The organism is Thiomonas sp. FB-6, assembly GCF_000377645.1.
In the GTDB taxonomy this organism is placed as follows: domain Bacteria; phylum Pseudomonadota; class Gammaproteobacteria; order Burkholderiales; family Burkholderiaceae_C; genus Thiomonas_A.
In genome coordinates, this window is the sequence record NZ_KB898487.1 from 1 (window position 1) to 54,656 (window position 54,656).

Consider the following 54,656-nt stretch of genomic DNA (forward strand, 5'->3'; position numbering starts at 1 on the left):
GGGCGTGAGCTTGCTCGCCTGTTCCCCTCGAACGTACTTCGGCACCTTGGGCGTTTCGCCCTTGAGCCACTTGCTCACCGTATTGCGCGCCAACCCCGTCTTGCGGGCGATCTCGCGCTCACTGAGCTTGTCCCGACGGTGCAGGCGCCGGATCTTGCCGATCATGTCCATGGTGATCATTCCTGTCGTCCCCGCCGCACAAAAAAACAGCAGGGTAGGTCGAACACCTGGCCCAGTTTTCGGTCGGCACAACCCTCATACGTGGCTCAAATTTCGGTCGGCGCCAACAGCGGGCTACAACACCGGGCTGATCGTGCAAGACATGCTCGGTAGGGCTACCCGCTTCGATCCGCTCTCCTTCCATCGGGCCATCATGGAAATGTCGGGAAAGACGACGACCCTGCTGGGGCCGTTCCGAGTGAATGCGAACGGCGCGCAACTGGGCCAGCCTTTGCCGGTGGCGCAAATCGTGCCCGACCACTCGGGCCGCAACAGGATCGTGGTCGTCTACCCCGGCGACAAATCGGGAATGTGAGCGCCGATGCGACCTCGGGCCCCTTGCAAGGCATGCAAGGCGGTCAAGCGACCATCGGCCCGCGTGCGTGCACGTTTCCATCCACAGACCCAGGCGGATCGTCACCAATTCCGCACAGCCTTGTCGCGGCTCGCGCCTGTCGGCCGAGCGCTGTCGCCCGAGGCGGAGCTTGGGCGCCGGTCCAAGAGGACCGGGCACGCCCATTGCTTTGTTCGAACCATGCTAGCCGCGGGACTGCGGAAGCCGGCCTCAAGGCCACCCATGAAGGTAGGAGACATGCATGAATGACAGCTACACACCCATCCAGCCCCCGGGACGCATAGGCCCGCACGGCTATGCGAGCAGTCGAAAAGGCGCCGAGCGGCCGAAGCCGGCGAGACTGTGAGGGATACGACCGTAGCGCCCGGCAAGATCCGCGTGCTGGTGGTCGACGACAGTCGAGCAACGCAGGCCATCATCCGCCGAGCCCTGCAAGACGGGAAGCTGGGCCCGGTGGACGTGCTGGCGCTTTGCGATGGCGAGCAGGCGCTGGCGGCCATCGAGTCGTTCGCCCCCCAACTGCTGATCTCGGATTTGCACATGCCGGGAATGTCCGGCCTCGAATTGCTGCAAGCCGTTCCCAAGGACCTCACGGTCGGCCTCGTCACTACGGAGATGGACCCGGGAGTCCTGGAACAAGCTCGCCACTACGGCGCAGCGTTCATCGTCAGAAAGCCCTTCAGCGATGAAGATCTGGTAGCCCAGGTAGGCAAGGCCCTTGCACGGGCAGACGCATCCCTGCCTGAGAGAGGCGGCGCGAAGAGCCCCACCTTGCAGGACTTGCTGCTCGGGCACCTTGCCGGGCAGAGCGTGCAACTCAGGGAAGGCGAACGCTTCGAGGTCCGGCATCTTTGCGTCCAGAATCTGCTCGCTGTTTACACGAGTGGGCACGGTAGCGGCATCTGCGCCATCGCCATTGCGGACCTGCAGGCGCTCGGCATCCTGGGCGGGGATGCCCACTCCATTGCGGACGAGGCGGCGCGCGGCGCTGTTGCGCAAACCACCGTACGACGTGCAATGGGTTTCTTCGACCAGGCGGCGCGGTGCGTCCCAACGCTGTTTCCCGAGCTCAGGGAAGTCGAATTCAAAGGAGCCAAATTGCTGCCGCGGGAATTCGCCAGGCTCAAGAGCGCACTGGAGAGTGTGAAGGGGCGCCACGACTACCAGGTAGCGGTTTCTGGTACGGAGTTCGACGGGCGCTTTGCATTCCTGCGGACTTAGCAACGCCATGGACTGGATCAGCGTGGCAACCGTCGTGGCGCTCACCGGCAGTGGTGTCGGCCCCGGCATCCTGGCTGTCCTGGCTTGGCGCCTTCTGGAGGGCGTGCGCGCTGAACACGACGCGTTGCACGATCTCGTCCGATCCCTGCGCGGTGAGGCGCAGGAACTGAAGGCATGCGCACTGCGCATGGTCGAGGAATCTTCCCGCTTGGTCGGCGAACCCTCCCAGGCAGTGGTGGCGCGTGTCGCGCTGGAAACGGAGCGAGGCGTGTTGCCTGCAGCGTCTCCCGATGCGCTCGAAGAGCAGGGACGGCGCGACAGGCAACAGGCGAATCGTGAGTCCAGGCAACTGCTAGCCCAAGTGGACTCATTGACCAGCGCGCTGGCGGCGGCCACCGATAGGAGCAGGAGGTTTGAATCCCGGGCGAACGCCATGGCGATCCAAGTCGAGGAACTCAAGGACCCCGGACCGGCACAACGCCAGGCCCGGCCAGGGGCCGAATCCGTCCAGGCTTCCTTGCAGGCACGCCTCGACCATGCCGAATCGGAAGGTTCGAAGCACGCAGCCGAACTTGAGGCGCTCAGGGCTCAGCTGAGCCGGGTCCTCACGGAGAAGGAATTCATCGAGGAGCGCTTCCTGCGGCTGACGGGCGATCGTGGGGAGCGAACCTGAAACCGTGCGCACTAGGGGGATACGGCCATTTCCGCGAGAAGTTCGGACTTCAAGCCTTGACAACATCGATGCGTAAGCGAGAAGCGCGCCCCTCGGCAAAGAACGCCTGCAACGGAGCACGGCGCCCGGCCTCATTGGCGCGGCTTCCACTTCGGAAATATCACACGATGGTGGAAAATCTCCCCAACTACTTGGTCTGCTACGACGAGAAGCTGACTCCTGTTTACGTAAACCCTGCGCTTTTGCAAAGTCCGCAGGCGACCGGCAGCGCATCCGATTCGGTACTCGAAGCGCTGATCAAAACGATCGGGGGGGTCGCGCAGTACTCCGCGGCATTGCGTCGCGCGCGGGAGGAGGGCACACAGCAGTCGGTCGAGTTCGAGTGGCACGACGCGCGCGGCGACACGAGGCTTCTGCAGTACGCCTTCGTGCCCGAGGTCGATCAACTCGGGCAGGTATCCAGCGTCCTCGCTGTCGGCTATGACCTCACCGAGCATCGCGAGGCCCGGCGCCTCGTGGAACGCCAAGCCCGACACGAAAGGCTGCTCGGAGCGTGCAAGGACGCGATTCTGCGCGCGTCAAGCGAAGGCGAGTTGCTGCAGCGATTCTGCAGCGCCCTCGCGCGGGACGGCGAATGCCTGCTTGCGTGGATCGGACTTCTTTCGCCTTCGGAAGCTCTGCGCCATGTGGCCTCTGCGGCAGGGGCCTCCAGGCCACCCGACGCGAGGGTTCCGGAGCGCAATAGTCTGGATCGCTTGGCTGCCATTCTGGCGGAGGATCTCTGCCCCGCGCACGGCGAGCCCGACCATTCGATGCTCGAAGTCATCCCTTCGGCGCAAGAGTCGCTCCGTGGAGTGGCGGGGCTGGAAGCCTGCCGATCCTATCGGGCGCTGAGGCTCAGGAACGAGCGCGACGAGACTTTTGGTGTGCTCGGCGTCTTTTTCGAGAAGGCTGAGCCACTGGATGCTGCGCAGGAGCATTTGTTCGAACAGCTGGCCCAAGACCTTGCCTTCGGGATGCTCGCTCAGCGAGCGCATCAAGCGCATGCACGGGCCGAGGAGGAATTGCTAATCGCGGCAGCGGCCTTTGATACACAGGAGGCCATCGTGGTGATGAGCACGGACACCACGATCCTCCGGGTCAACCGCGCGTTCACCCGCATCACCGGCTTCGAAGCCCGCGACGTCGTGGGCCGTGACGCACGGTTGTCCCGGTTCGCCGAACAGGATGAGGATCTGCACTGGAGAATCTGGCGCACCGTCAACACCACGGGAAGTTGGGAAGGCGAGGTTCTCGGGCGCCGCAAGAATGGACAAACCTACACCCAGTGGCTCAGCGTTGCAGCTGTGCGCAAGGGTGGCGCCGTGTCGTACTACGTCGGCAACTTCGTCGACATTTCCTCGCGCAAAGCCGCCGAGCAGGAAATCAGGCAACTGGCCTATTACGACCAATTGACGGGGCTTGCGAACCGCCGCTTGTTCCTGGACCGCATCCAGGAGGCGCTTGGCGGCTACCGAGACAGCCGGCATCAAGGGGTCCTGATGTTCATCGACCTGGACCATTTCAAGGGCATCAACGACTCCTTCGGTCACGAAGTCGGCAACTGCATCCTCGTCGATGTCGCACGCAGGCTCAACCAAGTCGTTGGGTCGCGGGGAAGCGTGGCAAGACTGGGCGGCGATGAATTTGCTGTCATGTTGAAGGCTCTGCCCGAGGAGCACGACGATGCCGTCAACGCGGCTGAGGCGGTGGCCCAGGAGGTGCTTCGAGCACTCAACTCTCCCTATCAGGTGGGGTCGCACGAACAGTACCTCAGCGCAAGCATCGGTCTGGCGCTTTTCGGGGATTCGCAAGGTTCAGTGACGAACCTCCTGAAATTCGCGGACGTCGCCATGTACCAAGCCAAGGGAGCCGGCCGCAACACCCTGCGCTTCTTTTCTTCCGAGGTTCAGGCGGCGATCGCGAATCGAGTGAAGCTTGAAAACCATTTGCGGCGGGCGCTGGAGGGCGGGCAATTCCGGCTCGTATACCAAGCCCAGTACGCACAAGACCGGGGCATCATCGGCGCCGAGGTCCTGCTGCGCTGGCGGCACCCCTCGTTGGGTCTGGTGCTTCCCAAGACATTCATCTCCCTGGCCGAGGAGACGGGACTCATCTTGCCGATCGGTCAATGGGTGATCCGCATGGCCTGCGAGCGGCTACGCGCCTGGCAGGACGATGAAGTCACTCGCGATCTTTCGCTTTCCGTGAACGTGAGCGCGCTGCAGTTTCGGCAGGCCGATTTTGTGTCGCAGGTGCTCAACGCGATCCATGGCACGGGAGCACGGCCGGAGCGGCTCAAGCTCGAACTGACCGAGTCACTGATTATCGAGAACGTCAATGCAGCAATAGACAAGATGAATGCGCTCCGGAACATCGGGGTGCAATTCTCGATGGATGACTTTGGAACTGGTCATTCCTCTCTGGCCTACCTCGCGCGGCTTCCCCTGTCGCAGTTGAAGATCGACCAGAGTTTCGTGCGAAATCTCCCGCAGAGTGCGCGGGATGCCTTGATCACGCAGACGATTATAACTCTGGCAAGCTCGCTGGGGCTTGAGGTCATCGCCGAGGGTGTCGAGAGCATGGCCCAGCAGGATTTTTTGAACGCTCGCGGGTGTCGGATGTTCCAGGGGTATTTGATTGGAAGACCCATGCGCCTGGAGGATTTTGAAGCATTGATGCGCCGTGCCGGAGCGGATTTTGAGATTTCAACCATGGGTCAGCGCTGCTGATCCGGCCGTCCATTCAATTTCGGTTGTCTCGGTGCGCATGGAGGCCGGAAGGCTACGTCTCTGGCGTGCCGCAAGAGGAAATGAAATGAACAAGAAGTGGATCGAAGATCATGAAATCGTCGGCCATGGCGTCGATGCGCGGACCTTGGAAAAGCTGATCGACGATCGACTGGACAAGCGCTGGATCGATCGGCGAAATCATCCGGGTCCCACATCGGGGAGAGTAAGTTACGATCGCGAAGCCAGGTATCCGATGAGCGCGAAGATTTGCGAGCGACCAGATGGTTTGATCGTTTTGACCGAGGATGATATGTTGCGGGATGGTGACATAATCTACCTTGATCGGGGCGGAATATCCTCTCCCTTTGTGGTGGTCAGCGCGAAGTGGGGACGGCGCACTTCGGACGTCCCCAGGCTGCGTGTGCTGATTTGCCGTCCCAAAGGGCCTTGAAACCGCGGCCAAGAGACGGTTGAAACAGGAGGCCGGCTCGGCATTTCAGAATCATGCCCGGGCTTGATCCCAGGGAGCCGGGTCGCCGGCGAAGCGCCTGGCAAGGAAGTCCACCAGCAGGCGCAAGGCCAGGGGCTGGTGCTGGCGCGAGAGATAGATCGCATGGATGCCCAGCACTTCCGGCTCATGGTCCGGCAGCAGCTGCACGAGGCGGCCCGTGCGCAGCTCATCACCCAGGGAGTAGGTCGGCAATATGCCGACGCCGGCGCCCGAGAGCACAGCCCTGCGCAGCACGGCGGTCTCGTTGGTGTGAAAGCTCCAGTCGACCGGCACCTTGAGGGTCTCGCCGGCATGCGTGAAGCGATATTGATGGCTGATGCCGAAGGCATGGGCGACGCAGCGGTGTTGACGCAAGTCCTCTGCTACGCGCGGCACGCCATGTTTCTTGAGGTAGTCGGGTGAGGCGCAAAGCATCGAGCGGCAGAGTGCCAGCGGCCGCGTGATCATCGCAGGGTCCAGGGTGTTGGTGATGCGCACCGCCAGATCGACTCGCTCGGCCACCAGATCAGCCGCCTTGTCGCCCACCGACAGCACGATCTCGACCTGTTCATGCTGGCGCTGGAATTCGACCAGCGCCGTGGTGAGCTGAGCATCCGCGAAGGAGCTCGAGGCGGTGACACGCAGCACACCGGCTGGCGCGCGGCCACGTTCGGCCGCGAGGTGCCGTGCATCTTCCGCGAGCTCGAGCATCTGCCGGCAGGCAGGCAGCGCGGCGAAGCCGGCATCCGTAAGGCTCACCTTGCGGGTGGTCCGGTGCAGCAGGCGGGCGTCGAACCAGTCTTCGGCCGCGGCGAGGTAGCGGCTGACCATCGGCACCGACATTTCCAGATGCTCGGCGGCCAGCGTGAAGCTGCCCCGATCGGCCACTTCGACGAAGACCCGCACAGCCATCAGGCGATCCATTTTGTCGATCCGTGCAATAAGTATTCAACTGAGACGGACTTTATCAACGGAACTGCAAAACATAAAGTTCGTTCCACAGCAACCCTGCCCAAGGAGATCGACCATGTTCCCGTCCAGCCCAATCGTCCGCCTCATGGGGGCCATCCTGCGTCCCGGCGTGGTCGACTCCACCGGCGCGGGCGCTCAGGCCCCCGCTGCGCTGACCGTCAAGGTCTACAACGCCGGCGCCAACAGCTTCCACGTCAATGCCGCCGTGGTCAGCGGCAAGAGCGAAGCCCTGGTGATCGACAGCGGCTTCACCCGCGCCGACGCACTGCGCGTGGCGGCCGACGTTCTCGACAGCGGCAAGACGCTGAAGACCGTTTTCATCAGCAACGCCGACCCGGACTTCTACTTCGGCGCCGAGGTATTGAAGGCCCATTTCCCGGATGCCCAGGTGCTCACCACCCCGGCGGTGCGCGAGAGGATCGAAGCCAAGCTGGCCGGCAAGCTGGCCTTCTGGGCGCCGAAGATGGGCGCCAACGCACCGCGCCAGCCGATCGTGCCGGAACTGCTGCAGGGCACCCGCCTGAGCGTGGATGGCGAGACCCTCGAAGTGCGCGGCACCACGGGTGAGCTGGCGCATCGTCCCTACGTCTGGATTCCGTCGATCCAGACCATCGCCGGCAATATCGCCATCTTCGGGAACCTTCACGTGTGGACCGCCGATACGCAGAAAGACAGCGAGCGCAAGGCCTGGCTCGCCCAGCTCGATGAAATCGAAGCGCTGCATCCCACGACCGTGGTGCCCGGTCACATGGCCGCGGGCGCGCCGATGGACCTGAGCGCGATCCGCCACACCCGCGCCTACCTGCAGCGCTTTCATGCGGAAGCCGCCAAGGCCGGGAATGCCGCGGAACTGATCGACGCCATGAAGAATGCGTATCCGCAAGCGGGTCTTGGCATGGCGCTGGATATCGGTGCCAAGGTCAACAAGGGCGAAATGCCGTGGTGATTCGCGCAACGTCTCCAGCGCAGTGCATTCCCACGACGCGGGAGCTTCACAGCTTCCAGGCTCCGGATACCAGACCATGCCGACAACAACGCTGCATTACATCTACGACCCCTTGTGCGGCTGGTGCTACGGCGCGGCTCCGTTGGTCAAGGCGGCTCGCGAAATTCTCCCCGTGATCCCGCACGGTGGCGGCATGATGACGGGCGCGCGTCGTCAGAAGGTCACCGCGCAGTTGCGTGAGTACGTCAAGCTGCATGACGCGCAGATTGCCCTGCGCAGCGGGCAGCCTTTCGGCGAAGGCTACCTCGACGGGCTGCTGCGCGATACCGAGGCCGTGTTCGACTCCGAGCCGCCGACGGCTGCCATCCTGGCGGCCGAAGCGCTGGCCGGGCGCGGGATGGACGTGCTCGCCCGCTTGCAGATCGCGCACTATGTCGAAGGGCGCCGAATCGCCGATCGCGCGGTGCTGATCGACGTCGCCGCCAGCCTGGGCCTGGAGGCTGAAAGCTTCGCCGCGGCGCTGGATGGGCAGTCGGGCGCGGCCGTCCAGGCGCACATCCAGCAGACCCGGGCCTTCATGGCACACGTGGACGCCCGGGGATTTCCCAGCTTCGTGCTCGAATCGGAGGGCGTTTTCACGCCCATCGAGGTCGCGAGTCATCTGGGGCGGGCGGAGGATTTCCAGGTCTGGCTGCGCGCTCAGGCGCACGCGGCCATCGCGCCTGCCGGAGACGAGGCCTTCGGCTGCGATGCCGACAGCTGTAGTACCTCGAAGGGGACTCGCGCATGAAATCCAATCTGCAGATCGTCAGCGAACACTACGCCGCATCGGCACGCCAGGATCTGGCCGCCATGATGGCCGACGTTGCGCCGGAGGCCACCTGGACCGAGATGGCCGGCTTTCCCTGCGCCGGTACCTGGATCGGTCCCGACCAGGTCATGGCCCATGTCTTTGCCGTGCTCGGCGAGGAATGGGAAGGCTATGGCTTCGAACTCGAGCAGATCATCGATGGGGGCGAGCAGCTGGTGGGCGTCGGTACCTACTCCGGCATCTACCGAAAGACCGGCAAGGCGATGCGAGCGCGGGTAACCCACGTCTGGCGCGTACAGCAAGGCAAGATCACCCGTTTCGAACAATTCACCGACACATTGCTGGTCGCACGGGCCATGCAGGACTGACGCTTGCGCAGAGGGGCGGCCTGCGCGCGCCCTGACCGCGCGCGATCGCGCTCATTTCATCAGCGCGACGATGTGCTGCGCCATATTCCGTGTTTCGGCCGCAGTGGCCCAATAGCCGATGGACAGGGCTTCATCGCCGACCAGCGCGTCGACCGCGTTTCCGCCACCCATCTGGGGAATCAGGTAGGCCAGATCGCCGTAGCCGGCGCCGTCGAGCTTCTGGGCATGGCGGCCGGTGCTGGCCGCGAATTTCGCCATGCTCTGCAGGTACAGGCGGGGTACCGGTGCATCGATGGTGACTTGCAAGGGCAGCTTGTGCCCGGGGACGTGCACGTCGCAGGCGCGCAGCACCGCATAGGGCGTCGTCGCCTTCAGCGCGTGAATCCTGGCGGTGTTATCGGTGACGGAGGTGACCGGGCCGATGGCCGCCGAGACAGCGCGTCCGATGGACGTGCAACTGGGGGCTTGAGCTGCATGGGCGCAGGCGAGGCTCAACGCCGCAGCCAGCGCCGCGCCTGCCACGAAGGTGCGAGAAAAGGGCATACAGGGCTCCATGCGGAAATTCGCGATGGCCCCTGTCCGTTTCCACGCGGACGCCGGTCCTGCGTGCGCCGGCTCAGGCCTGCGCCAGGCTCGTGTCGAGGGCCACGGATTCCCAGGCGCCCAGGTCGCGCAGCAGGCGCTGCGCATGCTCGCGCACCGCATCCACCGCGTCCTGTCCGAGTTGCAGGCGCAGCGGAGCGTCGGGCGCCTGCAGCGCCCGCGCGACGGCGCGCGCAGCCTTCATCGGGTCGCCGGCCTGCGTGCCGTGCATGCCCTGGGCGAAGCGGCGGGTGCCGCCCACCACGTCCTGATAGGCCTGCATCTCCGGCATGTTCCGCAGTGCGCTGGAGCCCGCGAAGCCGGTGCGGAAGGCGCCGGGCTCGACGATCAGCACCCGGATGCCGAAGGGGGCGAGTTCCTGGGCCAGCGCTTCCGAAAGCCCCTCCAGCGCGAACTTGGAGGCGCTGTAGGCCCCGAATCCCGCGAAGGACACCTGGCCGCCCAGGCTGGAGATGTTGACGATGGCCCCTGCGCGCTGTTCGCGCATGCGCGGCAGCGCGGCCTGGATGACCGCGACGGCACCGAAGAAATTGGTCTCCATCTGGGCACGCCATTCATCCTCGGGAGTCTCCTCCACAGCGCCGACGATGCCGTAGCCGGCGTTGTTGACCAGGATGTCGATGCGCCCGAAGCGCTGCACGGCGTGTTCCACGGCTTGCCGGGCCTGGCCCGGGCGCGTGACGTCGAGCGTGACGGCCAGTACGCGATGGGGTTCGAGCGCCACCAGTTCCTCCAGCGCGTCGGAGTTGCGTGCGGTGGCCACCACGTTGTCGCCCAGTTCCAGGGCATGCCTGGCGAAGGCCGCGCCGAAGCCGGAGGAGGCACCGGTGATGAACCAGGTTCGGGGGGCAGTCTTGGAAACCATGAGACTCTCCTGAGTGGGGTGGATACGTCGGCGCATGCCGTCCTGGAATCCACTGTAGGAGTCACATGAAATGGGATAAAGAGCTATTCATCGCATGCACCATGCGATATGGTTCATGAATGGACAAGGACCTGCTGATCCACCTTCCTGTCGTGGCCGCGGTGGCGCGGCATCGCAGTTTCGTGGGCGCGGCGGGCGCGCTGAACATGAGCGCGTCGGCGGTCAGCCACGCGGTGCGCGCGGTGGAGGATCGGCTGGGCGAGGCCTTGTTCGCGCGTACGACGCGCAGCGTGTCGCTGACCGAGGCCGGGGCGGAGTTCGTGCGCAGGATCGACGCGGCGCTGCAGGACATCGCCACCGCGGTGGAAGGGGTGAGCGCCGCGCGCGGGGAATTGCGCGGCCTGCTGCGGCTCAACGCCTCGCGCGTGGCCTTCATGATGGCGGTGGTGCCGCTGCTGGCCCGGCTGGCGCGGCGGCATCCGCGCCTGAGCGTGGAAGTGCACACGGACGATGCCCTGGTGGACATCGTCGCCCAGGGTTTCGATGCGGGAATCCGCCTGGGCGAGGCCGTGCAGCAGGACATGGTCGCGGTGCGCCTGAGCTCCGGCTTCGAGGCCATCGTCGTGGCCTCGCCGGCCTATGTGCGTGAACGCGGCGCGCCGTCGAACTGCGCCGATCTGGCCGGACACGACTGCATCGGTTACCGCCTCCTGGCCTCCGGCAACCTGTACGAATGGGAACTGGACGAACAAGGGCGCCGCGTGGTGGTGCAGACGCGGGGCAGCGCCATCGTCACCGACGCCACCGCGGCGCGCGAACTCGCGCTCGCGGGTGTGGGCGTCGCCTATCTGTTCGAACCCCTGGTGCGCGAGGACCTGCAGCAGGGGCGCCTGCTGCGCCTGCTGCCGCGGGCCTCGCTGCGCCACGACGGCTTGTTCCTGTACTTTCCCCGCCGGGCCTCGATGTCGGCGAAGCTGCGTGCCCTGATCGACGCGGCCGCGCAGGGGATGGCCTAGGCTTCCCGCTGCCGCAGGCCGCCGCCGAACAGCGCGGCCGTGCCGCCGCTCATCAGCAGGGCGGCCAGCGCGAAGGCGAGCACCGGAGACACAGCCGTCCATATCAGGCCCACCAGGCTGCTGGAGACCAGGCGTGCCACGCCGTTGACCGTGCCCAGCGCGGCGTAGCCGGTGAGCAGGCCGTCGGCGCGCAGCATTTCCGCGCTGACCGTGGGCTCCAGCGCTTCCTCGACGGCCACGTACAGGCCCGACAGCAGGAACAGCAGGCCCAGCAGCGCCATGCCGTGCGCGTGCAGCGCGAAGGCCAGGGCCGCGAGCAGGGCGGTGGCGGCGCCCAGCGCATAGCCCGCGCGCAGCATGCGCAGGTGCCCGAGGCGGTCGGCCAGCCAGCCGATGGGGTAGGAGGCCAGCACCTGCACGACGTTGCGCCACACGTACAGCAGCCCCGCCACCTGCGCCGCGCGCAGCATGCCCAGCGAGGGCTCGAGCAAGGTGGTCGCGGCCAGGATCAGCAGCGAGGCGGAGAAGTCCCCGGCCCCGAACAGGCCGACCGCTCCCAGGTAGCGCCGGAAGCGCGGCGGCAGTGCGCGCAGCGAGCCGAGGAAGCTCGCCTGGGGATTGGGGGAATGCCGCGGGTCGCGCACCAGCAGCACGAAGGCGAGTACCGCCAGCAGGCCCGGGATGATCGACAGCCACAGCACCAGCCGGAACGGGCCCGTGGCGCCGTGCCAGTGCAGGCGCTGCGCCCAGCCCAGCAGGGCCACGCCGAGCAGCGGCCCGAGCACCGCGCCCACGGTGTCGGCCGCGCGGTGAAAGCCGAAGGCCCGGCCCTTGGTGTGCGGCTGCACGGCCTGGATGACGATGGCGTCGCGCAGCGGCCCGCGCAGGCCCTTGCCGAACCAGGACACCAGGCGCCCCAGCAGGATCAGCGGCCAACCCGCCGCCAGCGCGATCAGGGCCTGGCCCAGCGGGGTCATGGCGTAGCCCAGCACCACCAGCGCCTTGCGGTGCCCCAGCTTGTCGGCCGCGTGGCCGGCGCCCATGCGCGTGAAACTGGCCACGGCGTCGGCCAGGCCCTCGATGGTTCCCAGCGCGCCGGGCGGCAGGCCCAGGGCAGCCAGGAAACCGGGCAGCATGACCGTGGTGGTCTCGTAGCAGAAGTCTCCGAGCGCGCTGGTGATGCCGGCGCCGGCCACCGTGGCGTTGAACCAGCGCGCCGGCGCTTCGGGGCCGCTTCCGGCGGCCATGCGCGTCAGGCGCCGCAGCGCGCCTGCCAGGACACGATGTGCCCGGCCGGAACCATCTGCTGGATGCTCGGCAGCACGGCGGCCACCACCTCGGGCGAGTCGTAGAACTCCAGCACCAGGGGCAGGTGCACGGTCAGGCGCAGCAGGTCGTCGGCATGCACTTCGCCGTGGCTGCCGAAGCCGGCGATGCCGCGGAACACGGTGACGCCGTGCACCTTGTGCTCGTCGTGCAGCAGGCGAAAGATCTGCTGCATCAGGTTGTGGCCCTGCACCTTGTCGCCTTCCTTGATGTAGATGCGGGCGATGGTCACGTCCTTCATGCTCAGGCTCCAATGTTGCGCGACAGGTAGGCGCCGAGGATCACCGCGGCGATGGACAGCAGCACCGAGGCGCCGACGTACAGCGCCGCCTTGGTCCATTCTCCGCTTTCCAGGAGATTCAGGGTCTCCAGCGAGAAGGTGGAGAAGGTGGTGTAGGCGCCCAGGCCGCCGGTCAGGACGCCCGTGCGCAGCGCGGGGGGCATGTCCAGGCGTTCCAGGGTCAGGAAGAACAGAAAGCCCATGAGGAAGGAGCCCAGCACGTTGATCGACAGGGTGGCGAAGGGAAAGCCGCGCCCCAGGATGCCCTGGACGGCGAGGGTCTGCCCATAGCGCGCGAAGGCGCCGAGGATGGCGAAGATGGCGATGAACAGGTAGGTCATGTCGAGATCACGGTCGAGGATCCGCGAAGCAAAGGCCGGCGAAAGGAGTGACCTGCATTTTCTCGCATGTTTGCGCAGGACCGCCGTTCCGGCACTGCTAGACTTCGCCACGTTGGTGCGCTGGCGTCGCGTTCGCGGTGCCACGTTAAACGGGAAACAGGAGGAGACCGGCGTTGCCGCTCCCGGCCTGTGCTGCCCCCGCAACGGTCAACGGCCCGGAACCGAGTTCCGAGCCCGGACAAGCAGGCCACTGGGTTCGCCCGGGAAGGCCGTCCGGGCATGCCGCCAGCCCGGATACCGGCCGACACGTTGGGACTTCGCCGTCCGGGGTCGGTGGGCGAGGTCGTGCCGGGCACGTGCGGCGCGCAGCGCCACGCGCAGGTTCCAGCGTTCAAGACCCCGTGCGGGAGGCGCGGGACGTGCTTGCTCCTGGAGTCTTCCATCATGGGCCATCGTCGCCATCGTTTCCCCCCACGCCACGCCGCGGCTCGCGGCTTTCCCGCGCTGCTGGCCGTGTTCGCCTGCGCCTGCGCCCACGCCCAGACCGCGGTCGTGCTGCCGCCCGTGGTGGTGTCCGCATCCACCTACGCGCAGCCGCTGAGCGCCGCGCTGCCCAGCGTGAGCGTGCTCACGCGCGAGGACATCGAGACCTCGGGCGCGCACAGCCTGAATACCCTGCTGCGCCAGGTGGCCGGGGTGCAGATGACCAGCGCGGGCGGGCCGGGCCAGAGCGGCAACGTGTTCATCCGCGGTTTCAGCGGGCCCAACGTGCTGGTGTTGCTCGACGGCGTGCCGATGAACGCGCAGGACTCCACCGGCAACGCCTACCTGGGCAACCTGCAGACCCGCCAGATCGAGCGCGTCGAGGTGATCCGCGGCAACGTCTCGGCGATCTACGGCTCCGGCGCGGTGGGCGGGGTGGTGCTGATCACCACGCGGGGCGCCGGCTCCGCGCCCCATGCCAGCGTCTCGGTGGGCGGCGGCAGCCAGGGCACGGCCAGCCTGTCCGCGCAGGCCGACGCCATCGCCGGGCGCACCGAATTGCAGGGGGGCTTCAGCCGCTACACCACCCAGGGCATTGCATCCCAGGACCCGGTGCAGTCCGGCCTGCCCGACGAGTCGGACGGCTACCGCAACAATACCGCCAACCTGTCCATCCGCCAGAAGCTGGCGCCGGGGCACGAGGTGGGCCTGCTGGCCTTCGACAGCCAGGGGCGCTACACCTACGACAACGGCACCGCCGGCGGCAGCACGCACCAGAGCCTGTTCGGGCTGCACGCCGACGACCGCTTCACCCAGGCCTGGACCTCGCACCTGAGCCTGTCGCAGCAGACCACGAGCACCAGCTATGGTGGTTCCTATCCGGCGGACTATCGCACGCGCATCGAGCAGCTCGAATGGCGCAACGTGCTGCGCCTGTCCTCCGCATGGACGGCCACCGGCGGACTCGACCTGCAGCGCCAGTCCATCGACAGCGACGGCAATGGCGGCATTCCCTCGGTCAGCCGCCACGCCGACGCCGTGTTCGCCGGCATCGACGGCACCCTGTCGGGCAACGAGCTTCAGTTGAACCTGCGCCGCGACGACGTGGGCGGCTTCCAGGCCCAGGACACGGCCTACCTGGGCTGGGGGCGTCCGGTGGGCGGCGGCTTCAAGCTGCTCGCCGATGCCTCCACGGCCTTCAATGCGCCCCCGCTGGGCTACCTGTACTACCAGGTGCCGGGGGTGTTCGGCACCTTGCCGAACCCGCAGCTCAAGCCCGAGAAGGCGCACTCGGTGGAGGCCGGGCTGCAATGGGCGCGCGGCTCCCAATACCTGCGCGCCACGGTGTTCCAGACCACCGCCACCGACCAATGGGCCTACGTGACCGTGGACCCGGTGAATTTCATCGGGCAGTTCCAGAACATCGACAGCGCGCGCACCCGAGGGCTGGAGCTGAGCCTGCGCGGCGCGCACCGGGACTGGCGCTGGCACGGCAACCTGACGCTGCAGGACCCCGTGAACACCTCGCCGGGCGCGGGCAACGCGGCCATACCCCTGGTGCCGCACACGCTGGCCAACGCCGGCCTGCAGCGCGAACTCGGCGGCTTGCTGCTGGGGTCGGAAGTGCACTACTCGGGGCCGCGCTACGACCCCTTCGGCGGCGTCACGCTGGGGTCGTACGCGGTGGTGGACCTCAGCGCCGCGCGCAGCATCAACCGAGAGTGGAGCTGGCGCCTGCGCGTGGACAATCTGTTCGACCGCCACTACCAGACCAACTACGGCTACCAGACGCAGCCGCTGGGCGTGTTCCTGGAGCTGACCTGGACGCCCGTGGGCGCCTGAGGCGGGTTGTGCCGGCTAGCGTCGCAGCCTGGGGTCGGTCATGGCCGCGAAGAAGACTGCCGCGAAGCCCAGCGACAGGCTCATGCCCAGGCCGAGCAGCAGGCGCCAGCCGGCCGGCACGAACAGCCAGTCGGCCGCCAGCGCGCAGGCCACGCCCACGGCGGCGGCGATCGCATAGCGAAAACGGGAGAGAGAAGGCTTCATCGGCGGCAACGGCTTTGCAATACCCTATCGTGTCGCCGCATAGGGTAGCGCAAGCGCGCCGCCGCCTTCCCACGCCATGCTCCCTTCCTCCGCATCCGCTTCGCCTCCTGGCGGGGTCGCACCCGCCACCGTCACCGTCTGGGGCCAGGGAGGGGCGGGGCGCATCGAGATTCTGCTCGACGCGCCCGCCGGCACGCCGCGGGGCGTGGCGCTGGTCGCCCATCCGCAGCCCCTGCTAGGCGGCAGCGCGCGCCACAAGGTGCCGCACGTGCTCGCGCATGCGCTGCGCGACCAGGGCTGGATCGCCTGGCGCCCGAACTTCCGCGGGGTGGGTGGGAGCGAGGGCCGGCACGACCATGGGGCGGGCGAGACCGAGGACCTGCTGGCGCTGGCCGCACAAGCGCGCGCCGCACATCCCGGCCTGCCGCTGGCCTTGATGGGTTTTTCCTTCGGCGCCTACGTGCAGTCGCACGTGGCCGCGCGCATCGCGGCGGCCGGCGAAGCGGCGCGCCACGTGCTGCTGGCCGGCATGCCGGTGGGCCCGGTGCAGGACTGGCGCAGCTACGACCCGGCGCCGCTGCCCGGCGCCTGGCTGGTGCACGGCGAACTCGACGAGCGCGCTTCGCTGGCGGCCCTGATGGGCTGGGCACGCGAACACGCGCAGCCACTGTTCGTCGTGCCGGGCGCCGACCACTTCTTCACCGGCCGGCTGCAGCTGCTACGCGAATTCGTCGCCGCGCTGGCCGGGGCGGGCTGAAGCGCCCGGCCTGCCCGCGCACAGCCGGGCTTACTCGTTGATGGACTCCAGCGAGCGGCCGCGGGTGGCCGGGCCCATCAGGATCATCACGAAGCCCACCGCCATCGCGATGGCGATGAAGCTCGCCACGCCGGGCACGCCCCAGCCGTGCAGCAGGATGCCGATGGCCAGGCCCGCGAAGGCCGCCGCGATGCGGCTCCAGGAGTACACGAAGCCCACCGCGCGGGCACGGATGCGGGTCGGGAACACCTCCGACTGGTAGCCGTGGTAGGCGAAGGACATGACGTTCGACGACAGCGTGAACAGCACCCCCAGCCCGATCAGCACCGCCGGCTCGCTGGCCTGCGCGAACAGCGCGATGGTCAGCGCCATCAGCACCAGCGCGATGCAGATCTGCGTCTTGCGCTCGATGCGATCGGCGAACAGCATCCCCAGCAGCGGACCGAAGGGGTTGGCGATGGCGATGATGAAGGCGTATTGCAGGCTGGTGGTCACGTGCACGCCGCGGCTGATGAGCAGCGAGGGCACCCAGGCGGCGAAGCCGTAGAAGCCCACCACCTGCGCCATGTTGAAAATCGACATGATCACCGTGCGCCGCAGGTAGCTGGGCGAGAAGATCTCGCCGAAGCTGCCGGTGCCGGACACCTCGCGGCTTTGCACCTCGGGCTCGGGCAGTTGCGCGTGGCCCTCGGCCATGACCCGGCGCTCCAGGTCCGCGACGATGCGCTCGGCCTCCTCGATGCGCCCCTGGCGCGCCAGCCAGCGCGGACTCTCCGGAATGCCCAGGCGCAGGAACCAGACCACCACCGCGCCCACCGAGCCGATCAGGATCACCACCCGCCAATACTCGAGGCCGAAGGGCGTGCTGCCCTTGAGCGACCAGGCCAGGAAGGCCACCACCGGCACCACGCAGAAGGTGATGAACTGGTTGAAGGCATAGGCGCGTCCGCGCATGCGCCCCGGGATCAGCTCCGAGATGTAGGTGTCGATGGTCACCAGTTCCACGCCGATGCCGATGCCAGCGATGAAACGCCAGACGTCGAGCCAGAAACCGGTGGTCTGGAAGGCCATGATCGCGGTGCAGACCATGTACCACAGCAGGGAGCCGGTGAAGATGGCGCGGCGCCCGAAGCGGTCGGCCACGAAGCCCAGCAGCAGGGCGCCGGCCCACAGCCCGGCGAAGGTGGCGAACACGAAGGTGCCGAAACCGGCGATCGCCAGCGGCTTCAGGGCCGCGAAAATGCCCAGCGACTCGGGCTTGAACAGCCCGGAGCCGATCATGCCCGGTGCGACGTAGCCGGTGAAGAACAAATCGTAGAACTCGAAGACCCCGCCCAGCGAGATCAGCAGCACCAGGGTCCAGATGGTGCGCGACGAGGGTAGGCGGTCGATGCGTGCGGCAACCTGCGCGGCCGGGTCGGTCGGCATGGTGATCTCCTCGGAAATTGGAATGCGAGGAGCTTAGCCTGAGCCTTCCCGAACCGGATATCGGGACGGCCCGTCCCGATGTAACCGAAAGCTACGCGAGCAGACTCAGTGGGGATCGGCGATGCCGCGGCGCAGGCGCATCGCGCGGCCCATCGCGTCGAGCTGTTCATCGCCGAGCAGGCGCTGCGCCATCGGCAGCAGCTCCGCCTCCTCGAAGGCGATGTGCGCGCGGTAGGCCTCGACGAATCCGTGGGCCAGCTCCGCGTCCAGCTCACGGCTCGCGCCGCTCTCGATGGCCTGCAGCGCATCGCGCAAGGCCGCCCAGCGCTGTTCCAGCATGCGGTGTTCGTTGCGCACCCTGCTCATCATGTCGCGTATGCACACGGCGTCGGAGCCGGCCATGGCCTCCAGCAGGGCGGGAAACAGGTCCTGCTCCTCGTCGGCGTGGTGGTCGCGCGCGGCGGTGTCGAAATAGCGCCGGATGCGCTCGATGGCCTCCAGCGCCTGGCGGTCGGCGCCGTGGGCGGGGAGGTGTTCGAGCAGGCGCTGCAAGAGCTCGCACTGCGCCTGCACGCGGCCGTGGCAGGCCGCGAGCATTTCCAGCGGAACCTCGAAGCCCGCGGATGGGGCCGCGCGGCCCTGTCCGATGATGTCCATGATGGCTTTCCTGTGGCTGCGGCTGCGTCGGCGGGCAGCGAGCTTCAAGCTTCTCAGTGTTCGTCGACGGTGATGGCCCGGGCCAGCTTCACGCCGGTGCGGGGGTCGATATCGAACTGTACGTCCGCGCGCACCCCGTCGGCCAGTACACCACCTCGCACGGCCACGCCCTGGTCGCGGATCTCCAGCCCGTTCACGCGCAGGCGCCCGGCGCCGAGGCGGTGCACGACCCCCGCGGTGCGCAGCACGCCCTGCGCGACCGAAGCAGGGCAGAACACGATGTTGTCGGCCGCCAGTCCCGCGGAGGTCTGCCTTGCCTGCACCTCGACGTGGCTTCCGTCGGCCAGATGCTCCACCGTGCCGCCGCTGAACACGGCGTTGCGCGCGATGCGGACCATGGAGGCCATGGTCACCCCGGACTCCGACCAGCTGAGCACGAAACTGGCGGCCTGCGGGTCGTACTGGCTCACCGTGCCTTGCAGGTCCACGGTCCCTCCGTCGGGGGCTCCGGAGAGCACGCGCAAGGCAAGGGCGCGCACGCGGCTGGGCGCCGCCGGGTCCACGCTTGCCCGAAGGTCCACGAACACGCCGTTGCCGAGCTTGCCGTCGAAGGAAGCCGCCGAGGCGCCCACCGGCACGCCCCGCACCAGGAAATGGGCATCGTCCACGAAACCTGTGATGTTGCCGCGCAGCTTCACCGGCGCGCCGAGGGCGGCGTAGGGCTGGACGCCGGTGGCCAGCACGTAGTCCGCGCCGGGCACGACGCGCCCGGTGACGGTCACGTAACTCGGCTGGCCCAGGTCCTGCAACTGCGAGGCCACGACGGAGTTGGCGGGAACGACCGGGATGCCGGCGACCTCGTAGCCTCCGGAGGCGGGCAGGCGCAACAGCCCCGCGATGCTGGCTGCGCCCGAGGCTCCCAGCAGGCTGCGCACGCGCACCACGCCGGCCCGCAGCACTCCGCCCTCGATGGCTTGCGCGCTCCACACGTTGACGGTCTGCCCGTCGTGCGGCTTGCTGCCCACCGGATAGATCTGCGTGTGCGCGTCCATGCGCACGCGCACGCCGCCCAGCAGGAAGCTGGTGGCGCCCGCGTCCAGTCCGGCCACCTGGCCGGTGAGCCGCACCGAGCGGGTCCATACGGGGCGCTGCACGATGCGGGTGGCCTGCAGGAAGGCCTTGCCGTCGGCGCCGATGCCGAAGGCTCCGTCGACTTCCACCACCATCGTGCCCGCGTGCAGCCCGGCAGGGCCCGACAGGCCGGCGAAGAAGGTCAGGGGCCCGGCGCGGGAGTCGGCGTTCACGCGGACTTGCAAGCCGTTGACCGTGAAACGCCTGCCGCCGGCGGATACCGCCTGCACGGGGCCCACCAGATCGGGCTGCACCAGGGCCACGCTGCCCCCCGCCGAGCGCACCAGTTGCAGGCGCTGACCGAGTCCCACCGCGTCGGGTGCCTGCGCGGCCCCGGGTGCGTTGTCGTCGAAATAATGCGGGGGCGCGCCCTCGACGCTGCGCTGCTCGATGTCCACGCTGCCGAAGCCGGTGACCGTGCCCAGCGAGATCGCGCCCTCGCCGGCTCCAGCGCCGGCGTCGGGGTCGGAGGCCAGCGTGGAGCCGCCGCCGCAGGACACGAGCAGCCCGAGCACGAGCGTCGCGCCCACCAGGCGTGCCATGCGCGCACGGGACTTGCCGATCAAGAACGCTCTCCCTGGGCGCCCGCGGAGCTTGCCGGGGCGGCACCGAATGCCCCGCGCCCGTCGCCGGGCGCCGAATCGCAGCCGGTCGGGGCCCGCCGCAGCTCCCGCCCGAGCCCCGCGAGGGGCTTCAGGCGCCGGCTGCCGGCGCGGCCGTTTCCACGGCTGGCGTGCCAGTCCCCCCGGGTCGCGCCGCCGTGCTCGGCCCCATGGCCGCTGGCGGATTCGCTTTGTTCATGCATCGACTCCCCGCATGGTAGCGGGGAGCGCGGTCACATCGGGCTGATCGCGCCGTTCGCTCCCATCCGCACGCGCTGGCCCACCGGGGGCGCGCTGTTCAGGGTGAACTCGTGCGTGGCTCCGTCGTCCATGCGGATGCGCACCTGGTAGACCGTGGTGGCGTCCATGCGCTTTTGCACCTCGTTGCCGGCCACGCCGCCGCCGACCGCGCCGATCACCGTCGCCGCGGTGCGGCCGTTTCCGCCGCCGACCTGGTTGCCCAGCACGCCGCCCAGCACGCCGCCAACCACCGCGCCCAGGCCGTTGGAACTGCCCGGACGCTGCACCGGGGTGACAGATTCCACGGTGCCGCAGTCATGGCACACCGGTGCCGCGGCGGGCGCGGCCTGCTGCGCGAAGGTCTGCGGCTGAAAGCTCTGCGCACCGGAGTTGCGCGCGGAGCCCGTGGCCTGCCCGCCGCGTTCGCGTTCACGCTCCGAGGGGAAGTTGTTCGGTGCCCGGCGCGCCGGGCTCGTGCCGGTGACGGCGACGGCCGAGCGCGGCTGTTGCCCGGAGGCCGCCTGCGAGCCCTGGGCGGAAGACGTCGGCGCGGGTGCGCTGGCCCCGGCGCTGGCCGTCGAACTTGCCGGAGCCTGCGGGGAACCCGGCACGCTGATCTTGTACAACACGGCGGCCAGCAGGATCACGATCAGCGCGCCGATGGTCATCAACGCGATCCACACGGCTCGGGGAATCGTGCCCGTGTTCTCGGGGGGAGTGGGAGTGGACATGGTGATATTCGGGCTGGATGGGGTGTCGGGAGATTGCTTGAAGGTACTTCAACGCAATGACCAGCATTTTCGCCGACAGAGGCCGGCGCCGCCAGCGCATGCTGCGGCTTCAGCCGAACCAGTGCCCGATCCACGGTGCCAGCAGCACCATGGCGATGCCGGCGAACACCATGGTCAGGCTGGACACTGCGCCGCTCTCCGGGTCGAGCTCGTAGGCCCGCGCCGTGCCCGCCGCATGCGCGGCGGCCCCCAGCGAGGCGCCGCGCGACATCGCCGAGCGCAGGCCGATCCAGCCCTGCACGGCCTCGCCCGCCAGCAGCCCGAACACCCCGGTGCCCAGCACGCACAGCGCCGCGATGTCGGGCGAGGCCCCGAAGTAGCCCGAGGCCGCCATGGCGAAGGGGGTCGACACCGAACGCGTGAGCATGCTGCGGGCCAGGGGCTGCGGCAACTCGAACAGCCGCGCCATCAGCCACGACCCCAGCAGGCCCAGCGCCAGGCCGCTGAGCACGCCGGCGGCCAGGCTGAGCGGATAGCGGCGCAACAGCGCACGGCGTTGGTAGATCGGATAGGCGTAGGCCACGGTGGCCGGGCCCATCATCCACATCAGCCAATGGGTGTCGCGCAGGTACACGTCGTAGTCGAGCCCGCTCAAGTGCAGCAGCGCCAGCAGGACCAGCGGCGCCGTCACCAGCGGCTGCAGCCACACGCGCCGGTGGCGCAGGTACAGCCAGCGGGCCAGCGCGTACAGCGCCAGAGTGGCCAGCAGGCAGGCCGCGCTGGCCAGGGAATCGACATGCGCCGAGGGGTTCATCGTGCCTGCCCGCCGCGTCCGGGCCGCGCCTGGCGCGCCCGTTCCCAGCGCAAGGTGCGCTCGACGGCCAGGCCCGTGCCCACCAGCACCAGCAGGCTGCCCAGCGCGATGGCTCCCAGCAGGCGCAGGCCGCTGTGCGCGAGCAGAGGGCCGAAGCGAACGACCGCCAGCAGCGGGGGGATGAAGAACAGCAGCATCTGCCCGAGCAGCCAGTCGGCGCCGGCGGCCAGGCGATGTTCCGGCAGGATTCCCGCGGCCAGCAAGGCCAACACCAGGAACAGCCCGCCGACCGCGGCGGGCAGCGGCCAGTGCAGCCGTTGCAGCAGGAACTGCGCCGCGAACCACACGCCGATGAAGAACAGGACCTGCACCGCGGCGCGCAGCGGATGCGAACCCGCGCCGGGCGGGCGCTGGCGCAGATTCGATTCCATGGGGATCATGTCGGACACCTCGGCGGGCGGGATGCTGCCATGCGGCAAGCGATGAAGCGCACTGTAGAACGGGGGCGGCATTCCCTGAATGCTGGCGTGGTATATATTCCATTCCTGGATGGAATGGAGCGGGGACCATGGAACTGCGTGCGCTGGAAGCCTTCGTGCAGGTGCTTCGATGCGGGGGTTTCACGGCCGCGGCGGACCGCCTGGAGACCACCCAGCCGACCGTGAGCAAGCTGGTGGCGCAACTCGAACGCGAACTGGGCCAGCCGCTGTTGCGCCGTGACACGCGCCCGGCGGTGGCCACCGACGCCGGACGCCTCGTGCAGGCCCACGCGGAAACCATGTTGCTGGCGGCCGCCAACATTCGCGCGGGCCTGTCCGACCTGGGGCAGGCACGCAGCGGCGAGTTGCGGATCGGCATACCTCCCCTCGGGCCGCAGTTGTTCGTGCCCCTGATGCATGCCTTCAAGCTGCGCCATCCCGGCATCGAGCTCAAGCTGTTCGAGGACGGCTCCAAGGCCATCGAGGCGGCCATGCTGGCCGGCGAACTCGAACTCGGCGGCCTGCTGGCGCCGCTGGACGAGCGGCGCTACGAGCACATGATGCTCATCGACGACCGCCTCGCGCTGCTCGCACCCGCGCGTTCGCGCTGGAGCAGGCGCCCGGTGGTGCGCCTGGCCGAACTCGCCGAGGAATCGCTGATCCTGTTCCTGGCCCCCTACATGCTCAACGAGCGCATCGAGGAGGCCTGTCGCCAATGCGGCTTCGTGCCGGACATCGCGGGGCGCAGCGGGCAGATCGGCTTTTTGCAGGAACTCGTGCGCAGCGGGGTCGGCGTGGCCCTGCTGCCGAGTTCCGAACTGCGCCATCTGGCGGCGGAGGACTTTTCCGTCTCCACCCTGATCGAGCCCGTCATTCCCTGGCGCATCGACCTCGCGTGGCTGCGCGGGGCCTATCTGTCGCACGCCGCGCGGGCCTGGCTGGACGTGGCGCGCAGCGAGCGCGGCATCCAGGCCGCGTGATCGGGGAAACCCCGAGGGGTACATCGGGGCTTCTCTGATGGGGAATGTAGCCAATTGTTTCTAGCATGGTCTCCAGGTCGGCACCGCACGTGCGGCCAGCTCAGCCATTCAGCCTTGAGGGAGGCGCACATGAAAACTCCTGGAGATTTCGATCGGCTGGGCGACGGCGCATCGCGCGTCGCAGCGCCCGTCGCCTCGGCAGCCTCGCCCTGCTCGATGTGCTTTCACCGCAGGACCTGCCTGCCGGCGGTGCTCGCCGAGGACGGCGCGGCATCGTCCCTGCAGGCCCTGGTGGGCGCGCCGATACGCGTGGCCAAGGGCGCCCGGCTGCTGCGCTCCGGTCAGGCCGCCAAGCGCGTGTACGTGCTGCACAACGGAGCCTTCAAGTCCCTCGTCGGCCTGGCCGACGGGCGCCAGCGCATCGTCGGATTTCATGAAGCGGGCGACTGGCTGGGCCTGGAAGGCATGTCCGGCGCCTATCGCGCCGACCTGGTCGCGCTGGAGCCCTCGCAGGTCTGCGAGATCGATCTGCGCCAGCTGGAAAGCCTGGCCACGCGGGTGCCCGCCCTGCAGCGCCATCTCTGCCGGGCCATGGCGCAGGCCCTGGTGCACGCGCAGGGCCAGCAGTTCGCGCTGGGCAGCATGCACGTGCGCGAACGCCTCGTGCGCTTCCTGCTGGAGCTGTCCAGGCGCTACGCGGAACGCGGCCTGTCGCCCGACGAATTCACGCTGCGCATGAGCCGCGAGGACATTGGCGAGTACCTGGGATTCCGCCTGGAAACCGTCAGCCGGGTGTTCACCGAGCTGCACAGGGCCGGCATCATCGCGCTGGCCCGCCGGCGCGTGCGCCTGCTCGACCACCGGGCCCTGCTGGACATCCTCGAAGGCAGCGCGCGCCCGGAACGCGAGACGGCCCCTGGCGTGGTGGCTCGGGTGGCCGCCAGCGCGCTGTTCGCGGCGCGCCAGGCGGCACAGGGGCTGCCGCGGCGCGAGGCGGCGGTGGCGGCTTGATGCGCCGGCCCGGCGCGCGGGAGGCGCCGGGCGCGGCCCTTGCGGCCTGCCCGCCGCATGGGCTACCTTCGTACCCGTCGTCCCGCCCGCGTCCTTGGAATCCGTGAACCCAGCCGACCTTCCGCCCGAGCAGGACGCGCCCTCCGCGGGCACGCAGTCGCATCCGTGGCGCATCCTGATCGTCGACGACCATCCGCTGGTGCGCATGGGGCTGCGCAGCCTGCTGGAGGCGGAAAGCGATCTGCGCGTGTGCGCCGAGGCCGGCTCGGTGGCCGAGGCCATGGCCACCGCGCGCAAGCACCATCCCGATCTGGTGATCACCGACCTGTCGCTGGGCGACGGCAACGGCCTGGAACTGATCAAGCGCCTGCTCGCTCAGCATGCTGAGCTGCGGGTGCTGGTGTGCTCGATGCACGACGAAAAGCTGTTCGCGCTGCGCGCGCTGGCCGCCGGCGCCTGCGGCTACGTGGGCAAGGAGCACGCGGGGCGCCACGTGGTCGAGGCGGTGCGCCACGCGCTCGCCGGCCATATCTGGCTGAGCCAGTCGATGACCGACCAGGCGCTGTCCAACGGCGGCGCGCGGCCCCCAACGGACGCGGTGGCAAGCCTGACCGATCGCGAGCTGGCGGTGTTCGAGCTCATCGGGCGCGGAATGGGTCCGTCGCAGATCGCCGCGCAGATCCACCTCAGCGTGAAGACGGTGGAGACCCACCGCGAGAAGATCAAGAAAAAGCTCAACCTGCAAAGCGGCGGCGACCTGACGCGCAGCGCCATGCAATGGGTCGAGCGCCAGCGCTGAGGCGTGGCGAGGACAAAAAAAACGGCGCAAGCCTTCGCTCGCGCCGTCACGTGCCGGCTTGCGCGCGCCCGAAGGCGCGCGCCGGCCCGGAATTACTTCTTCAGGGTCAGGATCCAGCCCACCAGTTCCTTGGCTTCGGCCGGGGTGACCTGCGGGTTCGCCGGCATCGGCACCGGGCCCCAGGTGCCCGATTCACCGTGCAGCACGGCGTTCACCAGCTTGGCCTCGGCTCCGGGCTTGCCGGCGTACTTGGCCGCCACGTCCTGGTAGGACGGGCCGACCAGCTTCTTGTCGACGGCGTGGCAGGCCAGGCAGTTCTTCGACTTGGCCAGGGCCATCATGTCGGCGGCGTAGACCTGCGACATCGCGGCGACGGCGAGGCCGACACCAATGACGAGTTTCTTCATTCTCGATCTCCAAGGTTGAGCGAAGCGTTTGCGCTGCGGCTGTGCGATAAACGCAGCTGTGCGCGGGCTCGTTGACCGCCACCGCGAAAAAACGCGCCCATCGTCGAACAGCACCGGATATGCTACCCGAGGCGCCGGCGAAAGACCGCCGCCTGGGCCGTGCAAGGCCCGTGAACGTTTGAAATATTGATCGTGATGGATCGCCCATGCGGGTAGGAGAGCTTCGATGTGGATTCTGCTTGTTGCAATCCTGCTACTGGGACTGAAGCTCGGCGCGGTCGGGCCCTTCGCCACCCTGTCGTGGTGGTGGATCGGCATTCCGCTGGGCCTGGCCTTCCTCTGGTGGGAGATCATCGACCCCATGTTCGGCGTGTCCCAGCGCCGCGCCATGGAGAAGGTCGAGGATCGCAAGGCCGAGCGCAACGCGCGCGCCCGGCGCAACCTGGGCCTGCGCTCGCCGCGCGACAAGAACGCCAAGGGGCCCTGAGCCGCGCGCGGCCACCGGCCCTCGGCGTCCGGGCGAGGCCCCGCGCTTGCCGGGGCCTTCCTTTGGGCTACACTTCGCGCCGTCAGGAGAGAGCCTGGAGCGCGCGTGCCGACGCGCCGCGCAACGGGCCGCCGAAGGCGTAAGCGCCCTGCATGGCCCGTTCGGGCCCTGCGGCGCGCGTACCGCGCAGGCACCAGGACTGACGGGGCTCCGGCAACGGGGTTCACCTCACTGGAGAGCGGCGCCGCGCAGCGGCGTCCACCGAAGGGGCAAGCCCTGGCGCAAGCCGGGTCAATCTCTCAGGTACCAAGGACAGCGGGGGACGGGAAAGCGTCGCGGAACACCTTCCGCGGCGCGGTCTGAGTTCCAAGGAGCCTCGCATGTCCGACGCGAAAGCGTCCGCCCAAGCGGACGATCTGCAGCAGACCCCGCTGCACGAATTGCACCTCAGCCTGGGCGCCCGCATGGTGCCTTTCGCGGGGTACTCCATGCCCCTGCAATACGCCAAGGGCATCGTCGCCGAGCACCGCCACACCCGCGAGGCCGCGTCGTTGTTCGACGTCTCCCACATGGGCCAGCTGCACGTGCGCGGCGAGCAGGCCGCCGCCGCGCTGGAAAGCCTGGTTCCGGTGGATCTGCAGGGCCTGGCCCGCGGGCGCCAGCGCTACGGCTTCCTGCTCGACGCGGGCGGGGGCATTCTCGACGACCTGATGATCACCCACCGTGCGCGCTCCGGCGCGGCGGGCGCCGGCGGCGAGTTGTTCGTGGTGGTCAACGCCGCGCGCAAGCAGCACGACCAGGACTGGCTGAGCGGCCACCTGGGGGCGCGCTGCGAGATCGAGGCCATGCCGCGCCACGCGCTGCTGGCGCTGCAGGGCCCCGCGGCCGCGCAGGCGCTGCAAAGCCTGATGCCCGCGGTGGCGCAGCTGCGCTTCATGGACGCCGCCTGGGTCGCGCTGCCGCCCAGCGTGGGCGACGCCGAGGTCTTCGTCAGCCGCAGCGGCTACACCGGCGAGGACGGCTTCGAGATTTCCGTGGCGGCCGAGCATGCGCAGGCGCTGGCCGCGGCCCTGCTCAAGCTGCCCGGCGTGGCGCCGGCCGGACTGGGCGCGCGCGACACGCTGCGCCTGGAGGCGGGCCTGTGCCTGTACGGGCACGACATGGACACCACGACCACGCCGGTGCAGGCGCGCCTGCAATGGGCCATTCAGAAGGTGCGGCGCAGCGGCGGTGCGCGCGCCGGCGGCTTCCCCGGAGCCGAGGTCGTGCTGGCGCAGCTCGACGACCCCGCCCGCCTCGGACGCGTGCGCGTGGGCCTGCGCGGCCTGCAGCGCGCGCCGGTGCGCGAGGGCGCGCGCCTGCTCGACGCCCAGGGACGCGAGGTGGGCAGCGTCACCAGCGGCGCGCTCACGCCGAGCGCCGACGCGGCCATCGCCATGGCCTACGTGCAGACCGCTTGCGCCGCCGCCGGCACCGAGCTGTACGCGCTGGTGCGCGACAAGCGCCTGCCCATGCAGGTGGTGGACATGCCCTTCGTCGCCCACCGCTACGCGCGCGGCTGAATCCCCCTTTTTTTCGCAAAGCCCGCGCGCGCTGCGCGCTCACCCTCGATCATCCCCGAACCGGAGTTCTCCATGACCACCAAGTTCACTTCCGACCACGAATGGGTCCGCATGGAAGCCGACGGCACCGCCACCGTGGGCATCACCGCGCATGCGCAGGACGCGCTGGGCGACGTGGTGTTCGTCGAGCTGCCGGCAACCGGGCGCAGCTACGCGCAGAAGGACACCGCCGGCGTGGTGGAATCGGTGAAGGCGGCCGCCGACGTGTTCATGCCCATCGCCGGCGAGGTGGTGGCGGTGAACGACGCGCTGGTGGCCGACCCCTCGCTGGCCAACAGCGATCCGCAGGGCGCCGGCTGGTTCTTCCGCGTGCGTCCCAGCGACTCCGCGCAGTTCGACGCGCTGCTCGACCAGGCCGCCTACGACCGCCTGCTCGGCGACGCCTGAGCGAAGCCCGAACCACGCCTGAACGACGCCCGAGCAGCGGTCCGCGAGGCCGCCGCCGGCTCGCATTCGCACCGAGGTCCCCATGTCCCAGACTGCCGCATCCCCCTTTCCCGGGCTCGCCGAGCTCGAGGACGCCGAAGCCTTCCGTCGCCGCCACATCGGCCCCGATGCCCACGAGCAGGCGCACATGCTGCGCGTGCTGGGCCAGCGCGACCTGGACAGCCTGATGCGCTCGGTGATCCCCGAGTCGATCCGGCGCGACGCGCCGATGCAGCTGCCGGCCGCGGTGGGCGAGCAGCAGGCGCTGCGCGAGCTGCGCGACGTGGCGCGCGAGAACCGCGTGCTGCGCAGTTTCATCGGCCAGGGCTACGCCAACGCCCACATGCCCGGGGTGATCCGGCGCAACGTGCTCGAGAACCCCGCCTGGTACACCGCCTACACGCCGTACCAGCCGGAGATCAGCCAGGGGCGCCTGGAGGCGCTGCTGAACTTCCAGACCATGGTGGCCGACCTCACCGGCCTGGATGTGGCCAATGCCTCGATGCTCGACGAGGCGACCGCGGCCGCCGAGGCCGTCACGCTGGCCCGGCGCGTGTCCGACCACGCCAGCAACAGCGTGTTCGTCGCCGACGACGTGCTGCCGCAGACCCTGGAAGTGCTGCGTACCCGCGCCGAGCCCATCGGCTTGCAGCTGCAGGTCGGCCCGGCCGCGCAGGCGGGGCAGGGCGAGCATTTCGCGGTGCTGCTGCAATACCCCGGCGTGGACGGCGGCGTGCACGACCTGCGCGAACTCATCGGCGGGCTGCGCGCGCGCGGCACCCTGGTGATCGTCGCCGCCGACATCCTGGCGCTGACGCTGCTGGCGCCTCCCGGCGAACTGGGAGCCGACATCGCCGTGGGCAACACCCAGCGCTTCGGCCTGCCCCTGGGCTGCGGCGGCCCGCACGCCGCCTACCTGGCAGTGCGCGACGCGCTCAAGCGCCAACTGCCCGGGCGCCTGGTCGGCGCCAGTGTCGACGCCCAGGGCAACAGCGGCCTGCGCCTGGCGCTGCAGACCCGCGAGCAGCACATCCGGCGCGAGAAGGCCACCAGCAACATCTGCACCGCGCAGGTGCTGCCGGCGGTGCTCGCGGCGATGTACGCGGTCTATCACGGCCCCGAAGGCCTGCTGCGCATCGCGCAGCGCGTGCACGCCTACACGGCGCTGCTGGCCGACGGCCTGCTGGCGCAGGGCTGGGAACTGCGCCATGCCAGCTATTTCGACACCCTGACCGTGCTCACCGGCACGCACACCGAGGCCGTGCACGCGGCCAGCGTGGCCGCCGGCATCAACCTGCGCCGCGCCGGCGAGGACCGCGTGGGCATCGCGCTGGACGAGACCGTCGAGCGCGAAGACCTGCTCGCGCTGCTCGGCGTGTTCGCCGCGGTGCGCGGAGCCGCCGCGCCGCGGCCCGGGCTGTTCGAGGCGGCGGCCGCCGGCATCGAGCCGCGCTGGCCGCGCTCGCTGGCGCGCCGCGGCGCCTACCTGACCCATCCGGTGTTCCACGCCCACCGCAGCGAGACGGAGATGCTGCGCTACCTGCGCCAGCTCGCCGACAAGGACATCGCGCTCGACCGCGCGATGATCCCGCTGGGCTCGTGCACCATGAAGCTCAACGCCACCAGCGAGATGGAGCCCATCGGCTGGCCCGAGTTCGCCGCCGTGCACCCCTTCGCGCCGGCCGAGCAGCGCCGCGGCTACCAGCGCCTGGCCGAGGAACTGCAGGCCTGGCTGGCGCAGGCCACCGGCTATGACGCCGTGAGCCTGCAGCCCAACGCGGGCTCGCAGGGCGAGTACGCCGGCCTGCTAGCCATCCGCGCCTGGCACCACAGCCGCGGCGACGCCGCGCGCGACGTGTGCCTGATCCCCTCGTCGGCGCACGGCACCAACCCGGCCTCGGCGCACATGGTGGGCATGCGCGTGGTGGTGGTGGCCTGCGACTCGCAGGGCAGCGTGGACCTGGACGACCTGCGCGGCAAGGCGCGCGAGCATGCGGCGCGCCTGGCTGCGTGCATGATCACCTACCCCTCCACCCACGGCGTGTTCGAGCCGCGGGTGCGCGAAATCTGCGACATCGTGCACGAGCACGGCGGGCAGGTCTACGTGGACGGCGCCAACATGAACGCCATGGTGGGCCTGGTCAGCCCGCCAGAGTTCGGCGCCGACGTCTCGCACCTGAACCTGCACAAGACCTTCTGCATTCCCCACGGCGGCGGCGGCCCCGGCGTGGGCCCCGTCGCGGTGCGCGAGCACCTGCGGCCCTTCCTGCCCGGCCACGTGGCGGCCGGCGAGGGGGCCGGCGCGGTCGGCGCGGTGAGCGCCGCCCCGCTGGGCAACGCCTCGGTGCTGCCGATCGCCTGGATGTACATGCGCATGATGGGCGCGCAGGGCCTGCGCGAGGCCAGCGCGGTGGCCATCCTCGGCGCCAACTACCTGGCCCGGCGCCTCGCCCCGCACTACCCGGTTCTGTACAGCGGGCAGGGCGGCTTCGTCGCCCACGAATGCATCATCGACCTGCGCGCGCTGAAGGATTCCTGCGGGATCACCAACGAGGACGTCGCCAAGCGCCTGATGGACTATGGCTTCCACGCGCCGACCATGAGCTTTCCGGTGCCCGGCACGCTGATGATCGAGCCCACGGAAAGCGAGTCCCTGGCCGAGCTCGACCGGTTCGTCGGCGCCCTGGTGGCCATCCGCGCGGAGATCGCGCGCGTGGAGCGCGGCGAGTGGCCGCGCCAGGACAACCCGCTCAAGGCCGCGCCCATCACGGCCGCGGTGGCGCTGGCCGACAGCTGGGAGCACGCCTACACGCGCGAGCAGGCGGCCTTCCCGGTGCCCGAGCTGCGGCGCCACAAGTACTGGGTGCCGGTGGGGCGCGTGGACAACGTGTGGGGCGACCGCAACCTGCAATGCGCCTGCCTGCCCGTGGCGGAGCCCGCCGCGCAGCAGCCCGAGGCGCAGGCGGCGTAGCGGGCCCGCGGCGCCGGCAGGCGCCCGTTGCCAGCCGGCGCCGCCCAGGCGCCTACACCACGCGCACGCGGGGTTCCCCCGCGTGCATCTCGCCGATCACCGCGGCGTGCTCGAAGCCCTCGGCGCGGAACACCTCGAGCACCCGCGGCAGGGCGCCCGGCGCGCAGCTCAGCAGCAGTCCGCCGGCCGTCTGCGGGTCGGTGAACAGGCTGCGCGCGAGCGGGTCGGCACTGTCCACGTCGACCTCGCCGCCGTAGCTGTCCCAGTTGCGCGCGGAGGCTCCGGTGAGCAGCCCGGAGGCGGCCAGTTCGCGCACGCCCGGCAGCAGCGGCACGGCGTCGGCGCGGATGCGCGCGCCCAGGCCGGCGCCGCGGCACAGCTCCAGCGCGTGGCCCAGCAGCCCGAAGCCGGTGACGTCGGTGATCGCGTGCACCTCGTCGATGTCCGCCAGCAGCGGGCCCGGCGTGTTCAGGCGCGTGGTGGCGTCCAGCATGTGGCGGTAGCCCTCGGCATCCAGGCGGTCCTTTTTCAGGGCGGCCGAGTAGATGCCCACGCCCAGGCCCTTGCCCAGCACCAGCAGATCACCGTCGCGCGCATCGCGGTTGCGCCGGATGCGGTCGGGGTGGCCGATGCCGATCACCGCCAGGCCGTAGATGGGTTCCACCGAATCGATGGAATGCCCGCCCGCCACCGGGATGCCCGCCCGCGCGCAGGCCTCCTGCCCGCCGCGCAGGATGCTGGAGATGGTCTGCGGCCCCAGCACGGCGATGGGCATGCCCACGATGGCCAAGGCCAGCAGCGGGCGCGCGCCCATGGCATAGACGTCGGAGATCGCGTTGGTCGCGGCGATGGCGCCGAAGTCCGCCGGGTCGTCGACGATGGGCATGAAAAAGTCGGTCGTCGCCACCAGCGCCTGGCTGTCGCTCAGGCGCCAGACGGCGGCGTCGTCGGCGGTCTCGATGCCCACCATCAGTTGCGGAGGCAGGATCTGCGGCGCATGGCGCCGCAGGATGTCGCTCAGCACGCCGGGGGCGATCTTGCAGCCGCAGCCGCCTCCGTGGGACAGCGAGGTCAGGCGGGGTTCCGCGCGGGCGCTGCCGTCGGCGGGGGAAATCGGATCGGACATGGAAGCTCGACGATCGGGTGCGGGGTAGGCGGGCGCGCAAGGCCGGCGGGGCCGGAAAGCCCGGGATGGCTCAGTGCCAGGCCAGACAGTGCTCGACGAAACGCTGCAGGGGCTGCGACAGCACCTTGCGCCGCGGATGGATGCGGAACAGGGTCCGGCGCAGCTTGGGCAGCGCCGCGTCCACCCGCTGCAGCCGGCCATTATCCAGCCAGTCCTGCACCACGCGCAGGGACAGGCAACTGACCCCCATGCCCTCGGCCACCGCGCGCTTGATCGCCTCCGAGTTGCCCAGGTGCATGGTCGAGCCGAAGGTGCCCAGGTGCGGCAGCAGCAGCGACTCCACCGCCTCCAGCGTGCCCGAGCCGGGCTCGCGCAGGATCCAGCGGGCTGCCGACAGCGTGCCGGGCTTCGCCGGATCGCGCGCCACCGGGTGCGTGGGGGAGGCCACCACGCAGAGTTCGTCCTCCAGCCAGGGATGCACCTCCAGGTCCGGATGGTGGCAGGGGCCCTCGATGAAGCCGATGTCCACGCGGTAGGCGGCCACCGCGTCGACCACGTCGCGGGTGTTGCCCACGTCCAGTTCCACCTGCACCAGCGGCCAGCGCCGCTGGAAGGCGCCCAGCACCGAGGGAATCATGTAATTGCCCACGGTGGTGCTGGCCCCCACGCGCAGCGCCCCGGCGCCGTCGTCGAAAAGATGCTCGATCTCGCGCATCTGGTCCAGCACCGCCAGCGCGCGCGGCAGCAGCAGGCGCCCGCAATCGTTGAGCACGACGCGCTTGCCCACGCGGTCGAACACCTTGGTGCCCAGCTGGCTCTCCAGTTCGGCCAGCGCCGCGCTGACGGCCGACTGGGACAGGGCCAGTTGCTTGCCCGCCTCGGTGGTGCTGCCGCTGCGGGCGATCGAGGCCATGACGTCGAGCTGGCGAAGTGTGAGTCTCATCGAAATTTCCGGTTGATCTCATTCTAACCGGCGTCTCAAGTGGTTGATCTAAGGGCGCACCCACCCCCAGGCGCGCGCCCGAATAGCCCTGTGCCATTCAACCCTTCCAGGAAAAAACCTTTCTCGAACAGCAGCTTGCAAATGCCTTGATTGTTGATGGGAACCTAAGGTCATGCGGCGACTCCTAGGAGTTCGAGCTCGGCGCGCCTGGGACCGCGGGTATCCACCCGTGACAGGTCCCTCGGGGTGCCGGGAAGTTGACGAATTCGGTAGGGTTTTCTACAATCCCGACTGAATTCGTCAGGTATTGGGCGGTTCCGGCCGCAAGGCCCGGCGGCACGATCGCCGGGCCGGAACGGGCGGATGCGCTCGCACACTTGGAGACCACCATGAGACTGACGACCAAAGGACGATTCGCGGTGACCGCGATGATCGACGTGGCCATGCGGCAGCATCTCGGCCCGGTAACCCTGGCCAGCATCAGCCAGCGCCAGCATATTTCGCTGTCGTACCTGGAGCAGTTGTTCGGCAAGCTGCGGCGCCACGAGCTCGTCGAGTCGGTGCGCGGCCCCGGCGGCGGCTACAGCCTGGCCCGGCGCCCGGAGGACATCTCGATCGCCGACGTCATCATCGCGGTGGACGAGCCGCTGGACGCCACGCAGTGCGGCGGCAAGGCGAACTGCCAGGGCGACGGCATCGCCGGGCGCTGCATGACCCACGACCTGTGGGCCGCGCTGAACACGCGCATGGTCGAGTTCCTCGATTCGGTCAACCTCAAGACCATGGTCGAGCAGAACCTGGCCCAGGGCGTGTCCATCGAGCAGACCGCGGTGATCCGCAAGCCCGTCTCCCCGATGCCTTCGGTCAAGCCGGCCAAGGTGCGGGCCCCCAACTCGGTGTTCAACCTGGCGCAGAACCTGGCCTGAGCGCCGCGGCGCGGTCGGGGCGGTGCGAGGCACCGCTCCGGCATCCCGCCCGGCGCCCTGATCCCAACCCTAGGACTTCGGACGCAAACGCGATCATGCCCACCACCCCGCACTTCCCGATCTACATGGACTACGGCGCGACCACCCCGGTCGATCCGCGCGTCGTGGAGGCCATGATCCCGTGGTTGTACGAGCACTTCGGCAACCCGGCCTCGCGCAGCCACGCCTGGGGCTGGGAAGCCGAGGAGGCGGTGGAGCGCGCGCGCTCGCAGGTGGCCGAGCTGGTGCACTGCGACCCGCGCGAGCTGGTGTGGACCTCCGGCGCCACCGAGTCCATCAACCTGGCGCTCAAGGGCGCCGCGCATTTCTACCAGGGCCGCGGCAAGCACATCGTGACCCTGCGTACCGAGCACAAGGCCACGCTGGACACCTGCCGCGAACTCGAGCGCCAGGGCTTCGAGGTCAGCTACCTGGACGTCGAGGCCGACGGCCTGCTCGACCTGGAGCGCTTCAAGCAGGCGCTGCGCCCGGACACCATCCTGGCCTCGGTGCTGCTGGTCAACAACGAGATCGGCGTGATCCAGGACGTCGGCGCCATCGGCGCGCTGTGCCGCGAGCGCGGCGTGCTGCTGCACGTGGACGCAGCGCAAGCCACCGGCAAGGTCACCATCGACCTGCAGGGCAGCCCGATCGACCTGATGAGCCTGGCTTCGCACAAGACCTACGGCCCGAAGGGCGTGGGCGCGCTGTACGTGCGGCGCAAGCCGCGCGTGCGCATCGAGGCGCAGATGCACGGCGGCGGCCACGAGCGCGGCATGCGCTCGGGCACGCTGCCCACGCACCAGATCGTGGGCATGGGCGAGGCCTACCGCATCGCGCGCCTGGAAATGGGCACCGAGATCGAGCGCGTGCGCATGCTGCAGACGCGCCTGCTCGAAGGCATCCGCGGCATCGACGAGGTCTACATCAACGGCCACATGGAGCGCCGCGTGCCGCACAATCTCAACGCGAGCTTCAATTTCGTCGAGGGCGAGTCCCTGATCATGGCGCTCAAGGGCATCGCCGTGTCCAGCGGCTCGGCTTGCACCTCGGCCAGCCTGGAGCCCTCCTACGTGCTGCGCGCCCTCGGCCGCAGCGACGAGCTGGCGCATTCCTCGCTGCGCATGACCATCGGGCGCTTCACCACCGAGGAGCAGATCGACCAGGCCGTGGCGCTGCTCAAGGAAAAGGTGGGCAAGCTGCGCGAACTCTCGCCCTTGTGGGAAATGCACCAGGACGGCATCGATCTCAACACCATTCAGTGGGCCGCGCACTGAGCGGCCCGCCCAGCGCCCCGACTCGAATCAGGAGAACATCATGGCCTACAGCGACAAAGTCATCGATCATTATGAAAACCCGCGCAACGTCGGCTCCTTCGCCAAGGACGACCCCGCGGTGGGCACCGGCATGGTCGGCGCGCCGGCCTGCGGCGACGTGATGAAACTGCAGATCCGGGTCAACGAGCAGGGCATCATCGAGGATGCACGCTTCAAGACCTACGGCTGCGGCTCGGCCATCGCGTCGTCGTCGCTGGTGACCGAGTGGGTCAAGGGCAAGTCCCTCGACGACGCGCTGAAGATCCGCAACACGCACATCGCCGAGGAACTGGCGCTGCCGCCGGTGAAGATCCATTGCTCGATCCTCGCCGAGGATGCCATCAAGGCCGCCGTGAAGGACTACCAGGAACGTCACGGCGCCGGCGCGCGGCCGGCCGCCGAGGCGCAGCAGGCCGCCGCCTGAACGCCTGGCGCGGCAAGGAACCCACGTCGAACCCGTCGTACCGGAGCAAGTTTTCATGTCCATCACCCTGACCGAAAGCGCCGCCAGTCACGTCTCCAAATACCTGTCCCAGCGCGGCAAGGGCGTCGGCGTGCGCCTGGGCGTCAAGACCACGGGTTGCTCGGGCCTGGCCTACAAGCTCGAGTACGCCGACGCGGTCGCGCCCGAGGACGAGGTGTTCGAGAGCCACGGCGTGAAGGTGCTGGTCGACCCGCAAAGCCTGAGCTATCTCGACGGCACCGAGCTCGATTTCGTGCGCGAGGGATTGCAGCAGGGCTTCAAGTTCAGCAATCCCAACGAGCGCGACCGCTGCGGCTGCGGCGAGTCCTTCCGGGTCTGAGTCTTCGACACGGACACCGATTTGGACACCGCAGTCCATGGCCGCGTGCACGGCTCGCCCCAGCAAGGGGCGAAGGCCGGCGCCGATTTCCGCGGCGATCACTTCGCGTTGTTCGGGCTCGAGCCGCGTTTCGCGCTCGACACCGAGGCGCTGAGCGCCGAGTGGCGCCGACTGCAGGCGCTGGTGCATCCCGACCGCTTCGCCGGCGGCGGCGATGCGCAGGCGCGCGTGGCCATGCAGTGGTCCACGCTGGTCAACACCGCCTACCGCACGCTGCTCGACCCGCTGGCCCGCGCTGCCTACCTTTGCGAACTGCGCGGCGTGGCCATCGATGCCGAGCGCAACACAGCGATGCCCGTGGATTTCCTCGACGAGCAGATGCAGTGGCGTGAAGACCTCGACCAGGCGCGCGCGGACGGCGACGCGCAGGCCCTGCAGGCGCTGTCGGCCCGCGTGGAGCAGCGCCGGCGCGAGGTGTTGCGCGCCATCGAGCGGCACCTGGACCAGGCGCCGCCCGAGGCCGAGGAGGGCGCCGCGCGCGAAGCGGCGGCCGAGGTGCGGGTGCTGATGTTCATCGAGCGTTTCCGCCGCGACCTCGCGCCGCGCGCGCGCAGGCCCGAGGCGAGCTGACGGCCCGCGCGGCGCCTCCCGGTCCCCCCTTCTTGCGTTTTCCACGAATCCCAGCCGCGCGGACCGCCGCGCGGCGAAAGCCAGCATGGCCCTGCTCCAGATCTCCGAACCCGGTCAGTCTCCCGATCCCCACCAGCGCCGCGTCGCCATCGGCATCGACCTCGGAACCACGCATTCGCTGGTCGCCGCGGTGCGCAGCGGCGTGGCCGAATGCCTGCCCGACGCGCAGGGGCGCGTGCTGCTGCCCTCGGCGGTGCGCTACGCGGCCCGTTCGCACCCCCAGGTGGGCTGGGAGGCGCTGGCCGCGAAAGTGGCCGATCCGCACAACACGGTGGTGTCGGTCAAGCGCTTCATGGGGCGCGGCCTCGACGATCTTGATCCCCACCAGCGCGCCGCCTACGACTTCGAGCAAGGCCCCGGCATGGTGGCGCTGCGCACGGCGGCCGGCGTGAAGACCCCGGTGGAGGTCTCGGCCGACATCCTGCGCGAACTCGGCGCACGGGCCCGCGAGGCACTGGGGGTGGAACCGGTGGGCGCGGTGATCACCGTGCCGGCCTATTTCGACGACGCCCAGCGCCAGGCCACGAAGGACGCTGCGCGCCTGGCCGGCCTGCCGGTGCTGCGCCTGATCAACGAGCCCACCGCGGCCGCGCTGGCCTACGGGCTGGACCGCGCCGCCTCCGGCGTGTGGGCCGTGTACGACCTGGGCGGAGGCACCTTCGACGTTTCCGTGCTGCGCCTGAGCCGCGGCGTGTTCGAGGTTATGGCCACCGGCGGCGACACCGCACTGGGCGGCGACGACTACGACCAGCGCGTGGCCGCCGAACTGTCCCGGCGCGCCGGCCTGGGCGAGCTCGACGCCGCCGCGCAGGCGGCGCTGCGCCGCGCGTCGCGCCAGGCCAAGGAAAGCCTGAGCTCGCAGCCGCGGGTGCCGGTAAGCCTGGATCTGGGCGCGGCCGGCAAGGTCGACACCGTGCTGAGCCGCGAGGACTTCGCGGCCTGCACCCGCGAGCTGACCCAGCGCACGGTGGAACTGCTGGCCGGCGTGCTGGACGATGCCGCCGTCGCCCCGCAGGACATGTCCGGCATCATCCTGGTCGGCGGCGCCACCCGCATGCCCGTCGTGCGCGAGGCGGTGCGGGACTTTTTCGGGCGCGAGCCCATGACCGACCTCGACCCCGACGAGGTGGTGGCCGTCGGCGCGGCGCGCCAGGCGCATGCCCTGGCGGGCAACAGCGACGACGACACCCTGCTGCTGGACGTCATCGCCCTGTCGCTGGGCCTGGAGACCATGGGTGGGCTGGTCGAGCGGGTCATTCCGCGCAACAGCACCATTCCCACCGCGCGGGCGCAGGAATTCACCACCTACAAGGACGGCCAGACGGCCATGTCCATCCACGTCGTGCAGGGCGAGCGCGAACTGGTGTCCGACTGCCGCTCGCTGGCGCGCTTCGAATTGCGCGGCATTCCCCCCATGCCGGCCGGCGCGGCCCGCGTGCTGGTCACCTTCCAGGTGGACGCCGACGGGCTGCTCGAGGTCAGCGCGCGCGAGGCCAGCAGCGGGGTGCAGGCGCACGTCGAGGTGCGCCCCAGCTACGGGCTGGACGACGCCCGCATTGCCGACATGCTTCGCGCGGCCTTCAGCCACGCCGACGCCGACGCCGCCTCGCGCGCGCTGCGCGAGGAGCAGGTGGAGGCCGAACGCCTGCTCGACGCCACGCGCACGGCCATGCAGGCCGATTCCGACCTGCTGCTCCCCGAGGAGCGCGACGCCATCCACGCCGCCATGGCGGCGCTGGCGCAGGCCGCGCGCGCCGAGGACCACCTGGCCATCCGCGACGCCATCGGGCAACTGGCGCGGACCACCGAGCCTTTCGCCGCGCAGCGCATGAACCGCAGCATCCAGCGCGCGCTCGCCGGGCGCAGCATCGACAGCCTGGCCGGCAACGACGCCGGCGACGGAGAATGACCCCATGCCCCTGATCACCGTACTGCCGCACCAGGAATACTGCCCGCAGGGCGTCAAGGTCGAGGCCGAGCGAGGCACCTCGATCTGCGAGGCCCTGCTCGAGCACGGCATTCCGATCGAGCACGCCTGCGAGATGTCCTGCGCCTGCACCACCTGCCACGTGATCGTGCGCAAGGGCTTCGACTCGCTGGGCGAGGCCGACGAGAGCGAGGAGGACCTGCTCGACCGCGCCTGGGGCCTGGAGCCGAGCTCGCGCCTGTCCTGCCAGGCCATCCTCGACGGCGAGGACGTGACCATCGAGATCCCGAAGTACTCGATCAACCATGCGAAGGAGGGATGACATGGACGTGCCGACCATCGACCAGGCCTACGCCCAGCTGCAGGCGCAGGACCAGACCATCGCGCAGGAACTCCAGGCGCTCGCCGGCAAGCTGCAGACCGCCGCGCAGGGGGGCAACGCCGACGCGCGTGAATGGCAGCTCGACCTGCGCGAGCTGGCGCTGGCCGTGCAGGCCCAGCAACAGCAGATGAACGCGCTGTTGCAGGCCATCCACGCCATGTGGCAGGCCGAGCACGAGCGCATGCAGGCGGGGTCCGGGCAGGCCGTGGCGCAGCCCGCGCCGCAGGCGCCGGCCTATGCCCCCGGCTACCCCCAGCAGGGCGGCTATCCGCAACAGGGCTATCCCCAGCAAGGCGCCTACCCCCAGCAGGGCTACCCGCAGCAGGGCGGCGTCGGTTCCATGCTGCGCGGATTCCTGGGCTCCGGTTTCGGCCAGGCCGTGGCGATGGGCGCCGGAATCGGCCTGGGCGAGGACCTGATCAACCAGATTTTCTGAGGCCTTCGCGCGGCGGCGCGACGGTGTTCACGCCAGGCCGTCGAAGGGCAGGAAGTCCACTGCCTCGCCCGCGGCCACGTTGCCGCGCTCGTGCTCGAGCACCAGCAGGCCGTCGGCCTGGCTCATCGAGTGCAGCACCCCCGAGCCCTGGTTGCCGGTGCTGGCCGCCTCCCAGCGCCCGTCCGGCAGCCGGCGGAGCGTGGCGCGCTGGTATTCAGTGCGCCCCGGGCGCTTGCGCAGCGCCTGCGCGGCCACCGCGCGCAGCGTGGGCAGGGCGCCCGGGCTGGCGCCCATGAAGCGCAGCAGCAGCTCGCGCACCAGCACGTAGAAGGCCACCATCACCGCCACCGGGTTGCCCGGCAGGCCCAGCAGCACCGTGTGGCCGCGCTCGCAGCGCAGCAGGCCGCAGGCCAGCGGGCGGCCCGGGCGCAGCGCCACCTGGCGGAAGGACACGTCGCCCAGCCGGGCCATCGTGCGCCCGAGGTGGTCGGCGTCTCCCACCCCGACGCCGCCGGAGCTGATCACCACGTCGGCCTGTTCGCAGCCGCGGCGCAGCGCGGCCTCCAGCAGATCGGGCTGGTCGGGCACGAGCCCCAGGTCCAGCGGCTCGCAGCCCAGGCGCGCGAGCATGGCCCACAGGGTATGCCGGTTGCTGTCGTAGATGCAGCCTGCGTCCAACGGCTGGCCGATGGAGCGCAGTTCGTCGCCGCTGGACAGGAAGGCCACCTTCAGACGCCTGCGCAGCGGCAGCTCGCCGATGCCCAGCGAGGCGGCAAGGCCCAGATCGGCGGCGTGCAGCACGCGCCCTTCGTGCAGGGCCGGGCGCCCCGCGGCCAGGTCCTCGCCGCGGCGGCGCACGTGGTCGCCGGCGCGCACCGCGCCGGGCGGAATGTGCAATTCCCCGCCGCTCTCTCGGCACAGCTCCTGCGGCACCACGGTGTCGCAGCCGGGAGGCATCACCGCGCCGGTCATGATGCGCACGCAGGCCTGCGCCGGCAGCTCGCCGACGAAGGCATGGCCGGCGAGCGCGCGCCCGGCCACGCGCAGGCGCGCCGGCGCGCCCTCCAGCAGATCGGCGCCGCGCAGCGCGTAGCCGTCCATCGCGGCGTTGTCGTGCGCGGGCACGTCGAAGGGGGCGACCACGTCCGCGCCCAGCACGCGCTGCAGCGCCTCGTGCAGCGGCACCAGCCGGGTTTCCAGGTGCGGGGCGGGCAACTGCAGCAACAGCTCGCGCGCCTGCTCCACGCTGAGCAGGGCGTCGTCGCTGCGGGGGGAGGGCGGCGGCATCGGGGGCTCGAGTTGTCGCTGGGTCGCGTGGTCGGAGGGGCTGTGGTTCAGCGGGGCGCCTGCAGCGCTTCCAGCTGCTGGGGCAGGTTGATATTGTCGAAGGCCCGCAGGTCCTCGAAGGCGGCCTCGGCGAATCCCACCGTCTGCAGCCAGGCTTCGACCTTGCGGCCGCCGCCGCGCAGGAAAACCAGCAGCGAGTCCAGCAATTCGCGGCGCAGCAGCGCGTACACCGGCTGACGGCGCCCGCCGGCCACCGCGATGGCCGCGTCGCGTCCGGCCGCCAGCGCGGCTTCGCCCAGGCGCCGCGCCAGGTCCTGCGGCAGCCAGGGGCCGTCGCAGGGCACGCACAGCAGCCAGGGCGTGGCGCAGGCGCGCAGGCCCGCGGCCATGCCTGCCAGCGGGCCGGCGAAGTCTTGCGGCTGCTCGTCGGCCAGCACCCGCGCGCCCAGGCTCGCGTAGTCGTCCAGGTTGCGGTTGGCGCTGATCAGCAGTTCACCCACCTGGGGGCGCAGGCGGCGCAAGGCCAGGGCGGCCAGGCTCTCGCCCCGCAGCTGCAGCAGCCCCTTGTCGGCACCGCCCATGCGCGAACCGCGCCCGCCGGCCAGCAGCAGGCCGGTGATGCGCGCGGAGGCAATCGAGGCGGGCGCGGCGCCGGGACGGGGATCGCCGGGCGGCATCTCAACCGCCGATGTAGGACATCTCGACCCGCCGCGGCGACGGCGTGCCGCCGGTGTCCGGAGCGGCCTGGCCGCGCAGCTCGGAGTAGCGGTCGGCACGCGCGCCCCACACCTGCGCGATGGCGCCGCGCAGCGCCTCGTCGCTCACCGCCTGCACGCCGCGCTGGGCGTCGCCGCGCAGCAGCGCGCGCAGGTCGTGGCCGTGGCTGGCGAACAGGCACAGGTACAGCTTGCCCTCCATCGACAGGCGTGCGCGGTTGCAATCGCGGCAGAAGGCGCGCGTGACGCTGGAGATCAGGCCGATTTCCAGGCTGCCGTCGGCCAGCATCCAGCGCTCGGCGGTCTCGCCCGCGACGCTGGGATCCAGCGCGCGCAGGGGGTAGCGCTCGCCGATGCGCTCGAGCAGTTCGGCGGCCGGCAGCACCTGGTCCATGCGCCAGCCGTTGGTGTTGCCCACGTCCATGAACTCGATGAACCGCAGCACCACGCCACTGCCGCGGAAATGCTCGATCATGGGCAGCACCTGCTGGTCGTTGACCCCGCGCTGCACCACCATGTTCACCTTCACCGGCGCCAGCCCCGCCTGCTGCGCGGCGCGAATGCCCTCGAGTACCGTGGCCACCGGGAAGTCCACGTCGTTCATGCGCCGGAACACCTCGTCGTCCACCGCATCCAGGCTGACGGTGACGCGGTGCAGCCCGGCTTCGCGCAGCGCCTGCGCCTTGCGCGCCAGCGCCGAGGCGTTGGTGGTCATGGTCAGCTCCACCGGCTCGCCGTCGGCGCCCCGCAGGCGTGCCAGCATGGCCACCAGCTGTTCCACGCCGCGCCGCAGCAGCGGCTCGCCGCCGGTGATGCGCAGCTTGCGCACGCCGAGCTCGACGAAGGCGCGCGCCACGCGCTCGATTTCCTCGAAGCGCAGCAGTTCGTCATGGCGCAGGAATTCGTACTGCGTGTCGAAGATCTCCTTCGGCATGCAGTAAGTGCAGCGGAAATTGCAGCGGTCCGTCACCGAGATCCGCAGATCGTGCAGCGGGCGGTCCAGGCGGTCGTGAACCTGGCTGCCCGCGGCGGGCGCGACGGCCGGGACCTGGGGGATGCTCGCCGCGTAGCGGTGGTCGACCAGCGGAATGGTTCGTTCGGACATGGCCCCATTATCGACAAATCCGCGGGCCGCCGCCGCCCGGATCGGGCGTTGCGTGCGCCGGCCGCGGCCCGGGCGCTTGCGGGCGACGGCGTTGTTGCGACGCGTCAAGGCGCGTAGCATCGGGCGCTTGCGGCGGCAAGGGCCGAGCCGCACCCTTCGTCCTCATCCCATCCATGGCTTATACGATCGATCTTTCCGGGCGCGTCGCGCTCGTCACCGGAGCCTCCAGCGGCCTGGGCTGGCAGTTCGCGCGGGCGCTGGCGGGCGCCGGCGCCGCCGTGGTGCTGGCCAGCCGGCGCGCCGAACGCCTCAAGGAACTGCGCGCCTGCATCGAGGGAGCAGGCGGCGACGCCCACGTGGTGGCGCTGGACGTGGACGACCCCGCCAGCATCCGCAGCGCGGTGGCGCACGCGGAAACCGAGGTGGGCAACATCGACATCCTGGTCAACAACGCCGGCGTGTCGGTGGCCTCCAAGCTGGTGGACGTGCGCCCCGAGGACTTCGACCTGATGTTCGACACCAACGTGCGCGGCGCCTTTTTCGTGGCGCAGGAAGTGGCGCGGCGCATGATCGCGCGTTCGCGCGGCGCCTCGCCCGGCACCTGGGCCGGGGGGCGCATCGTCAACATCGCCTCCATGGCCGGCCTGCGCGTGCTGCCGCAGATCGGCGTGTACGCGATGAGCAAGGCCGCCGTGGTGCACATGACCCGTGCGATGGCGCTGGAATGGGGGCGCTTCGGCATCAACGTCAACGCCATCTGCCCCGGCTACATCGATACCGAGATGAACCACGAGCACTGGGACACCGAGGCCGGGCGCAAGCTCATGGACATGCTGCCGCGCAAGCGCGTGGGCCGCGCCGAGGACCTGGACCCGGTGCTGCTGATGCTGGCCAGCGGGCAGAGCCACTTCGTCAACGGCGCGGTCATTTCCGCCGACGACGGCTTCGGCGTCTGACGGGGGCACGATGGAACTGAGCCTTCCCGAGCAGCGCCGGCTGGTGTTCGAGACCGTCGTGCCCATGCGCTGGGGCGACATGGACGCCATGGGCCACGTGAACAACACCCTGTATTTCCGCTACATGGAAATCGGCCGCATGGACTGGCTGCACTCGCTGCTGGAGCAGGCCGGCCAGGGGCCCGACGCGCCGCCGCCCGGGCAGGGGCCGGTGGTGGTCAACGCCTTCTGCAACTTCCTGCGCGAACTGCGCCACCCCGGCTCGGTGCTGGTGCAGGTCTATGCCGCCAACCCCGGGCGCAGCAGTTTCGACACCTTCTACGAACTGCTGCGCGAGGACCGCCCCGGCGAGGTCTACGCCAACGGCGGCGCCAAGGTGGTGTGGATCGACCACGCGCTGCGCAAGAGCGTGGAACTGCCCGCGGCGATGCGCCGCGCGGTGGCCGGCTGACAGCCCGGCCGGGCCGGGGGGCCGGGCAGGGCAGCGACATTACGCGCCGAACTTGGCGCGCCAGGCCTCCCATAGCAGGCGCAGCGGCGGCAGGCTGATGCGCTGCTCCAGCAAGGCGTAGTCGGCCTGCTCGAGCTCGCGCAGCAGCGCCGCGCCCATGCGGCCCAGCGCGTCCGGCACCCGTCCCGCGCGCCCCATGCCGCGGGGGCGCAGCGCGCGCGCCGCCTGCAGGCGCCCGGCGGCCTGGGCGCCGGCATCGCGCAGCGCGGCGCGCAGGGCCGGCGAGTCGCGCAGTTGCGTGAAATCGTGCTCGCCCAGCCCGTGCGTGCGCAGCAGCGAGCGCGGCAGGCGCACCATCTGTTCGCGCGCATCGCGTCCCACGTCGCGCAGCAGCATCAGCAGGTCCAGCGCAGCCGCCAGTTCGGCGAAGTAGGCCTGCGCGGCGGTGTCGGCGCTGCCGGCCAGGGCCATGGCCACGCGCGCCACGCTGCCGCTGCCGCGCAGCAGATCGGCGTGCAGGCCTTCCCAATCGGCGCGCGCCGCCGGCGCCGCGGGCTGCACCGTGTCCAGCGCCTGCTCCAGCAGCGCCGGGGCGCCCGGGGCCTCGCGCAGGGCAGGGTGCAGCTCGCGCAGCAGCGGGTGGTCGGGGCGGCCCTGCTCGATCTGTTGCAGCTGCGCGCGCCACCAGCCCAGCTTGGCCGCGCCCACGATCGGGTCCGACACCGAGGCCGGGATCACCCGCACCGCGCGCCACCACGCCTGCAGCAGCAGCAGCTGGCGCCGCCGCGGCCCGGCCAGGTGCATCGTGGCGTAGTACCACGCGGTGCCGCGTGGCGCGAAATCGGGCTGCAGGGGGTCTTGGGAGGCCATGGCAAGGGAGTCGGAAGTGGCGTCGTCGCTGGCCCTGTGGGGCGCGCCCGCCGCAAAGGATAGAATGGTTCTTTCGCCGACGTCTGCGCGACGCCGCGGGCATCACGCCGGCGTCGAGGACGGGACGACGGGACTCGCGCGAGGGTGGCGAAATTGGTAGACGCACCAGGTTTAGGTCCTGACGCCCTCACAGGCGTGGGGGTTCGAGTCCCCCCCCTCGCACCACGACGCCGCCGGCCGAACTTTTGATCGAACAACGGATTTTTCCATGACAGCCGTAGAAACCCTGGATAAGCTGCAACGCCGCATCACCGTCTCGGTGCCCAAGGCGGACCTGCAGAGCGAAGTCGTGGTGCGCCTGAAGAACATGTCCCGCACGGCGCGCGTGTCCGGATTCCGCCCCGGCAAGGTGCCGCTGGCCGTGCTGCAGAAGCGCTACGGCCCGTCGGTGGAAGCCGAGGTGCTGCAGGACAAGGTGGGCCAGGTGTTCTTCGAAGCGGTGCGCGCCGCCCACGTGCGCGTGGCCGGCATGCCCCGGTTCACCCCGCACGACGGCTCCGACGCCGCCGAGGCTTTCGCCTTCGACGCCGAGTTCGAGGTGTACCCCGACATCGCCCTGGGCGATCTGTCCGGCGTGGAGGTCGAACGCGCCAGCTGCGAGGTGGACGACGCCGCGGTGGAAAAGACCGTCGACGTGCTGCGCCGCCAGCGCCGCAGCTTCGTCGAGCGTGACGCCGCCGACGGCGCCGCGCGCGAGGGCGACCGCGTGACCGTGGACTTCGCGGGCACCATCGACGACGTCGCCTTCCCGGGCGGCAGCGCCGAGGGCTTCGCCTTCGTGCTGGGCGAGGGCCGCATGCTGCCCGAGTTCGAGGCCGGCGCGACCGGACGCAAGGCCGGCGAGGAAACCGACTTCGACCTGCACTTCCCCGAGGACTACCAGGGCCGCGAGGTCGCCGGCAAGACCGCCCGCTTCCACGTGCGCGTGCAGAAGGTGGAAATGCAGCAGCTGCCGGAGGTGAACACCGAGTTCGCCACCGAGCTGGGCGTGCCCGACGGCGACGTGGCCAAGCTGCGCGACGACATCCGGCGCAACCTGGAGCGCGAGGTGAAGGCCCGCCTGAGCTCGCGCAACCGCAATGCCGCGATGGAAGCTCTGCTCAAGGTCAACCCGGTGGACCTGCCCGCCGGCGTGGTCGCCGAGGAGATAGACAACCTGATCCGCGGCGCCCGCGAGGACCTGGCCGGCCGCGGCATGAAGGACGTGGACAAGCTGCCCATCGCCCCCGACATGTTCCGCGACCAGGCCGAGCGCCGCGTGCGCCTGGGCCTGATCGTGGCCGAGCTGGTGAAGGAAAACGAACTGCACGCCAAGCCGGAGCAGATCCGCGCCCACGTGGAGAACCTGGCTTCCAGCTACGAGGATCCGCAGGAAGTCGTGCGCTGGTACTACGGCGACCAGCAGCGCCTGTCGCAGGTGGAATCCATCGTCATCGAGAACAACGTGGCCGACTACGTGTTCGAGAAGGCACGGGTCACCGACAAGGCGCTGGGCTTCGACGAACTGATGCAGTCGAACTGAAAAGCGCGCCGCCCCGCTGCGCGAGTCCGCCCAGGGCCGCCCGGCCCGCGTCCTGCTGCCACCCGGCGGCGGCGCGGCCGGGCGGTTTTTCTTGGTGCCCCGAATGCCCCTTCTTTTAGGCGGGTCAAAGCCCGCGTTGCCGTGGCGCGACCGTTCCGGGCGACGTGGCGGGGGGCATGCTAACCTTGAAGCATTCCATCGCAATCCACAGTCATGAGTGCCCTCGAAACCCAAAACCTCGGCATGGTGCCGATCGTCATTGAACAAAGCGGTCGCGGCGAGCGGGCCTACGACATCTATTCGCGCCTGCTGCGCGAGCGGGTGATCTTCCTGGTGGGGCCGGTCAACGATCAGACGGCCAACCTGGTGGTGGCGCAACTGCTGTTCCTGGAATCCGAGAATCCGGACAAGGACATCTCGCTGTACATCAATTCCCCGGGCGGCTCCGTCTCGGCCGGGATGGCGATTTTCGACACCATGCAGTTCATCAAGCCCGACGTGTCCACGCTGTGCGTGGGCCTGGCCGCCAGCATGGGAGCCTTCCTGCTGGCCGCCGGCGCCAAGGGCAAGCGCTACTCGCTGCCCAACTCGCGGGTGATGATCCACCAGCCGCTGGGCGGCGCCCAGGGCCAGGCCACCGACATCGAGATCCAGGCGCGCGAGATCCTGTACCTGCGCGAGCGCCTCAACCGCATCCTCTCCGAGCGCACCGGCCAGCCGCTGGAAAAGATCGCCCTCGACACCGAACGGGATTTCTTCATGTCCGCGGACCAGGCCAAGGAATACGGCCTTCTCGACGAAGTCATCGCCACCCGCACCTGAGACTCGTCTCCTTCACGTATCACCCTAGCGAGCCATGGCTGAGAAAAAGACACCCACCGGCGAGAAGATCCTGTATTGCTCCTTCTGCGGCAAGAGCCAGCACGAGGTGAAGAAGCTGATTGCCGGCCCGTCGGTGTTCATCTGCGACGAGTGCATCGACCTGTGCAACGAGATCATCCGCGACGAAGCGGTGGCGGCCGACAAGGCCGAGCGCCAGGGGCGCTCCGAGCTGCCCATCCCGCAGGAGATCAAGGACATCCTCGACCAGTACGTGATCGGCCAGGAAGCGGCCAAGCGCATCCTGTCGGTGGCGGTGTACAACCACTACAAGCGCCTGCAGCACGGCGCCAAGCCCGGCGAGGTGGAACTGAGCAAGAGCAACATCCTGCTCATCGGCCCCACCGGCTCGGGCAAGACCCTGCTGGCGCAGACCCTGGCGCGGGTGCTCAACGTGCCCTTCGTGATCGCCGACGCCACCACGCTGACCGAGGCTGGCTACGTGGGCGAGGACGTCGAGAACATCATCCAGAAGCTGCTGCAGAGCTGCAACTACGAGATCGACAAGGCGCAGCGGGGCATCGTCTACATCGACGAGATCGACAAGATCTCGCGCAAGTCCGAGAACCCCTCGATCACCCGCGACGTCTCCGGCGAGGGCGTGCAGCAGGCCCTGCTCAAGCTGATCGAGGGCACCATGGCCTCGGTGCCGCCGCAGGGCGGGCGCAAACATCCGAACCAGGATTTCATCCAGGTCGACACGACGAATATCCTGTTTATCTGCGGCGGCGCATTCGACGGTTTGGAGAAAATCATCCAAAACCGCTCGGAGAAATCCGGCATCGGGTTTTCCGCCACCGTCCGCAGCAAATCCGAGCAGAGCCTGTCGGAGACCTTCGAGCAGATCGAACCCGAGGATCTGATCAAGTTCGGGCTGATCCCCGAGCTGGTGGGCCGTCTGCCGGTGGCCGCCACGCTGTCCGAGCTGGACGAGGAGGCGCTGGTGCGCATCCTCACCGAGCCGCGCAACGCGCTGGTCAAGCAATACCAGAAGCTGTTCGAGATGGACGGCGTGAAACTCGAGTTCCGCTCCTCGGCGCTGGCCGCGGTGTCGCGCAAGGCCCTGCAGCGCCGTACCGGCGCGCGCGGGCTGCGCTCCATCGTCGAACAGGCGCTGCTGGAAATCATGTTCGAGATCCCCAACATGAAGGGCGTGACGGCGGTGACGGTGGACGAGAACACCATCGCCAGCGGCGCCAAGCCCCTGCTCACTTTCGAGGACAAGGCGCAAGCGGCTGGCGCCTGAGTACCTCGGCGCGCGCAAAGCCCCGGCGCGCCGAAGCTTCGACCCGGCATTCCAGGGGGTGCCGCGCCCGCGGGCTTGCAATTCCCGGCCGGCGCCCCATCTGTGCACCATGACTTTTCAGGGGGCCAAGATGGCTGAATCCCAGATCACCACCCCGGCGGAACCCACCGCCACGACCGCGGTGCCCTTGCTGCCGCTGCGGGACGTCGTCGTTTTCCCGCACATGGTCATTCCGCTGTTCGTGGGCCGGCCCAAGTCGATCCGCGCGCTGGAATCCGCCATGGAGGCGGGTAAGCAGATCATGCTGGTGGCCCAGAAGACCGCCGCCAAGGACGAGCCCAAGCCCGAGGACCTGTTCGAGACGGGCTGCATGTCCACCATCCTGCAGATGCTCAAGCTGCCCGACGGCACCGTGAAGGTGCTGGTCGAGGGCGTGCAGCGTGCCAAGGCGCACCGCGTGGAGGACAACGGAGACTTCTTCGTCTGCGACGTCGAGCTGGTCGACGCCGGCTCCGAATCCTCGGCCGAGTCCGAGGCGCTGCGCCGCGCCGTGGTCACCCAGTTCGACCAGTACGTCAAGCTCAACAAGAAGATCCCGCCCGAGATCCTCACCTCCATCTCCGGCATCGACAACCCGGGCCGTCTCGCCGACACCATCGCCGCGCACCTGCCGCTCAAGCTCGAGCACAAGCAGACCGTGCTGGAGCTCTCCGACGTGCACGCGCGCCTGGAGAACCTGCTCGAGCAGCTCGAGCGCGAGGTCGACATCCTGCAGGTGGAAAAGCGCATCCGCGGGCGCGTGAAGCGCCAGATGGAGAAGAGCCAGCGCGAGTACTACCTCAACGAGCAGGTCAAGGCCATCCAGAAGGAACTCGGCGAAGGCGAGGAGGGCGCCGACATCGAGGAGCTGGAGAAGAAGATCAAGGGCGCGCACATGCCCAAGGACGCGCGCAAGAAGGCCGACGCCGAGCTCAAGAAGCTCAAGCTCATGTCGCCCATGTCGGCCGAGGCCACCGTGGTGCGCAACTACCTCGACACCCTGGTGGGCCTGCCCTGGGCCAAGAAGTCCAAGGTGCGCCACGACCTGGCCTTCGCCGAGCAGGTGCTCGACGAGGACCACTACGGGCTCGAGCGCGTGAAGGAACGCATCCTCGAGTACCTCGCGGTGCAGCAGCGCGTGGACAAGGTCAAGGCCCCCATCCTGTGCCTGGTGGGGCCCCCCGGCGTGGGCAAGACCTCCCTGGGTCAGAGCGTCGCGCGCGCCACTGGACGCAAGTTCGTGCGCATGGCGCTGGGCGGCGTGCGCGACGAGGCCGAGATCCGCGGCCACCGCCGCACCTACATCGGCTCCATGCCGGGCAAGATCCTGCAAAGCCTGGGCAAGGTCGGCGTGCGCAACCCGCTGTTCCTGCTCGACGAGGTCGACAAGCTGGGCATGGACTTCCGCGGCGACCCTTCCTCGGCGCTGCTGGAAGTGCTCGACCCCGAGCAGAACCACACCTTCAGCGACCACTACGTCGAGGTCGACTTCGACCTGTCCGACGTGATGTTCGTGGCCACCAGCAACTCGCTGAACATCCCGCCGGCGCTGCTCGACCGCATGGAAGTCATCCGGCTGTCGGGCTACACCGAGGACGAGAAGGTCAACATCGCCCAACGCTATCTGGTGCCCAAGCAGATGCGCAACAACGGCGTGAAGGAAGACGAACTCGACGTGACCGAGGACGCCATCCGCGGCATCGTGCGCTACTACACGCGTGAAGCCGGCGTGCGTTCGCTGGAGCGCGAGATCTCCAAGATCTGCCGCAAGGCGGTCAAGGGCCTGCTGCTCAAGAAGTACGGCGCCAAGGTGGTGGTCACGGCCGACAACCTCAGCGAGTTCCTGTCGGTGCGCCGCTTCAACTTCGGCCTGGCCGGGCGCGAGAACCAGGTGGGCCAGGTGGTGGGCCTGGCGTGGACCGAGGTGGGCGGCGAGCTGCTCACCGTGGAAGCCACGCGCCTGCCGGGCAAGGGCAACATCATCCGCACCGGCTCGCTGGGCGACGTGATGAAGGAGTCCGTGGAAGCCGCTCGCACCGTGGTGCGCGCGCGCGCCAAACGCCTGGGCATCAAGGACGAGGTGTTCGAGAAAAGCGACCTGCACGTGCACGTTCCCGAGGGCGCCACGCCCAAGGACGGCCCCAGCGCCGGCATCGCCATGACCACCGCCATCGTCTCGGCGCTCACCGGCATCCCGGTGCGCGCGGACGTGGCGATGACCGGCGAGATCACGCTGCGCGGCGAAGTGCTCGAGATCGGCGGCCTGAAGGAAAAGCTGCTGGCGGCGCACCGCGGGGGCATCAAGACCGTGATGATCCCCGAGGAGAACGTCAAGGACCTGCAGGAGCTGCCCGAGAACATCAAGAGCAGCCTGGAGATCGTCCCCGTGAGGTGGATCGACAAGGTGCTGGAAGTCGCGCTCGAGCACGTCCCCCAGCCCCTGGCCGAGGACCCGCCGGCGGCGGGCGCGGCGGCGGCCGGCGAGCCGGCCGCCGGCACCATCGAGGCGACCACCCGGCATTGAGCCATTCCGCCCGTCCCGCGCAGGTTTCCGACAAGGGGCTTGCGCGGGCCGCGGAATGTCGGCTATCATTTATGTCTTTGCTTGCGGGGGTATAGCTCAGCTGGGAGAGCGCTTGCATGGCATGCAAGAGGTCAGCGGTTCGATCCCGCTTACCTCCACCAACCAAGCAAAAAAATGCAGTACGCAGTACGTCCTGTCCCCTTCGTCTAGAGGCCTAGGACACCGCCCTTTCACGGCGATAACAGGGGTTCGAATCCCCTAGGGGACGCCAGTTTCAAGGCCCGAGTGGTTCACGCCACTCGGGCTTTTTGGCGTCTTGGGCCGGCATGACCCGATCGAAACGCTCGCCCGTCCCCCGCAAGAATCGCATCCCGCCGGCGAACGGAGGCCGTCTCACGGCTCCCAGCGGGCAACACCGCGCTGCATCGCGGTGATTTCAATGGATTCGCGGAGTACGTCAAACAAGTCCCGCAACCCCTGCTCACCGCGGCCGAGGCGATGCCCGAGCAGCGAGCAGGCGTCGCGATCGAATGCGTCCGGCACGGCGCATTGCGCAACCCGCCACGCGCCGAGGATCTCAGGGCGGCGCGACGCCAGCAGATCCGCCGCGGGCAGGCGGTCCGACTTGGCGCGATTGACCGCCGGGGCCACCGGCACCAGGTTCCACAGCGCGTTGTTGCCCCACAGCGCGAACGGGATGATGTGGTCGGCTTCGAAACGCCGTGCCAGCGCTCTGCCGCTCCAGACGCAATGGTCGATTCCGCTGTCCAGATAGATCTGCCGTGCCAGTGCGGTGGCGCGCTCGGGGGCAGGGCGCGCCAGCAGCAAGGGCAGCACGTCTCCCGCGCTCAGGCCCTGGCGCTGGGCGAAGCGCGCGGTCAACGCGGCCCAGCGCACGATCACGGCGTCGACGATCCAGTGGCCGAGCAGGCTCAGTTCCCGCCACATTTCGGCCGACAGGGTCACGCCCTGCAGCCGTGCGTCCCAGCCGAACACGCGTCCGGTATCGAGCGCGCCGCCCGAGTAGGCCACCGGGCCTGTACGGATCGCGACCGCGATGTCTCGCAGCGCCGCATGCAGCCGCGCCTGCACCTCGGCCGTCATCCGCCCGGCCATGCGGTCGAGGTGCCACGCGGACAAGCCGCCGTACTCCCCTGCATGGCGATATGCGTCGATCAGCGCCGTCAGCGAGGCGCGAAAGCGCAGCGGGTTGCGGCTGCCGGCGCCTTCGTCTTGCGATTGCGGAATATGGCCCGCGGCGATGATCGGCCAGTAGTACAGCAACCAGCGCTCGGCGATGCGCTGCACCGGCACTGCAACCGCGCCGCCCGCCAGCCAACGCACGGCATGCGGCTCCTGCATCGCGATCTCGGCCAGAGCCCGGAACAGCGCCAGCTTGTAGGTGGCAACCTTGCGATCGCGGTTCAGGATGCCCTCGATCTGATCCGCGGCGCGCAACGAGCCCGCAGCGCGCAGTTCGAACAACAGGGTGGACCAGCGCGTGCCGTCGCGCTGCAGCGCATCGTCGGAGTCCCAGCGCCCGATCAGTGGCAGCCCGATGCGCTCGAACAGCAGTTGCAAGGCTTCCGGAACCAGCGGTGTGAAAAGTCGACCGTTGGCGTCGCGGTCGTGCTGCAGGGGCTCGCCGCGGCTCAGCGGCACCGAGACCAGCAATCGGCCGTGCGGGCGCAGCAGGGCGCGCAGCGCGAACGCGGCGTCGAACAACTCGGCCTGCGGCAGATGCATCAGCACGGCGCTGCACAGCACACCGTCGAAGTTGCCGCCGAACGGCGCACCGACCGCCGGCAGAGCGGCCGCGGCGATGCGCCCGTGGAACTCGGGGTGCAGGCGAAAGGCCTGCGCGCGTAGCGCATCGACCGGCTCCACCCCAAAGGCGTCGAAGCCCGCCGCGCGCAGCGCCGTCAGGTCGCGGCCGGAGCCGCAACCGACATCGAGCACGCGGCTGCCCGCCGCGAACGCCGTCGCGAAATAGCCCGCAAGGGGGCTCGGCACCTGCTCGTAGCGCCCCGCGATCTCGGCCGCGTGTTCCGCGTAGTAGGCGCAGGTGGCGGGGTCCACTCAGGCCTCCTGCTGGGCTGCCCGAACGGAGGGCGGCATCCCTTCGGCGGGCCACGGACGCCGCGGGTGAGGCAGGAGCGTCATCACGCAGGCCGGGTTCCGCGGCATCCGGGGTAACGCTCGCAGCCCCAGAAGGCCTTGCCCGCGTTCGCTCCTTTCCTCGCCGTGCGCCGGACCATGCCCGACCCGCAGACCGGGCAAGCCGGTACACCCGTCTGCGATCCGTGGTCTGCGCTTGAGGCGGATCCCGGCGTCGTCGGATGCGGTTCCGCCGCGCGCAGCATGCGGTGCAAGGCGACGCCGTCGATCAACTCGACATTGCGCCCACGGGCGAAATCCGTGGCGTCGCTGGAAAAAGTTCCCGAGGTCACGACGAAACCGCCGACGGCGCCGCTTGCGGCCATCACCCCGAACAGTTCACGAACGACCTCGACCCCGACCTTCAGCGCCTTCCATTGCTTGCACTGCACGAGGAATTTCTCGTGGCCTTTGCGCAGCACCAGATCCACGCCGCCGTCAGCCCCGCCACGCCCGGTCTCGGCCACGCTATACCCGCGCTGCCGGAACACCTCGCCGACCAGGCGCTCGAAATCCTGCCAGGTCATGGCATCGAGCGCGGCGGCCGACGGAGCGGTGGCGACGCGGCTGGCCAGATCACGGCCTTGCCGGCGCTTGAACATCGACATGGCCGCGGCGAGCACGCAAAGTGCCGGCACGAGGAATTGACCGAACGTTGCCATGCCTGCGATGAGTGCGTGGACCATCACGGGGCCAAGCTGCTTCGCGGCGTCGGCGCCGGGCTGCACCGCAGGAGGCCTGGCCAAGGCGTGCAGGATGGCATAGCTCAGCACGGCCGCGATGAGCGACGCCCACCAGGGCAGCGCGGAAAGCAGTTCGACGATTTCCCTGAGTTCGTTCTTGCGCCGGCGTCCCATGGTTTGCCTTGGCTGTTTTGCAGGAATCGCCTGATCTTATTCGACGTGAGCGCCAAGCCTCGGAGGATGTA

55 protein-coding genes, 3 tRNA genes and 2 riboswitches are annotated in these 54,656 nt (G+C 69.4%); of the genes, 35 read left to right on the plus strand and 23 right to left on the minus strand.

The genetic code is table 11. The annotated features are described in order from the left end of the window. On the minus strand, window positions 1-171 hold a 171-nt coding region (locus D466_RS23995), incomplete at its 3' end, for a helix-turn-helix domain-containing protein (protein WP_156004274.1). Here D466_RS23995 and D466_RS21715 point away from each other — a divergent pair. The 5 genes from D466_RS21715 to D466_RS24000 all read left to right on the plus strand — a co-directional run bounded on the left by D466_RS21715 (window position 164) and on the right by D466_RS24000 (window position 5,690). Next, a complete protein-coding gene (locus D466_RS21715; protein ID WP_231385720.1) occupies window positions 164-535 on the plus strand; it encodes a hypothetical protein in 372 nt (123 codons plus the stop codon). The genes D466_RS23995 and D466_RS21715 overlap by 8 nt on opposite strands. Window positions 536-952: 417 nt before the next feature. Next, window positions 953-1,795 carry a response regulator gene (locus D466_RS22900; protein WP_026285230.1) on the plus strand — a complete coding sequence of 281 codons (843 nt, stop codon included), beginning with the start codon at window positions 953-955 and terminating at the stop codon, window positions 1,793-1,795. Between the two features lie 7 nt (window positions 1,796-1,802). Then, entirely contained in the window at window positions 1,803-2,468 is a 666-nt protein-coding gene (locus D466_RS0112960; protein ID WP_018914142.1) for a hypothetical protein, read from the plus strand. A gap of 167 nt (window positions 2,469-2,635) precedes the next feature. Next, window positions 2,636-5,239 carry an EAL domain-containing protein gene (locus D466_RS21725; RefSeq protein WP_018914143.1) on the plus strand — a complete coding sequence of 868 codons (2,604 nt, stop codon included), beginning with the start codon at window positions 2,636-2,638 and terminating at the stop codon, window positions 5,237-5,239. Window positions 5,240-5,324: 85 nt separating this feature from the next. Next, window positions 5,325-5,690, plus strand: a complete 366-nt coding sequence (locus tag D466_RS24000) for a hypothetical protein (protein ID WP_156004278.1) — start codon at window positions 5,325-5,327, stop codon at window positions 5,688-5,690. 51 nt (window positions 5,691-5,741) lie between these two features. Here D466_RS24000 and D466_RS0112975 read toward each other — a convergent pair whose 3' ends face one another. Next, a complete protein-coding gene (locus tag D466_RS0112975; protein ID WP_018914145.1) occupies window positions 5,742-6,653 on the minus strand; it encodes a LysR family transcriptional regulator in 912 nt (303 codons plus the stop codon). A gap of 133 nt (window positions 6,654-6,786) precedes the next feature. Between D466_RS0112975 and D466_RS0112980 the strand changes: the two genes are divergently transcribed. The 3 genes from D466_RS0112980 (at window position 6,787) to D466_RS0112990 (ending at window position 8,826) form a co-directional block, all read left to right on the plus strand. Further along, complete coding sequence (locus tag D466_RS0112980) at window positions 6,787-7,647, plus strand: MBL fold metallo-hydrolase (protein ID WP_156004286.1); 861 nt, start codon at window positions 6,787-6,789, stop codon at window positions 7,645-7,647. Between the two features lie 76 nt (window positions 7,648-7,723). Further along, window positions 7,724-8,437 carry a DsbA family protein gene (locus D466_RS21730; RefSeq protein WP_081629947.1) on the plus strand — a complete coding sequence of 238 codons (714 nt, stop codon included), beginning with the start codon at window positions 7,724-7,726 and terminating at the stop codon, window positions 8,435-8,437. Next, window positions 8,434-8,826, plus strand: a complete 393-nt coding sequence (locus tag D466_RS0112990; RefSeq protein WP_018914148.1) for a nuclear transport factor 2 family protein — start codon at window positions 8,434-8,436, stop codon at window positions 8,824-8,826. The genes D466_RS21730 and D466_RS0112990 overlap by 4 nt, the downstream gene beginning before the upstream one ends. A 51-nt stretch (window positions 8,827-8,877) precedes the next feature. Here the strand turns inward: D466_RS0112990 and D466_RS24005 are convergent, their stop codons facing one another. Beyond that, window positions 8,878-9,369: a hypothetical protein gene (locus D466_RS24005; protein ID WP_156004280.1), complete on the minus strand. Its 492-nt coding sequence runs from the start codon at window positions 9,367-9,369 to the stop codon at window positions 8,878-8,880. 73 nt (window positions 9,370-9,442) lie between these two features. Beyond that, on the minus strand, window positions 9,443-10,294 hold the full coding sequence (locus D466_RS0113000) for an oxidoreductase (RefSeq protein ID WP_018914150.1): 852 nt from the start codon (window positions 10,292-10,294) through the stop codon (window positions 9,443-9,445). Window positions 10,295-10,413: 119 nt separating this feature from the next. Here D466_RS0113000 and D466_RS0113005 point away from each other — a divergent pair, with 119 nt between their 5' ends. Further along, window positions 10,414-11,310, plus strand: a complete 897-nt coding sequence (locus tag D466_RS0113005) for a LysR family transcriptional regulator (protein WP_018914151.1) — start codon at window positions 10,414-10,416, stop codon at window positions 11,308-11,310. On the opposite strand, the gene D466_RS0113010 is transcribed toward D466_RS0113005, so the two are convergent. Genes D466_RS0113010 through crcB form a run of 3 tightly spaced genes read right to left on the minus strand, consistent with a single transcriptional unit; the run spans window position 11,307 to window position 13,257 of the window. Continuing rightward, the gene (locus D466_RS0113010; RefSeq protein ID WP_018914152.1) at window positions 11,307-12,557 is read right to left on the minus strand and encodes an MFS transporter; all 1,251 of its coding nucleotides are present in this window, start codon (window positions 12,555-12,557) and stop codon (window positions 11,307-11,309) included. The genes D466_RS0113005 and D466_RS0113010 overlap by 4 nt on opposite strands. A 5-nt stretch (window positions 12,558-12,562) precedes the next feature. Beyond that, entirely contained in the window at window positions 12,563-12,877 is a 315-nt protein-coding gene (locus D466_RS0113015) for a DUF190 domain-containing protein (RefSeq protein WP_018914153.1), read from the minus strand. Between the two features lie 2 nt (window positions 12,878-12,879). Next, a complete protein-coding gene (gene crcB, locus D466_RS0113020; protein ID WP_018914154.1) occupies window positions 12,880-13,257 on the minus strand; it encodes a fluoride efflux transporter CrcB in 378 nt (125 codons plus the stop codon). A 96-nt stretch (window positions 13,258-13,353) separates the two neighbouring features. Beyond that, window positions 13,354-13,578, plus strand: a riboswitch (cobalamin riboswitch). Between the two features lie 123 nt (window positions 13,579-13,701). Between crcB and D466_RS0113025 the strand changes: the two genes are divergently transcribed. Next, window positions 13,702-15,582 (plus strand): TonB-dependent siderophore receptor, encoded by a 1,881-nt coding sequence (locus tag D466_RS0113025; protein WP_018914155.1) that lies wholly within the window; start codon window positions 13,702-13,704, stop codon window positions 15,580-15,582. A 15-nt stretch (window positions 15,583-15,597) separates the two neighbouring features. Here the strand turns inward: D466_RS0113025 and D466_RS0113030 are convergent, their stop codons facing one another. Continuing rightward, the gene (locus D466_RS0113030) at window positions 15,598-15,786 is read right to left on the minus strand and encodes a hypothetical protein (RefSeq protein WP_018914156.1); all 189 of its coding nucleotides are present in this window, start codon (window positions 15,784-15,786) and stop codon (window positions 15,598-15,600) included. Window positions 15,787-15,862: 76 nt separating this feature from the next. Between D466_RS0113030 and D466_RS21735 the strand changes: the two genes are divergently transcribed. Then, window positions 15,863-16,543, plus strand: coding sequence for an alpha/beta hydrolase (locus D466_RS21735; RefSeq protein ID WP_038166233.1), 681 nt, complete (start codon window positions 15,863-15,865; stop codon window positions 16,541-16,543). A gap of 30 nt (window positions 16,544-16,573) precedes the next feature. Here the strand turns inward: D466_RS21735 and D466_RS0113040 are convergent, their stop codons facing one another. From D466_RS0113040 to D466_RS21740, 6 genes are all read right to left on the minus strand, one after another. Beyond that, entirely contained in the window at window positions 16,574-17,971 is a 1,398-nt protein-coding gene (locus tag D466_RS0113040) for an MFS transporter (RefSeq protein ID WP_018914158.1), read from the minus strand. 105 nt (window positions 17,972-18,076) lie between these two features. Further along, window positions 18,077-18,628, minus strand: a complete 552-nt coding sequence (locus D466_RS0113045; protein WP_018914159.1) for a hemerythrin domain-containing protein — start codon at window positions 18,626-18,628, stop codon at window positions 18,077-18,079. A 53-nt stretch (window positions 18,629-18,681) separates the two neighbouring features. Continuing rightward, window positions 18,682-20,325 (minus strand): DUF5666 domain-containing protein, encoded by a 1,644-nt coding sequence (locus D466_RS0113050; protein ID WP_018914160.1) that lies wholly within the window; start codon window positions 20,323-20,325, stop codon window positions 18,682-18,684. Between the two features lie 269 nt (window positions 20,326-20,594). Then, complete coding sequence (locus D466_RS0113055; protein WP_038166235.1) at window positions 20,595-21,332, minus strand: glycine zipper 2TM domain-containing protein; 738 nt, start codon at window positions 21,330-21,332, stop codon at window positions 20,595-20,597. 109 nt (window positions 21,333-21,441) lie between these two features. Next, a complete protein-coding gene (locus tag D466_RS0113060) occupies window positions 21,442-22,146 on the minus strand; it encodes an LrgB family protein (RefSeq protein WP_018914162.1) in 705 nt (234 codons plus the stop codon). Then, the gene (locus tag D466_RS21740) at window positions 22,143-22,577 is read right to left on the minus strand and encodes a CidA/LrgA family protein (protein ID WP_081629948.1); all 435 of its coding nucleotides are present in this window, start codon (window positions 22,575-22,577) and stop codon (window positions 22,143-22,145) included. Before D466_RS21740 ends, D466_RS0113060 begins: the two co-directional genes overlap by 4 nt. A 137-nt stretch (window positions 22,578-22,714) precedes the next feature. Between D466_RS21740 and D466_RS0113070 the strand changes: the two genes are divergently transcribed. The 3 genes from D466_RS0113070 to D466_RS0113080 all read left to right on the plus strand — a co-directional run bounded on the left by D466_RS0113070 (window position 22,715) and on the right by D466_RS0113080 (window position 25,415). After that, complete coding sequence (locus D466_RS0113070; RefSeq protein WP_018914164.1) at window positions 22,715-23,605, plus strand: LysR family transcriptional regulator; 891 nt, start codon at window positions 22,715-22,717, stop codon at window positions 23,603-23,605. Window positions 23,606-23,734: 129 nt separating this feature from the next. After that, a complete protein-coding gene (locus tag D466_RS21745; RefSeq protein WP_231385722.1) occupies window positions 23,735-24,616 on the plus strand; it encodes a Crp/Fnr family transcriptional regulator in 882 nt (293 codons plus the stop codon). Window positions 24,617-24,719: 103 nt separating this feature from the next. Further along, window positions 24,720-25,415 carry a response regulator transcription factor gene (locus D466_RS0113080; RefSeq protein WP_018914166.1) on the plus strand — a complete coding sequence of 232 codons (696 nt, stop codon included), beginning with the start codon at window positions 24,720-24,722 and terminating at the stop codon, window positions 25,413-25,415. A 92-nt stretch (window positions 25,416-25,507) separates the two neighbouring features. Here D466_RS0113080 and D466_RS0113085 read toward each other — a convergent pair whose 3' ends face one another. Then, window positions 25,508-25,822 carry a c-type cytochrome gene (locus tag D466_RS0113085; RefSeq protein WP_018914167.1) on the minus strand — a complete coding sequence of 105 codons (315 nt, stop codon included), beginning with the start codon at window positions 25,820-25,822 and terminating at the stop codon, window positions 25,508-25,510. 226 nt (window positions 25,823-26,048) lie between these two features. On the opposite strand from D466_RS0113085, the gene D466_RS0113090 reads away from it, so the two are divergent. The 4 genes from D466_RS0113090 to gcvP all read left to right on the plus strand — a co-directional run bounded on the left by D466_RS0113090 (window position 26,049) and on the right by gcvP (window position 31,328). Beyond that, a complete protein-coding gene (locus D466_RS0113090) occupies window positions 26,049-26,309 on the plus strand; it encodes a TIGR04438 family Trp-rich protein (RefSeq protein ID WP_018914168.1) in 261 nt (86 codons plus the stop codon). 221 nt (window positions 26,310-26,530) lie between these two features. Then, window positions 26,531-26,635: riboswitch (glycine riboswitch) on the plus strand. 54 nt (window positions 26,636-26,689) lie between these two features. Further along, window positions 26,690-27,871, plus strand: a complete 1,182-nt coding sequence (gene gcvT, locus D466_RS0113095) for a glycine cleavage system aminomethyltransferase GcvT (RefSeq protein WP_018914169.1) — start codon at window positions 26,690-26,692, stop codon at window positions 27,869-27,871. 72 nt (window positions 27,872-27,943) lie between these two features. Beyond that, complete coding sequence (gene gcvH / locus D466_RS0113100) at window positions 27,944-28,318, plus strand: glycine cleavage system protein GcvH (RefSeq protein ID WP_018914170.1); 375 nt, start codon at window positions 27,944-27,946, stop codon at window positions 28,316-28,318. Window positions 28,319-28,400: 82 nt separating this feature from the next. Continuing rightward, on the plus strand, window positions 28,401-31,328 hold the full coding sequence (gcvP, locus tag D466_RS0113105) for an aminomethyl-transferring glycine dehydrogenase (RefSeq protein ID WP_018914171.1): 2,928 nt from the start codon (window positions 28,401-28,403) through the stop codon (window positions 31,326-31,328). Between the two features lie 52 nt (window positions 31,329-31,380). Here gcvP and selD read toward each other — a convergent pair whose 3' ends face one another. Further along, a complete protein-coding gene (gene selD / locus D466_RS0113110) occupies window positions 31,381-32,454 on the minus strand; it encodes a selenide, water dikinase SelD (RefSeq protein ID WP_018914172.1) in 1,074 nt (357 codons plus the stop codon). Between the two features lie 70 nt (window positions 32,455-32,524). Further along, the gene (locus D466_RS0113115) at window positions 32,525-33,397 is read right to left on the minus strand and encodes a LysR family transcriptional regulator (RefSeq protein ID WP_026285235.1); all 873 of its coding nucleotides are present in this window, start codon (window positions 33,395-33,397) and stop codon (window positions 32,525-32,527) included. A 389-nt stretch (window positions 33,398-33,786) separates the two neighbouring features. Here D466_RS0113115 and D466_RS0113120 point away from each other — a divergent pair, with 389 nt between their 5' ends. From D466_RS0113120 to D466_RS0113155, 8 genes are all read left to right on the plus strand, one after another. After that, window positions 33,787-34,323, plus strand: a complete 537-nt coding sequence (locus D466_RS0113120) for a Fe-S cluster assembly transcription factor (protein WP_026285236.1) — start codon at window positions 33,787-33,789, stop codon at window positions 34,321-34,323. A gap of 95 nt (window positions 34,324-34,418) precedes the next feature. Continuing rightward, the gene (locus D466_RS0113125; RefSeq protein ID WP_018914175.1) at window positions 34,419-35,639 is read left to right on the plus strand and encodes an IscS subfamily cysteine desulfurase; all 1,221 of its coding nucleotides are present in this window, start codon (window positions 34,419-34,421) and stop codon (window positions 35,637-35,639) included. Between the two features lie 40 nt (window positions 35,640-35,679). After that, a complete protein-coding gene (gene iscU / locus D466_RS0113130) occupies window positions 35,680-36,102 on the plus strand; it encodes a Fe-S cluster assembly scaffold IscU (RefSeq protein WP_018914176.1) in 423 nt (140 codons plus the stop codon). A gap of 55 nt (window positions 36,103-36,157) precedes the next feature. After that, the gene (iscA, locus tag D466_RS0113135; protein WP_018914177.1) at window positions 36,158-36,481 is read left to right on the plus strand and encodes an iron-sulfur cluster assembly protein IscA; all 324 of its coding nucleotides are present in this window, start codon (window positions 36,158-36,160) and stop codon (window positions 36,479-36,481) included. A 21-nt stretch (window positions 36,482-36,502) separates the two neighbouring features. Continuing rightward, window positions 36,503-37,111 (plus strand): Fe-S protein assembly co-chaperone HscB, encoded by a 609-nt coding sequence (gene hscB / locus D466_RS0113140; RefSeq protein WP_369759424.1) that lies wholly within the window; start codon window positions 36,503-36,505, stop codon window positions 37,109-37,111. Between the two features lie 85 nt (window positions 37,112-37,196). Continuing rightward, window positions 37,197-39,080: a Fe-S protein assembly chaperone HscA gene (gene hscA / locus D466_RS0113145; RefSeq protein ID WP_018914179.1), complete on the plus strand. Its 1,884-nt coding sequence runs from the start codon at window positions 37,197-37,199 to the stop codon at window positions 39,078-39,080. Window positions 39,081-39,084: 4 nt separating this feature from the next. Further along, a complete protein-coding gene (gene fdx / locus D466_RS0113150; protein ID WP_018914180.1) occupies window positions 39,085-39,420 on the plus strand; it encodes an ISC system 2Fe-2S type ferredoxin in 336 nt (111 codons plus the stop codon). A 1-nt stretch (window position 39,421) separates the two neighbouring features. Further along, window positions 39,422-39,916 (plus strand): hypothetical protein, encoded by a 495-nt coding sequence (locus D466_RS0113155; RefSeq protein ID WP_018914181.1) that lies wholly within the window; start codon window positions 39,422-39,424, stop codon window positions 39,914-39,916. A 27-nt stretch (window positions 39,917-39,943) separates the two neighbouring features. Here D466_RS0113155 and glp read toward each other — a convergent pair whose 3' ends face one another. From glp to moaA, 3 genes are read right to left on the minus strand one after another with little or no spacing between them, the layout of a single operon-like run. Beyond that, the gene (gene glp, locus D466_RS0113160) at window positions 39,944-41,203 is read right to left on the minus strand and encodes a gephyrin-like molybdotransferase Glp (RefSeq protein ID WP_018914182.1); all 1,260 of its coding nucleotides are present in this window, start codon (window positions 41,201-41,203) and stop codon (window positions 39,944-39,946) included. Window positions 41,204-41,250: 47 nt separating this feature from the next. After that, on the minus strand, window positions 41,251-41,880 hold the full coding sequence (mobA, locus tag D466_RS0113165) for a molybdenum cofactor guanylyltransferase MobA (RefSeq protein WP_018914183.1): 630 nt from the start codon (window positions 41,878-41,880) through the stop codon (window positions 41,251-41,253). Between the two features lies 1 nt (window position 41,881). Then, window positions 41,882-43,024, minus strand: coding sequence for a GTP 3',8-cyclase MoaA (gene moaA, locus D466_RS0113170; RefSeq protein WP_018914184.1), 1,143 nt, complete (start codon window positions 43,022-43,024; stop codon window positions 41,882-41,884). Between the two features lie 173 nt (window positions 43,025-43,197). Between moaA and D466_RS0113175 the strand changes: the two genes are divergently transcribed. Beyond that, entirely contained in the window at window positions 43,198-43,980 is a 783-nt protein-coding gene (locus D466_RS0113175; RefSeq protein WP_018914185.1) for an SDR family oxidoreductase, read from the plus strand. A gap of 10 nt (window positions 43,981-43,990) precedes the next feature. Beyond that, on the plus strand, window positions 43,991-44,431 hold the full coding sequence (locus D466_RS0113180) for a thioesterase family protein (RefSeq protein WP_018914186.1): 441 nt from the start codon (window positions 43,991-43,993) through the stop codon (window positions 44,429-44,431). Between the two features lie 39 nt (window positions 44,432-44,470). Here the strand turns inward: D466_RS0113180 and D466_RS0113185 are convergent, their stop codons facing one another. After that, complete coding sequence (locus D466_RS0113185; RefSeq protein WP_018914187.1) at window positions 44,471-45,301, minus strand: squalene/phytoene synthase family protein; 831 nt, start codon at window positions 45,299-45,301, stop codon at window positions 44,471-44,473. A 138-nt stretch (window positions 45,302-45,439) separates the two neighbouring features. Between D466_RS0113185 and D466_RS0113190 the strand changes: the two genes are divergently transcribed. From D466_RS0113190 to D466_RS0113220, 7 genes are all read left to right on the plus strand, one after another. Then, window positions 45,440-45,526, plus strand: a tRNA-Leu gene (locus D466_RS0113190). 43 nt (window positions 45,527-45,569) lie between these two features. Beyond that, a complete protein-coding gene (gene tig, locus D466_RS0113195) occupies window positions 45,570-46,883 on the plus strand; it encodes a trigger factor (RefSeq protein ID WP_018914188.1) in 1,314 nt (437 codons plus the stop codon). 213 nt (window positions 46,884-47,096) lie between these two features. Further along, entirely contained in the window at window positions 47,097-47,705 is a 609-nt protein-coding gene (clpP, locus tag D466_RS0113200) for an ATP-dependent Clp endopeptidase proteolytic subunit ClpP (protein WP_026285239.1), read from the plus strand. Between the two features lie 34 nt (window positions 47,706-47,739). Further along, window positions 47,740-49,008 carry an ATP-dependent Clp protease ATP-binding subunit ClpX gene (gene clpX, locus D466_RS0113205; protein WP_018914190.1) on the plus strand — a complete coding sequence of 423 codons (1,269 nt, stop codon included), beginning with the start codon at window positions 47,740-47,742 and terminating at the stop codon, window positions 49,006-49,008. 130 nt (window positions 49,009-49,138) lie between these two features. Beyond that, the gene (gene lon / locus D466_RS0113210) at window positions 49,139-51,571 is read left to right on the plus strand and encodes an endopeptidase La (RefSeq protein ID WP_026285240.1); all 2,433 of its coding nucleotides are present in this window, start codon (window positions 49,139-49,141) and stop codon (window positions 51,569-51,571) included. An 85-nt stretch (window positions 51,572-51,656) separates the two neighbouring features. Further along, a tRNA-Ala gene (locus D466_RS0113215) sits at window positions 51,657-51,732 on the plus strand. 34 nt (window positions 51,733-51,766) lie between these two features. Next, window positions 51,767-51,842: transfer RNA gene (locus D466_RS0113220), tRNA-Glu, on the plus strand. A 122-nt stretch (window positions 51,843-51,964) separates the two neighbouring features. Here the strand turns inward: D466_RS0113220 and D466_RS0113225 are convergent. After that, complete coding sequence (locus D466_RS0113225; protein WP_018914192.1) at window positions 51,965-53,650, minus strand: methyltransferase domain-containing protein; 1,686 nt, start codon at window positions 53,648-53,650, stop codon at window positions 51,965-51,967. An 83-nt stretch (window positions 53,651-53,733) separates the two neighbouring features. Further along, window positions 53,734-54,585 carry a restriction endonuclease gene (locus tag D466_RS0113230; RefSeq protein WP_018914193.1) on the minus strand — a complete coding sequence of 284 codons (852 nt, stop codon included), beginning with the start codon at window positions 54,583-54,585 and terminating at the stop codon, window positions 53,734-53,736. Window positions 54,586-54,656: the final 71 nt, after the last annotated feature.

Excerpts from the sequence above, each read along its gene's own strand:
- D466_RS0113115 (WP_026285235.1), bottom strand. The coding sequence starts at position 33,397 with ATGAGACTCACACTTCGCCAGCTCGACGTCATGGCCTCGATCGCCCGC.
- D466_RS0112975 (WP_018914145.1), bottom strand. The coding sequence starts at position 6,653 with ATGGATCGCCTGATGGCTGTGCGGGTCTTCGTCGAAGTGGCCGATCGG.
- clpP (WP_026285239.1), top strand. The coding sequence starts at position 47,097 with ATGAGTGCCCTCGAAACCCAAAACCTCGGCATGGTGCCGATCGTCATT.
- D466_RS0112980 (WP_156004286.1), top strand. The coding sequence starts at position 6,787 with ATGGGGGCCATCCTGCGTCCCGGCGTGGTCGACTCCACCGGCGCGGGC.
- D466_RS24000 (WP_156004278.1), top strand. The coding sequence starts at position 5,325 with ATGAACAAGAAGTGGATCGAAGATCATGAAATCGTCGGCCATGGCGTC.
- D466_RS21745 (WP_231385722.1), top strand. The coding sequence starts at position 23,735 with ATGAAAACTCCTGGAGATTTCGATCGGCTGGGCGACGGCGCATCGCGC.
- D466_RS0113085 (WP_018914167.1), bottom strand. The coding sequence starts at position 25,822 with ATGAAGAAACTCGTCATTGGTGTCGGCCTCGCCGTCGCCGCGATGTCG.
- D466_RS0113010 (WP_018914152.1), bottom strand. The coding sequence starts at position 12,557 with ATGGCCGCCGGAAGCGGCCCCGAAGCGCCGGCGCGCTGGTTCAACGCC.
- D466_RS0113015 (WP_018914153.1), bottom strand. The coding sequence starts at position 12,877 with ATGAAGGACGTGACCATCGCCCGCATCTACATCAAGGAAGGCGACAAG.
- glp (WP_018914182.1), bottom strand. The coding sequence starts at position 41,203 with ATGCCGCCGCCCTCCCCCCGCAGCGACGACGCCCTGCTCAGCGTGGAG.
- D466_RS21730 (WP_081629947.1), top strand. The coding sequence starts at position 7,724 with ATGCCGACAACAACGCTGCATTACATCTACGACCCCTTGTGCGGCTGG.
- D466_RS0113180 (WP_018914186.1), top strand. The coding sequence starts at position 43,991 with ATGGAACTGAGCCTTCCCGAGCAGCGCCGGCTGGTGTTCGAGACCGTC.
- iscA (WP_018914177.1), top strand. The coding sequence starts at position 36,158 with ATGTCCATCACCCTGACCGAAAGCGCCGCCAGTCACGTCTCCAAATAC.
- D466_RS0113045 (WP_018914159.1), bottom strand. The coding sequence starts at position 18,628 with ATGGACATCATCGGACAGGGCCGCGCGGCCCCATCCGCGGGCTTCGAG.
- D466_RS0113125 (WP_018914175.1), top strand. The coding sequence starts at position 34,419 with ATGCCCACCACCCCGCACTTCCCGATCTACATGGACTACGGCGCGACC.
- D466_RS0113230 (WP_018914193.1), bottom strand. The coding sequence starts at position 54,585 with ATGGGACGCCGGCGCAAGAACGAACTCAGGGAAATCGTCGAACTGCTT.
- D466_RS0113060 (WP_018914162.1), bottom strand. The coding sequence starts at position 22,146 with ATGAACCCCTCGGCGCATGTCGATTCCCTGGCCAGCGCGGCCTGCCTG.
- gcvP (WP_018914171.1), top strand. The coding sequence starts at position 28,401 with ATGTCCCAGACTGCCGCATCCCCCTTTCCCGGGCTCGCCGAGCTCGAG.
- iscU (WP_018914176.1), top strand. The coding sequence starts at position 35,680 with ATGGCCTACAGCGACAAAGTCATCGATCATTATGAAAACCCGCGCAAC.
- crcB (WP_018914154.1), bottom strand. The coding sequence starts at position 13,257 with ATGACCTACCTGTTCATCGCCATCTTCGCCATCCTCGGCGCCTTCGCG.
- D466_RS0113090 (WP_018914168.1), top strand. The coding sequence starts at position 26,049 with ATGTGGATTCTGCTTGTTGCAATCCTGCTACTGGGACTGAAGCTCGGC.
- D466_RS0113005 (WP_018914151.1), top strand. The coding sequence starts at position 10,414 with ATGGACAAGGACCTGCTGATCCACCTTCCTGTCGTGGCCGCGGTGGCG.
- D466_RS21725 (WP_018914143.1), top strand. The coding sequence starts at position 2,636 with ATGGTGGAAAATCTCCCCAACTACTTGGTCTGCTACGACGAGAAGCTG.
- gcvT (WP_018914169.1), top strand. The coding sequence starts at position 26,690 with ATGTCCGACGCGAAAGCGTCCGCCCAAGCGGACGATCTGCAGCAGACC.
- D466_RS0113030 (WP_018914156.1), bottom strand. The coding sequence starts at position 15,786 with ATGAAGCCTTCTCTCTCCCGTTTTCGCTATGCGATCGCCGCCGCCGTG.
- selD (WP_018914172.1), bottom strand. The coding sequence starts at position 32,454 with ATGTCCGATCCGATTTCCCCCGCCGACGGCAGCGCCCGCGCGGAACCC.
- D466_RS0113175 (WP_018914185.1), top strand. The coding sequence starts at position 43,198 with ATGGCTTATACGATCGATCTTTCCGGGCGCGTCGCGCTCGTCACCGGA.
- lon (WP_026285240.1), top strand. The coding sequence starts at position 49,139 with ATGGCTGAATCCCAGATCACCACCCCGGCGGAACCCACCGCCACGACC.
- D466_RS0113040 (WP_018914158.1), bottom strand. The coding sequence starts at position 17,971 with ATGCCGACCGACCCGGCCGCGCAGGTTGCCGCACGCATCGACCGCCTA.
- mobA (WP_018914183.1), bottom strand. The coding sequence starts at position 41,880 with ATGCCGCCCGGCGATCCCCGTCCCGGCGCCGCGCCCGCCTCGATTGCC.
- D466_RS21740 (WP_081629948.1), bottom strand. The coding sequence starts at position 22,577 with ATGGAATCGAATCTGCGCCAGCGCCCGCCCGGCGCGGGTTCGCATCCG.
- D466_RS0113025 (WP_018914155.1), top strand. The coding sequence starts at position 13,702 with ATGGGCCATCGTCGCCATCGTTTCCCCCCACGCCACGCCGCGGCTCGC.
- D466_RS0113155 (WP_018914181.1), top strand. The coding sequence starts at position 39,422 with ATGGACGTGCCGACCATCGACCAGGCCTACGCCCAGCTGCAGGCGCAG.
- D466_RS0113000 (WP_018914150.1), bottom strand. The coding sequence starts at position 10,294 with ATGGTTTCCAAGACTGCCCCCCGAACCTGGTTCATCACCGGTGCCTCC.
- D466_RS24005 (WP_156004280.1), bottom strand. The coding sequence starts at position 9,369 with ATGCCCTTTTCTCGCACCTTCGTGGCAGGCGCGGCGCTGGCTGCGGCG.
- hscA (WP_018914179.1), top strand. The coding sequence starts at position 37,197 with ATGGCCCTGCTCCAGATCTCCGAACCCGGTCAGTCTCCCGATCCCCAC.
- D466_RS0113120 (WP_026285236.1), top strand. The coding sequence starts at position 33,787 with ATGAGACTGACGACCAAAGGACGATTCGCGGTGACCGCGATGATCGAC.
- gcvH (WP_018914170.1), top strand. The coding sequence starts at position 27,944 with ATGACCACCAAGTTCACTTCCGACCACGAATGGGTCCGCATGGAAGCC.
- tig (WP_018914188.1), top strand. The coding sequence starts at position 45,570 with ATGACAGCCGTAGAAACCCTGGATAAGCTGCAACGCCGCATCACCGTC.
- moaA (WP_018914184.1), bottom strand. The coding sequence starts at position 43,024 with ATGTCCGAACGAACCATTCCGCTGGTCGACCACCGCTACGCGGCGAGC.
- D466_RS0113185 (WP_018914187.1), bottom strand. The coding sequence starts at position 45,301 with ATGGCCTCCCAAGACCCCCTGCAGCCCGATTTCGCGCCACGCGGCACC.
- D466_RS21715 (WP_231385720.1), top strand. The coding sequence starts at position 164 with ATGTCCATGGTGATCATTCCTGTCGTCCCCGCCGCACAAAAAAACAGC.
- D466_RS21735 (WP_038166233.1), top strand. The coding sequence starts at position 15,863 with ATGCTCCCTTCCTCCGCATCCGCTTCGCCTCCTGGCGGGGTCGCACCC.
- D466_RS0113055 (WP_038166235.1), bottom strand. The coding sequence starts at position 21,332 with ATGTCCACTCCCACTCCCCCCGAGAACACGGGCACGATTCCCCGAGCC.
- D466_RS0113070 (WP_018914164.1), top strand. The coding sequence starts at position 22,715 with ATGGAACTGCGTGCGCTGGAAGCCTTCGTGCAGGTGCTTCGATGCGGG.
- D466_RS0112960 (WP_018914142.1), top strand. The coding sequence starts at position 1,803 with ATGGACTGGATCAGCGTGGCAACCGTCGTGGCGCTCACCGGCAGTGGT.
- clpX (WP_018914190.1), top strand. The coding sequence starts at position 47,740 with ATGGCTGAGAAAAAGACACCCACCGGCGAGAAGATCCTGTATTGCTCC.
- D466_RS0112990 (WP_018914148.1), top strand. The coding sequence starts at position 8,434 with ATGAAATCCAATCTGCAGATCGTCAGCGAACACTACGCCGCATCGGCA.
- fdx (WP_018914180.1), top strand. The coding sequence starts at position 39,085 with ATGCCCCTGATCACCGTACTGCCGCACCAGGAATACTGCCCGCAGGGC.